Consider the following 57,671-nt stretch of genomic DNA (forward strand, 5'->3'; position numbering starts at 1 on the left):
CGATTCTGTATCCTCTCTGCACTGTTTGGAATTTGTATTTGGTATTTTGATCTTTGGATAGTTCTACCTCTGGAAACAGCTCTCTATACCAACTAGACTGCATTATACACCTTGTATCAAGCGAGTGCTTTTCGCTAAGCAGCCGAGAGTAGCTTGCAACTATTATTCTTGCAGTTGGCTGATTTCCCAGTATCCATGCGGGCCACGCAACACTAGCGCACAGGGACTTCATTGAACGCGGAGGCATATTGAATATTATTCGCCTCATTTTGCCAACATTTGCCGCTTCAAGTCTGTCTGCTATGACTTTTATATACTGATAATCATTATACTCACACCCCGGCACCACCGTTTGAAAGCACAGTTCAATGAATTTTAGAAAGTTCATGATATAATGTTGAAACCAACGCGTGACGCTGGGATGACAAAAAAAGGAGCACTGAAGGCTATAGGTGAGACGTCGCGGTATCTCTAGATCCCGCTAACAAGCAGCGGGATGATGAATTACTATGCCGCCGCGAACCGTCATACCGCCGCGGCGCTAACAAGAGATCCCGCTAACAAGCAGCGGGATGACGAATTACTATGCCGCCGCGAACCGTCATACTGCTGCGGTATCTCAGCCGCTAATAAGTAGCGGGATGACGGTTGTCGTTTAGCTATAAATATTAAGAAATTTACCAAATAAAAAAAAGGCAAAAGAAGCCCCGTGGTTGGCTAATTACTTACATTATACTTTCAAGTATGGCGTTTTTTTATTCTAAACGCTTAATAACCGCGATTTAGCTGCTTTTTAATGCAACTAACCTTTAGTCATAAATGTTTAAGAAATTTACTAAACAGAAAAAAAGGCAAAAGAAACCCTAGGGTAGCTAGTTATTCACTATCCATTTTTTAAGTTGGCGTTTTTTTATGTTTTAAATGCTTTATAAGCGCATTTTAGCTTATATTAGGTAAAAACCTAGAAATTTTATAAAGACATAAGGTGCACATAGTGCAAAAAATTAAACATGAGACGCCAGATACGTGAGTTTTTTTGTCATTTAATCTGTACAGAGAAGATAAATAAATAGCTTCAGTTTCATGATAAGGGGGCTGGCAAAGGGTGTCAAGTAAGTTTTTATAATATCAGAGGATAATTTCGACCATAAACCCCTATCAATAAATTTTAACAAAAATACTTCAGTGCATTTTCAAATATAAGCATTCCATCGCCATATTTTGGCACAGCAACACCTAAACGCTTGCTCTTTTCTTTTTCAAGGGGCCAATTATCTTGCTGGGTAAAAAATATTCCCCTTTCTGGATGGGGCATTAAAGCTAGCACTCTTCCACTTTTATCTGATAAAGCTGCTAGGTCGTATGTAGATCCATTCGGATTGTAAGGAAATTGTAGGTTAGCATAGTTGCCATTTTTATCAATGTAACGTAATGCGGTGGAATTGCTCTCAATCAATTGGTTCAAAATATCTTGATCCATAAAAAATTTGCCTTCCCCATGAGCAATAGGGAGATATAGTTCACTCAGACCTCGTAGCCAAACAGAATTACTCTGCGGATTAACTCTCACTCTAATCCAGCGGCATTGGTAATTGCCTATATCATTATGGATTAAAGCTAGATTAGAGAACTCTGGAATTAATTTTACTAATATCTGACAACCATTACATATTCCTATAATCAGCTTGTCCTGAGATAAAAACTCTTGAAACTCATCCAACAAGTTGTTTTTAATACGTAAAGCAAACGCATTACCAGCACCAGTGTCATCACCATAGGAAAAACCCCCTGGAATTGCAAGTATATTGCTTAATTTCAGTTCACCTGGATTATCTATGATATCGTTAATGTGAACGATTTTTACTTCAATATTACCAATACCAAGTTTTCTGCTGCATTCCATAAATGCAAATGCAGTTTCTTTTTCGCAATTTAAGCCATAACCAGATAGGACTGTGATTTTCATGAATTGCTAAAAATTAAAAAATTCGAATTTCCTTTTTACAAAATTTGCTACTAAATTTAACGCAAATAACACCAATAATAAAGCTATAATTGCGATAGCAGCAAGTTCAACAAATGCAATTTCAGGATTGCTTGACCATATGTATATTTGCACAGGTAGAACAGTCGCCGGATCGAAAAAGGACGTAGGTGTATCAGCAATAAATGCCACCATACCCATCATAAGTAAAGGAGAAGATTCACCTAAAATCCTTGCAATTGCAAGCACAGTACCATGTATTATTCTTGGTAACGCAATCGGTAAAGAGTGATCTAATATCACCTTGATGTGAGGTGCACCGAGCGCAAACGCTGCATCTTTTATCGTAATAGGAACATTCGCAAAGGCATTTTTTGTTGCAATTATAATATTAGGTAACATCATAAATGAAAGAGTCATTCCACCAACAAGTGGTGAAGAGCGTGGTAGCCCAAATATGCCAAGATAGAGAGTTAAGCCCACTACACCAAATATTATTGAAGGCACTGCAGCAAGATTATTCATGCTAATTTCTACAATATTAGTCATTAGCCTATTTTTAGGCATAAATTCGTAAAGACAGATGCCCGACATAATTCCTATTGGTAATGCTAATGCTAGGCACACTATAATTGTCATTAATGAACCGATAAATGCCCCTAAAATCCCTGCATTTTCAGGTTCACGAGAGTCAGATTTAAGGAATAAAGACTTATTAAAAAATTTTTTCACTCTCCTCTTTTCTTTTAGCCAATCAAGTAATTTAGCATAACGATCATTCAAATATTTATCTTTATTTATTGAATTAATTATACTTGACGCGGTAAACCAGATCTCATATTCACCACTATCTTTTACTTTCTTACGAAAAAATTTCTCTAGTTCTTTGTAAGAATTACGACTTAAAATTTCGTCACCGTCTTTAAAATCAGTTCCTCCAAACACCTTACGTAAAGAATCGTTGAGTAAGCCAATGGACTTATACCGCAAATCACTAGGATTACTCGCCAAAGCAAGATCAGCATTTATTTCAACTGGCAATAAAATTTTCGTTACTGTTAAGGCACTGTAAGAGTTAACTAATATACTCAACAATATACACACAGGACAGCCAAGTGAGATAACTAGTGCCGTGAAAGAACAAAAGCGTAGCGCTCTGTTCTTTTTATTTTTCCTTTTTATACGAGCATGTACACACCTTGACTGAAGTAATTTAAGGAATTTTTTCTTTATACTCATTTACTTTTCTTTACACGAGGATTTGAAAAAACTTTCCCCTTTTTTGTCATGCAAGTAGCTGACACTGGGATCCAGCAGGCTTTGCCTGCAAATAATTTTTACATTTTCCATGAAAGCACAAACCAAAAGGAGAATAATGAATGCTGGATCCCAGTGTCGGAGCACTGGGATGACACCACAGCGGGAGGCAAACACAATGTTCGTACAGTTGTGTGTCACGCACTGGGATGACAAGAGAGAGTTCTGAGATGACACAATTGACATCACTCCCTATTGTATCTACTTAGATTTCTTTTTAACATAAGTAGTACGCTCTTTGATCCTTGCAGCTTTTCCAAATAGTTTGCACAGATAATACAGTTTTGCTCTACGAACCTTTCCTTTTCTTGTCACTTGCACTGAAACCAGTGCAGGAGAATAAACAAAAAACTGAGACACTATACTTTCTCCATGGCTCACTTTTCTGACTGCAAAAGAAGAATGTAACCCGCGGTTCCTTTTTGATATACATACACCTTCAAATATCTGTATACGTTCACTTGTACCGTCAACTACTTTAAAAGTGACCTTCAAATCATCGCCAGGACGAAATTCTGGTATTTCTTTAGCTAACACTTGCATTTGCTGTTCGTTAAATTTTTTAAGTAAATTTGTCATTTATCTCTCCATTCAATAATTCAGGCCTACGCTTTTTTGTTATAACATGAGACTGCTTCTGCCTCCAATCACTTATTTTTTTGTGATTGCCAGATAACAAAACCTCAGGTACTTTATATCCCTTCCACTGCTCAGGTCTAGTATATTGAGGATATTCAAGTACACCACCACCATAATTAAAACTTTCTTCAGTAATACTATCGGTATTATTTACTACACCTGGAAGAAGTCTAATGCATGCATCAAGAACCACCATTGCAGCTGGCTCACCTCCTGAAAGTATATAATCTCCAATACTTAACTCATAAGGAGTATACGCATCAATTATCCTTTGGTCAATACCTTCAAATCGACCACACAATATTGTTATATGAGGAAACTCTAATAATTCTCTGGCAATATTCTGATTAAACTTAGTTCCAGATGGAGTCATGTAAATAAACTTAGTGTTTTTATGAACAGAGAGCATACTATCTACTGCATCACCAACTACATCAGAACGCATAACCATTCCTGCTCCACCTCCATATGGAACATCATCCATAGTTGAATGTTTATCTTTCGCAAAAGAACGAATATTTATTACTTCAAGGTTCCATATTTTTTTTTCTAACGCTTTTCCGGCAAGAGAATAGTTCAAAAACCCCGGGAACATTTCTGGGAATATGGTTAATATTGTAACATTGAATGCCATTAAGGTTTATTTTAAGTTATTTGGGGCTATACTCTAAGAATAGTAAATTGATATAATATATAGTTAAATTAAACATGTCACTGAATAAAACGATATACGAAGGTAAAGCGAAAGCCATTATTGAAACTGAAGACTTATCAATTGTCATACAGCACTTTAAAGATGATGTTACAGCATTCAATAAGGAAAAATATGAAATAATCGATGGTAAAGGAATAATTAATAATCATATTAGTGCTTTTATCATGGAAAAGCTTGAGAAAGCAGAAATTAGCACACACTTTATAAAAACTCTAAACGAAAGAGAACAGCTAGTCAAAAAACTCAAGATAATACCTCTTGAGGTAGTAGTTAGAAATGTCGCAGCTGGCAGCTTTTGCAAACGTTTTAATATCAAAGAAGGTGAGAGGCTTGCATCTCCTATAATCGATTTTTTTTACAAAAATGATGACCTAGCCGACCCAATGGTAAGTGAAAATCACATACTGTATTTTGATTGGCTATCTAGCAAAGAAATGGATGAAGTTAAAACTACAACTTTAAAAATCAACGAAATATTAGTTCACCTATTTTCAAATGCAAGTATATATTTAGTTGATCTCAAGTTAGAATTTGGCAGATTAATAAATGACAGTACTAAAATCGTTTTAGCTGATGAAATTAGCCCTGATAACTGCAGATTATGGGATAAAAATACTTATAAAAAGCTAGATAAAGATGTCTTTCGTTTGAATTTAGGAGATTTAAAGGAAGCATACCTAGAAGTTGCAAAAAGACTGTCAGTAAAGTTAGGTTAACTAAATACTACTCTATCAAGTGGAGGGTTACATGCCTCATCAAGTTTTCCAATAATTTCAATTTTTTCTCCACGTTTTTGGAAATGATTTTTCACGTTTTGCATATTCTCAGAACTTACGATCAATACCATACCAATACCACAATTAAATGTTTTTAGCATTTCTTTCTTCTCTATTTTACCCTCCTTTGTTAGCCATAAAAATATATCTGGCCATTTCCAGGAATTAATGTCTATGTTTGCAAATAAGTTTTTTGGAAGAATTCGCGGAATATTGTCTACCAAACCACCACCCGTGATGTGCGCAATACCTTTTACTTGTGACATGATAGGCAGCAAAGAATCAACATATATTTTTGTTGGTTCAAGTAGTATTTCACTCCAAGATTTATTATTCCATAGAGATGTATCGTTATAATTTATACCTAAGCTTTTGAAAACATGGCGCACTAAAGAAAACCCATTTGAGTGAATTCCACTTGACTCTAAGCCAACTATATAATCACCTGCTTTCATCATACTACAGTTTGGAAGAATTTGCTTTCGATCAACTACACCAACCACAAACCCTGCAAGGTCATAGTGATTATTACCATACATTCCAGGCATTTCTGCAGTTTCCCCACCAACCAATGCTATTTTAGCTTGCTTGCACCCCTCTGCAATGCCCTTAACCACAGATAATAAAACATCTTTGGTCAAAACGCCTGTTGCAAAGTAATCAAGGAAAAACAAAGGCGTTGCTCCTTGTGCAAGTAAGTCATTTACACACATTGCAACTAAATCTATACCTATAGTATCATGTTTATTCACTTCTTGAGCTATCAACAGTTTCGTACCTACTCCATCAGTTGAGGAAACGAGTACTGGATGGTCATACTTCTTACTTAGTGCAGCAAAATCAAATAACGCAGAAAATGAACCTATTTCGCTGATTACTTCTTCTCTAGTAGTTTCTTGAGCAATAGGCTTGACTTCTTTTATTAACTTATTATATAGTTCAATATCTATTCCTGATCTGGTATAAGTATTCATAATCCTTTTATAAATTTTAAAATTGTTAATACTATATTAATGCCTTGATATAAAAAGTGCAACGAAACTTTCTCTTAATTGACTATTATATACTTACCAATATAGGGTAACTTAAATCATTTATAATTATCCAATGAACGAAAATACCAAAAACATACTGTTAATAACGGAACTGCTATCAGGACGGCTGCTTCATGACTTTGCTAACTCTATGAATGGAATAACGTTTGGCGTAGAAGAGCTTGAAGTAATAGATAAGAATGATGCTGATGCGCAGAAGGAAGCGTTGTTGTTTCTTAAAGAAAGCTCCGATGATTTAATATATAAACATAAAGTTATGAAGCAGGCATATTCTTCTTCAATGGATAATTATAGCTTTGATAAGACCAAATCTAATATCGAAAATTATTTATTAAAAAAAAAGTAAAGCTTACGTGGAAAATAGACGCATACTCTGCAAAAAATAAGGAAGATTTAATTGAAAAGATAAATAAGATAATTTCTAATATGGTGCTAACTATAGCCAGTGCAGTGGCGGAAGTTGAACTAGTATCTGTTTTACTGAGTCAAACAGAAGATAAAATGCTATTAACTATAAAAATTATAAATGAACACAAACCAATAAGCAAATCATTAGTAGACAAATTAATCAAAAAAAATGACACTAATTTAAATACAAAAGATATTAATATCTATATGACCTCTTTATTATTAGAGTACTATAACACTGAAATGCATTATACTTGCAAAAATAATTTGCTGGAAATAGGTTTAACTATAACTTGAGTTGCATATTTGGTTATTACAACTTTTTCTTCGTGTCAAGGCATTCCCCGACAAGGGGTACCAAATCTAATTTTTGTAATCACTTAAGTCTAGTACTATTTTATTAATGTAGCGCTCATTTGCATCTTTGATGATAAACTTCATACCATTTTTATATTTAATGACTTCATCTACAGAAGGCACTTTACCAGCAATCGAAAGAATCAAACCACCAAGTGTAACATAGTCTTCTTCAGGGTCACGTAATTCTATTTTTAGATCCTCTTCTATATCTTTTATAAGAGCCCTTGCTGATACTTCAAACTTATTTTGAAACAATTCAGTAATGGTATATTCTGAATTTATTTCGTTTTCACTATCAATGTTTGGTATTAGTTCCTCTATAAGATCAGTCATTGAAATTAAACCATCAGTTCCACCATATTCATCCAATACGATAGCTAAGCATGATTTAGAAGAGTTCATCCTAACAAAAAGATTAGTTGTCTTCATCGAGGGTGGAACAAATATTACGCTTTGTATAATATGTTTCAGATTAAAATTTTTATCCCTATTAAAAATAACATCTTTTACATAAAAAAAGCCTATTACGTTATCAAAGTTATTTTTATAAATTGGTATTTTAGTGTGGCAAGTGTTTTTTATCTTCTTTATTATTTCACGCTCGCTTGACTCAATGTCTACTGCGCATATCTCTGTACGTGGAGTCATTATATCCATTATACCACAATCGCGGAATTTTAATAGACCATTAAATATATTAAGGTCTGGCAGATCTTTCATTAATGCCTCAGTCGCACACTTTTTCAACACAGAAGCTTTTTTGAAAAGGAAGAGAAAAATTCTATATGCTATTTTTTCTACTAAGGTTCTTTTTTTACTCAATTTATTCCCTGTAATGGCAAAAACGTTTTCAGATTAGATTTATCAAGAAAACTGTTATTAAATGTTTAATAAGCATGTGAATAATGTCAAATTAATTTGTGAATTATTTGTTGATATAAAATACCAACAATTGATCAACAACTTTTTCAACAACATATACATAGTTGTGTAACAATGCATGATGGTAAAGTATTTTCCATAAAAGAAAATTACTAACACTCTAAACACCTTACTTATACACATAAATCATAACAGAAAATCAATAATATACGAAAGTTACTCACATATTTATCCACAAGTTGAACAACGCCAATTTTTACTGAATTTTAAGTTAGTAACAAGTTATTGATAGAACTATTATTATTACTATACTTTAATATACAAAAGAATAAATAGAATAGATTGGAAAGCGGCAAAACAACAATAGCGAAAATTATTAAGAGAAATGAGCCGGGTGGAAGAGTGCCTATCTGGCTAATGCGTCAGGCTGGCAGGTCTCTTCCTGAGTACCGCAAAGCAGTAGAAAATATGAATAATTTTATGGAGATATGCTACAACACAGATTTAGTGACAGAATTGACGTTACAGCCGGTGACAAGATTTGACATGGATGCGGCGATAATTTTTTCAGACATTTTAATAATAGCTGATGTTTTGGGTTGTGACGTGAATTTCGTACGCGGTGTAGGTCCAATAATAAAACCCGTGGAAAGTCCTAAGGAATTGAAGGGTCCACAAGAAATTGAAACTAAAACCTTACCAATTCTAAACGCTATAAAAAAAGTCAGAAGCCAATTACCAAAAGAAAAATCTCTCATAGGATTTGCTGGTGGACCATGGACAGTAGCCTCATACATCATAGAAGGTGGGAGCAGCAAAACTTTTTCCAAAGTATTAAATTTTTATCCTTCGTGTTTGAAGGAAATAATTGAACGAATAACGGAAGTAACGATTATTTATCTAATTAAACAGATAGAATTTGGAGCAGATGTTATTCAGCTATTTGACAGTAATGCTGGTGCGTTATCGGAACCATTGTTTAAAGAATATGTTATCGAACCAACAAAGAGAATTATCTTGGCAATAAAGGATAGATTTTCTGATTTTCCAATAATAGGTTTTCCAAAGTCTGCTGGAAATCTTTATAAAGATTACTGCGAACAAACAGGTGTATCTGCAGTAAGTATAGATTATAATGTTCCAATAAAATGGGCGAAAGCGAATCTAAACATCCCTCTACAAGGAAACCTTGATCCTAATCTTTTAGCCTATAATAAAACGGAAGCAATCAAAGAAGCAAAACGTATAATAGATTGCTTTAGAGATTTACCCTTCATATTTAATCTCGGACATGGAGTACTCCCTGATACTCCAGTTGAAAATATTGCTGCATTGGTAAACCTGGTAAAAAGCTACTAATACAATACACAAAATTCTAGCTTTTTTGTTGTACGGGGTTTATCATTTGAATTTAGCTTCAGTAAGATATGTCAGACCTTGCAAAAAGAATGTCCCTAATAAAACCATCACCTACGATTGCTGTAACTGATAAGGCAAATAAGTTGAAAAATGAAGGAAAAAAGATCTGTGTTTTAGCTGCAGGAGAACCGGATTTTGATACTCCAGATCATATAAAAAAAGCAGCTATTCAAGCAATAAGTGAAGGTAAGACTAAATATACTGCTGTTGATGGAACGCGTGAGCTGAAAGAAGCAATAATTAATAAGTTAAGAAAGGATAATAACCTCGAGTACACGCTTAACCAAATCTGTGTTGGTACAGGTGCTAAGCAGGTGTTATTCAATTTGTTCATGGCAACAATTAACTCTGGAGATGAAGTTATTATTCCAGCTCCTTATTGGGTTTCATATGTTGATATGGTAAGTCTTTTTGGCGGCTTGCCAGTTGTAGTAGAATGCAAACAAAATTTTAAACTGACAGCGGAATTATTGAAAAGCAGGATAACTAAAAAAACTAAATGGTTAATTCTTAACTCACCGAACAACCCTGCAGGAGCTGTGTACACATGTGATGAATTGAAAGACATAGCACAAATATTGCTTGAATATCCACATATGAATGTCGTTACAGATGATATTTATGAGCATATAATATACGACGAAAAGTTTTTTACTATCGCTCAGGTTGAGCCGAAGCTTTATGATAGAGTTTTTGTAGTCAATGGAGTATCAAAAGCCTATGCAATGACAGGCTGGAGAATAGGGTATATTGCAGGTAGAAGTGATGTGGTAAAAGCTATCTCTACGCTGCAGTCTCAAAGCACTTCTAATCCAAATTCGATAGCACAAGCAGCAGCAGCAGCAGCATTAAACGGTGATCATAGTTTTTTGAAAGAAAGAACAAGGATTTTTAAAAGTCGTAGAGATTTTATGGTGAAAGAGCTAAATTCTGCCCCGGGATTATCAGCGTCTGTTCCACAAGGTGCGTTTTATTTATTTGTCTCATGTGAAGGATTGCTCAGTAAAAGCACAAAAAGTGGTAAGATAATAAATAATGATTTAGATTTTACTGAATACTTACTGGGGGATCATTTGGTTGCTGTGGTTCCAGGAATTGCATTTGGTCTAGAAAATTTTATCAGAATTTCTTATGCAACCTCTCAGGAACAATTAGAAATTGGATGTGATAGTATTACTAAAGCGTGCCAGGAGTTAAAATGAAATAGACTATCCATAAGTTGTATATTTTGCCATACTTCGCCAAGGTTATTTTGAATGTTCTAACTTGTGTTTTTCTATGGAAGGCATTTTTATTGATTGAGCAAGTGTCTTTCTAATATTGAATTCCTCATTTTTTTCATTTTGTTGCAGTAAGTTAATGTTATTTATTTTATTTACTAAATCTTTCCCCTTTTCCAGAGTCTTTAAATCACTTTCGTTAATGTGATGTTCATTGTAAAATTCTGCAACAATTTCTTTTCTTTTCGGATAAGTATTTAAAAATTCCGACACCTGATGTTTAGCAACAGCTTGAATAAATTTCTTATTAAATCTTGAATCGTTATATAGATCTTCTAAATTTTCATCGTAGTGTTTTGCTTCATTTACAGCAAGCTTTATTATCTCTTCTATACCACTTAGAAGTTTCCTATACAATTTGTCGTATCTATTGCCTAGCACGTGTGTAGCGAATGTTTGTTCAATGTATTTTGTTATGTAATTTTGCAGCGTATTATCTATCGTGCTTATATTCATCAGCCTGCTTTAATATTGAATTAATAGAATACTTCTGAAGTCAAATTTTACTGAAAATTATGGTATTTAAGATATAATTGTCAGCATGAAATAAAAACATAAATAAAATGGATCTTGTAACAAAAGTGAAGCTCAAGATAAAGATGAATAAGGGTAAAATCATAAATATACTTATCATTTGTGGTGTAATTTTTTTCATATACCTTATTCATGAGCCAGTTGTAGATATGGTAGAAAAAATTATAAGTAAAATAAAAGGTCTCTTTTAAAAATAGAAAAAGTGAACTTTTTCCATCATCCAAACTTGAACCTGGAAAATTTAGTTAATGCATAAACTACTTATGTTGGCTATGAGTTCAACTGTATAAAATTCCGGTAAATTAAAATAAGTATTCATAAAAATATTGTTTTCTATAAACAGAGTATCTATAATGCTAGCTTTGGGGTAAAGTATTGCAGAGGAATTTTTTAATCTGGTTGTTGGCGTCACTGTTTTATGCATACCAATATATATTACGCGTAATTCCAAATATTATAATTCCTGAATTGGTAGTAAGGTTTAATATAGGAACAACAGAAATAGGACAATTTTGTGGACTGTATTATGTAGGTTATGTGTTAGCACATATTCCTGTAGGTATTCTTTTAGATAGATTTGGTTCTAAAGTTGTTATACCGATTTGTATTGCATTAACATCTTTAGGTGCTTTACCTTTAGTCAGTTCTAATGATTGGAGTTATTCTATTATTGGAAGAATAATTACTGGTATTGGATCCTCTGCTTCAGTACTTGGACTCTTTAAAATAATAAGAATCTATTACCATAGAGAAAAATTTGCCATGATGTTCAGCATATCGGTTATTATTGGCATTTCAGGTGGTGTATTTGCCACCAAACCATTACATGTCTTACTTGATAAGTTTGGGTGGGATTATTTATTTACTGTGTGTATAATGCTTGGATTATTGCTTGCTTTAACTACCTTTATATCTATACCTAAAGTTGGCACCTCAGACGAAGAATTAAATATTAAAAATTTAAGCAAAGTTATATTTAATAAAGATATTTTATTGATAGGTTTGTTTGGCGGTTTTATGGTTGGACCATTAGAAGGCTTTGCAGATGCGTGGTCCGCAACATTCTTGCATGAGATGTACGCTATAGATAGACACATTGCATATAGCATTTCAAAATGGATACTAATAGGCTTTGGCTTTGGGCATTTATTACTTCCTTACATATTAGCAAAAAATCCAACCAAGCACTATGAAATAATAATTTCTTGTGCTATGGCCATGATAATTGTGTTCTTATTACTTTTTATATGCAATATTAGTGAACTCCTGGCATGTATATTACTATTCATTATTGGTCTTGCTTCTGCATACCAAATTGTTTTTACTGCTAAAGTTGTAAGTTGTGTAAAAAACGAAGCAGTAGCAAGTGCAGGATCTGTAGGTAATTCCATAGTTATGAGTTTTGGTTATTTTTTTCACGTCATTATTGCAAATATAATGAATTTTTATTGGAACGGTGAAATTATCGATGGAAAGCCATTTTATGGAACTGATGTAATGGTTAAGTCTATGTTAATAATACCTATATGCCTACTAATAGGAATGATAGGCTTTTGGTTACTTAAAGTTATAAGCTGTAAAAAGAGCTAAGCAGATTTAGATGATTAATATAGTATTGTTTTTTATAACTAAAGTATCTATAATCCTAAATTTTAGCTGAGATTCATGTTGCAGAGGAATTTTTTAATCTGGTTGTTGACGTCACTGTTTTATGCATACCAATATATATTACGCGTAATTCCAAACATAATTGCGCCTGAATTAATAACAAAATTTAACATAAGTATTGCAGATGTTGGCCAGTTTGGTGGGTTATACTATGTAGGCTATACGCTAGCTCATATACCTATTGGTCTTTTCCTTGATAGATTTGGACCAAAGTTTGTTTTACCTGCTTGTACCGTTTTGACATTTACCGGAACACTACCGCTTATATGCTTTGATGAGTGGAATTATTCAATAATTGGAAGAATAATTGTGGGAATTGGGTCATCCGCTTCGGCAATTGGAATCTTTAAAGTTGCAAGCATGTATTTTGCGCAAGAAAAATCAGCAAGAATGGCCAGCTTATCTATAATTATAGGAATTTTGGGAGGGATATGTGGCGGGTTACCTTTAGACTTCTTACTCGATAAATTTGGCTGGAATTATGTTATCTATACATTCTCAGCATTTGGGTGTTTACTTGCTCTGTTGCTGTTCTTAGTAACGCCTGAAAGCAATGCTCAACAGGAAAAAGTTAGCATTAGAGACTTAAAAAACATACTTTTCAACAAGCATATTATTCTAATTAGCTTTTTTGGTGGACTCATGGTCGGTCCAATGCAAGGTTTTGCCGATGGTTGGGTGAAAGCATTCTTTTTTGAAGTATATAAAATGAATGAAGACTTGGCATCTTCTCTCTCTTCCGTAATATTGATAGGAATGTTAACAGGATCATTCTCTTTGGCTTATTTATTGGAAAAATATAAAAATAAGCATTATGAAGTAATAATTGCATGCTCATTTGCAATGATCGCTAGTTTTCTTTTGCTTTTTACTCAGATTGGTGGCTTGTATGTTGTATTACCTACGCTTTTTATTATTGGCTTCACATCTGGATATCAGGTGGTTACCATTTACAAAGCGATAAGTTATGTAAATAATAACTTAGTAGGCCTGGCTACAGCTGTGTCAAACATGATAGTTATGGTTTTTGGCTATTTTTTTCACACTGGGATCGCAAAAATAGTAGATTTGTGTTGGGATAGAACAATAATACAAGGAAATCCTGTGTATGGTGCTGAATTGCTGATAAAAGCAACATCAGTTATTCCTGTATGTTTGCTGGTGGCTGTTTTTGGGCTCTTATGGTTAAAAAATAAAGATTTTAGAGAAGTTGATTGTAATAAGTAGATAATTTATCGAAGGCTCGTATGATAAAATCGTTAGATGTACTAATTTAAGGCTCTTGTTATTATGAAATATAATACTTTATTTTACTTTGATATTTTTGTTTTAATTGTAATTGGGTTTTATTAGGTGGTAGGTATGTCGAAAAGTAATTTTTTTGTATGGTTGATAGTATCTCTTTTCTATGCATACCAGTATGTGTTACGTGTCATGCCAAACATAATTGCGCCTGTATTAATAACAAAATTTAATATAAGCATTGCAGATTTAGGGCAATTTAATGGTCTCTACTATGTGGGATTTACACTAGTTCATATCCCTGTTGGTCTTTGTTTTGATAGATTCGGTCCAAAAATTGTTTTACCTATTTGTGCTGTCTTGGTATCTATTGGAACATTACCTCTTGTGTGCTTTGATGAGTGGTATTATTCAGTATTAGGTAGAATAATTGTTGGGATTGGCTCGTCTGCGTCAGCAATAGGAGTATTTAAAGTTGCCAGTATGTATTTTTCGCGAGAAAAATCAGCAAAAATGGCAAGCATATCTGTTATTATAGGGCTATTAGGGGCAATATATGGTGGTCTACCAATAGAACTTTTGCTTGATGAGTTTGGTTGGAATTACGTAATTTATATTCTTTCAGGGTTTGGTTTCTTACTCGCTTTATCTTTATTTTTAGTTATTCCTTACAATGCTTACGACTTTCGAAAAGAAAAAATTAGCATGAAGGATCTAAAAACTGTGCTTTTCAATAAATATATCATTCTAATTAGTTTTTTTGGTGGCTTAATGGTAGGTCCACTAGAAGGTTTTGCTGATGCTTGGACAAAAGCTTTTTTATGTGAGGTATATCAAATGGCCGGTGATCTAGCGTCTTCAATTTCTTCTGTTATATATGTAGGATTTGCAGCTGGATTGCTCTCTTTTGCTCACATATTAGAAAAATACCCAAATAGACATTATGAAGTTATTATTGTCTGTTCCTTTGCAATGATTGCTAGTTTCCTTTTACTTTTTACACGGGCTGGCGGATTGTATATTGTATTGCCTGCACTTCTTGTTATAGGTTTCGCTTCTGGATATCAAATAGTAACACTGTACAAAGCATTAAGTTATGTAAATAATAACTTAATAGGATTAACTACAGCTGTATCAAATATGATAGTTATGGTTTTTGGCTACCTCTTTCACACTGGAATTGCGAAGGTAATAGGTTCTTATTGGGATAAAGCGATTATACATGGAAGTCCTATTTATAGTGCTGAATTGCTGATAAAAGCAACATCTATTATTCCTGTATGTTTGCTAATAGCTGTTTTTGGGCTCTTATGGTTAAAAAAGCAGGACAAGCAGTCTTAAAATTGCTTGTGCATCTTAAAATTAAAGCGAGGTTTGATCTATGATGAGTGTTTTAAAGAAAATCTGTGGCTCTAAAAATAGTTTAAAGTCTTTTGATAACGAGGTTTATCAGTCTATAGAAAAAGAATTACAACGCCAAAAATCACAATTGCAATTAATTGCATCAGAAAATTTTGCAAGCAAAGCGGTAATGGAGGCACAAGGCTCTTTTCTGACTAATAAATACGCAGAAGGTTATCCAGGTAAAAGATATTACTGTGGTTGTGAGCATGTGGACAAAATTGAAAGTCTGGCTATAGAAAGACTTTGTAAGTTGTTTGGTGTTAAATTTGCAAACGTTCAACCTCATTCTGGTTCTCAGGCAAACCAGGCGGTATTTGCTTCACTGCTTACTCCAGGCGATACAATACTTGGATTATCACTGAGTTGCGGTGGGCATCTAACTCATGGTGCGGCACCAAGCCTTTCTGGTAAATGGTTTAAGTCAATTCAATATACAGTGAATAAAGACACTTACTTGCTGGATATGGATGAGATAGAAAAGCTGGCGCTGGAGCATAAACCGAAATTGATCATAGCTGGTGCTTCTGCTTATCCAAGAAAAATGGACTTCAAACGCTTTCGCGAGATTGCAGATAAAGTTGGTGCTTATTTGCTTGCAGACATTGCTCACTATGCAGGGCTTATTGCAGCGGGCGAATATCCATCCCCTGCTGAATATGCACATGTTATGACTTCCACGACTCACAAAACTTTGCGTGGTCCTCGTGGTGGAATAGTGATGACCAATGATGAAGCATTACACAAAAAAATTCAATCCGCAGTTTTTCCAGGATTGCAGGGCGGGCCACTTATGCATGTGATAGCTGCAAAAGCTGTTGCATTTAAAGAAGCATTAGCACCAGAGTTTAAGACTTATAGCAAGAAAGTCGTGGAAAATGCGAAAGTGCTGGCTCAAGAATTGCAAAAGCATGGACTCGACATTATAACCGGTGGCACTGACTCTCATATAGTGCTAGTTGACTTAAGATCACAGAAATTAACTGGAAAAGACGTTGTAGATAGCCTTGAGAGGGCTGGCATTACCTGCAATAAAAACTCTGTGCCATTTGACACAGAAAAGCCAACCATCACCTCAGGGCTCCGTTTTGGCACCGCTGCTGAGACAACACGCGGACTTGAGGCAGAAAATTTTAAAGAAATAGCTGGTCTAATGAATGAAGTAATTCAAGGATTAATCAGCGGAAATAGCCCTGATATTGAAAGAACGGTGAAAACTAAAGTTGAAAAGATTTGTAGTAATTTTCCTATTTATTAATTTATGTGGTGTCATCCAAGTAGCTGGTAGAAACGAAAAAACTTACTTGACACCCTTCGCCAGCCCTCTTATCATGAAACTGAAGGTATTCATTTATCTTCAATCTGTGCAGATTAAACGACAACAGTATTACGTAATTGGCGTCTTATTTTTAATTTTTTGCACTATGCGCACCCTACGTCTTCACAACATTTCTGGGTTTTTACCTATATAAGCTGAAACGCGCTTATAAAGCGTTTAAGACAGTATAGCACGCCAATTTGCAGGATTAGAGAGTGACAACTAGCTAATACGGGATTTCTTTTGCCTTTTTTTCTGCTTAGTAAATTTCTTAAACATTTAAACTAAGATGAGTTGCATTTAAAAGCAGCTAAATTGCAGTGTTTAAGACTTAAAAAACGCCAATACTGAAAATAGACAATGACTAGGGCTTCTTTTGCCTTTTTTTCGTTTGGTAAATTTCTTAATGTTTGTAGCTAACATGAACAAACATTTGAGAGTAACTTCTGCTAGTAGGGTGTCATCCCAGTGCCCAGACACTGGGATCCAGGAATTTTATTAAGTTGGTAAGCATAAAAGTAGCCGTTTTATGTTAAAATACAACATTTTAATGATTATGAAAAGGCTGGATTCCAGCGTCACGCGCTGGAATGACATTGTAGGGTGTTATCCGAGTCCTTTTTCCGTCATCAGAGGACCATATGACGTCATCCAAGTAGCGTGACTACTTGGATCTAAGCTGTATTACCAAGTCCAATTAAGTGCAGCATCATCACTTGTTGGAGGCTCAAAATACGGTTGTGACATTTCCTCTTGCACAGCTCTTTTAAATTCTGGACTTTGTATGCTTATCTTTGTTACATGCTCTTGTAAGGCTTTCTCAGCAGCTATTGGACTTTTACCATCTGCTCCTGTCTCCCCTGTCTCTCCTTGTGGGCCTTGAGCTCCATCTTTACCATCTGCTCCTTTAGGACCAGTGGCTCCTGTCTCCCCTTTTAGCCCTTTACCTCCTAAGAACACCTTTGCTGTTTGATCATTTTTGTCACCATACGCTGTGTCAGTAGCATCAAGAAATCCTCCTAATTTATCCACTAAAATTGATTTGTCGCCGTCTTTTGCATCAAATATAGCATTCACGACATCTTTCGCTGCAGCTTTTGTTTTAAGCTCTGTAGCTTTAACAAAAGCAGTCTCTGCAGCAGTTTTAGTGTAAACTTCATCGGCTGGAGCAGCTTTAATATATACCTTATTTGTAAAATCAGGAGAAGCAGTTATAGCATCCACAACAGGCTGTTTTACTACTTCTGTTTTTAGCGTATCTGTAAGTCCTAAAGTTTTAACAAATGCATCATCCACACCTTTTTTGGTATAGATACCTTTATCATCAGCACCTTTTGCTAATTGTGGTATTAAAGCATCCACAACAGCTTTTTCTGCAACTTTTGTTCCAAGATCTGCAGTTTTAAGAAACGTGTCATCAACACCTTTTTTAGTATAGATACCATTATCATCAGCACCTTTTGCTAATTGTGGTATTAAAGCATCCACAACAGCTTTTTCTGCAACTTTTGTTCCAAGATCTGCAGTTTTAAGAAACGTGTCATCAACACCTTTTTTAGTATAGATACCATTATCATCAGCACCTTTTGCTAATTGTGGTATTAAAGCATCCACAACAGCTTTTTTTGCAACTTTTGTTGCAAGATCTGCAGTTTTAACAAACGCAGTATCTGCATCATTTTTAGTGTATACTTTATCGGTAAAATCAGTAGAAGCAATTATAGCATCCACGACATCTTTCGCTGCAGCTTTTGTTTTAAGCTCTGTAGCTTTGACAAAAGCAGTGTCTGCATCAGTTTTAGTGTAAACATCTGCAGTATTAGCTTTCTTTCTCAACTCATCATCCACACCTTTTTTAGTATATATACCTTTATCATTAGCACCCTTATTGAGTTCCACTATCAATTTTCCTAAAAAATTTTTGTTAGTTGCAAGGTTTTCTATTGTATCTATTGTACTCAATTTTTCACTCAACGCCATATCACCCTCCATTAATTACAAAAACCATAGCATGCATGAAAATAGTATAATTTTTGTTAATGCTAGATTTTACATAAGATTTCCTTGAAACTTGTTGTTTCAGAATTCTTCTCTTGTCATTCAAGTGTGTAGCAGATGATGTCATTCCAGTCTGGAATCCAGCCTTTATTATGCAGCCACTTATTTAAAGTTAAGTTTTCTGGATCCCAGTGGGCTTTGTTGCATCGCTAGCTATGATGGATTAAAGATAAAAAAGATAGGGAATATCAGTAGCTTATTATTCTGGTATTTATAACAAGAACGGTCAATGAATACCTAAATTTGAGTAAAAGAAATTTCACTACCATTTACCAATCCGGCTAAAATTCAAGAATTTCAATGCTTTAGCTATTTTCAATAGAATTAAATTTATTAATATAAATAACAAATTACTATTCTTAAATTTGATCAGATTGATTGCAAAAAAACAAGATTTTCAATAGGTTGCTTATAATCCTAATTATAGTTAGCCTTTCATAAGTAGCGATGCAACAAAGCCATCCCAGTGTCTGGGCACTGGGATGACACCGAAGGGGCTACTCGGATGACAAACCCTGTCATTCCAGGGCGTGACGCTGGTTTCCATCCAAGACGGCAGTGCTTGACACTGGAATGACAAGAAGAGGGCACTGCCCTCCTTGTATGTATTAGATATAGGCCGAGTTGTGGTCGTGATAAATGTGATCGCTTGCGCAATCGAACATTTTCACAAAACCATTCTCTAGATAAAGATTATATTCGTGATGTTGATCTGATAATACAATATTATCTTGCTCCCCTGAATTGAAATGACTTGAATCTGACAGCAATTCGTAATTTGGATTATCTATTTTACTAATGCTGTTTATTACTTTGCCATTACCACTTGATATAGCTAAACTATAACTATCACCATCCTTCATTATCTTGATGGACACCTTATCTTCAGGTAACACTATAAGCTTCTTTGTGCCACTATCGTGGATTACGAATTTGCCTTTTTCAAAATAGTATTTGTCTTCCGGCAAAGCACCAACCTTATAATCTGATGTGTGCAGTTTGTTCCAAAAATCTAACACAGATTGCTTTTCTGCTCCTTCCGCTCTATCATACAAGGCTTTCACATCATTATAATTTATCGTTACATTTGCCTTATGCTTCCCTTCTGAGTCCTGCTCGTAGCTCTTTTCTATTTTGAGAATTGTGTCTTTTAATACTACCTGTTCTTGCTCTTTCTCCTCCACTGAAGCTGACCTTTTTGCCCTTGTTGGAATTTGTGGCTGATCAGACTGCATTTCACTATTGTCGTTTGATGCAGTTTTCTCTTCAGCAGCTTGTGCAACAACATTAGTAGTACTATGAACTTCTGTCTTAGTTTCACTTACTTGCCCTTTTGGACTTTCGGTTTTTGTATATATTCTCTGATAGTCCGTGTAGCCTCTATTAGTATCACCGATATCACCACTACCTTGATCGAAAGTTATTTTTTTACTTCCATTTCCCATATCCTCAATTTCAACTTGAGGAGAAACAGATGCTAGGAAATCGTTATAACTGTAGTTGTAGTCAGCAGAAAAGAATATTTTACCTTTGAAGTTATGGAAGTTATTAGATAACATTCCAATTTCTTCGTCGCCATCAAACAATTTTACTTTAGTGAAATATGTTTGATCTTTTATTCTAACTATTTCACCGCTAGAGTTTCTTTGTATGTGGTAATCATTTGGGTCGTACTTTATAGCAAAAAGTTTGCCAGAGCCATATTTCTCTAAGTTTATAAGGCCCACATTTACATGTTTATGGGAATAATCTCTCTTTTCATATTCATGTGCAAATATTGGATCTATATATCTATATTCGTCTGATATATTTGGCATACCTACTGGATGTTCATTCCCATCTTTCGTCACCGGAACAAGCTTATATGCTCCATCTTTTTCCACTAATTTTAGGTGAGTAATACTTTGTGGTAGTTGAAACCTTACGTTTGCTCCATGGTCATGAATAAATAGATCACCTTTCTCGGTAATATAAAAGCCCATATTTTTAAATTCATGTAAGCGCTCGTCTCCTTGCTTTACGACAGCTTCATATACATCATCGTCTGTCCTATCTGTTCCCTTATTATCCAGTAATTTTCCTTTTTCCACGATTACTCCATTTGCCTTTTGCTCATCAGAATATTGTGCATGTTCTGAATCCTGATGATTCAAAATTTTGGTACCTCTAAGAAGCAGAGAATCTAAATCTTTTTGGATGTGTCCAGTGCTAGGATGCAACAATTCATTTTCATGTAAATGCGCTTCATCAAAGTATTCATCGCGTTCAACTGTTCTGCCATCTATTAGGGAAGCTTTATAATGACCATTTTCTTTTGTAACTGCCATGTAAGCACCGCCTTCGTATGAAACATTTAAGTTGTGCAATATATCCTCAAAAACGAAAGTTTCTTTAGTTTGGCCTTCAACTTGCTTAAAAAATCCTGATTCGCTCAATAATTCTCCAAGCTTTGTATTTCCGTCATATATAGACAGTGCACCCATATCTCCTTGACCATGAGCTTGCATAGAAAAAATCTTACCTTCTTGTAGATCAATATGATTTGTACCTCTTATCAAGTTTGAATCGATGTTGATCATCTCTCCTAACATCTTTTCTACGTCGATGTTCTTAGTCGCTTTTACTTGTTCTAAGCCAGTGTTTATGGTTTTATCAAGTAAGGTACTTTTTAATTCCTCATATTTGGAGGGAATTGAATAATATTTGTCTGAATACTCTTCGTAAGAAATCTTCCCTTCGCTATATTCTTTATTTATCTTGGGATATTCCATTTGCCTCTGCTCATCCAGATTTTTTAATGCATCATCATAAGCTTTCTTTAAATTTTCATCATACTTTGATAGCATTCTAAAAGCCTGATTTTTATACTCTAGACTGTTTCGGTACTCATTACCTTGTTGGTCAGAGTAAGTTAGTTTATCCTGTCCATCGGAAGTTTTTACTACCTTGAGGAAATGATATTCCTTTGATATATCAAATGTATCATTTGTTGCCCTATTTATAGCACGAGCAACATCATAAAATGCAACGTGTTCTACAGGAGAAAAACTTCCAACGTTTTCTCCATCCATTTTTTCTATATTTGCTTTATAGTAGGATACGTTTTTAATTTCTCCACCCACTATTTCTTGACCAATTGCTATGAAATCTCCTTTTGTAACTTGCAAAGCGTTGAGATGTTCCATTGCAGTTTCTGTATCATTCTCAGCAAGCCAACTTTTGAAGTCAGTATCGTGTCCTTTTATGTCTTTCAAGAAACTTTTTGACTCATCTGAGTTACCTTGACGTAAAGCATCTAGGTAGTCTCTTAATAAACTAGGATCTTTTTCCTGTAAGTACATTATCAACGCATGACCTGTTTTATAAACCAAGCTATTTGCTTCGCTGTCCTTTGAGTATTCTAAACTTAAAATTTTATCTAAATCCAAATTTGCAGCTTCAGTTTTGTCGATACTTGATCCTTGAGAATTGAATTTATGATCTGAATGATGCTCAAAGTAGTCTGCAATTCCTTCCATTAATACTGTAGGTAAAGATTTGTCTCCTGTAGCCAAGTAAGTTAAACCATGTGCAAATTCATGCTGAAGGTTATGAATGCCACCTTGCTGGTAGACGTACATTTCAGCAAAAACGTCAGCTTTCCCTTTGTAGTAACATTTACCACCTTCGTCTCCAAGGTAAGAACCGAAACGCTCGCTTCCGCCAAGGTGAGTGTAATCATCCTTGTCATCAAACATGTAAATTTTAAATGTTTGTTCTGAACTGCCGCGTTCTAACTCGAATGCGTTTTCAAAATTAGTAGCTGTTTCTCTTATCTCACTTTCAATGTTAGCAACTTTACTTGCTCTTAAATTGTGAGAATAAACCTCTACTTTAATATTTAAATCTTCAACTTCTATAACATGTGGCGAATTAAACCCTTTGCCGTTATTGTTGAAATATTCTGCTTTAATTATATTTTTATTTACTTGTTAACTAATTGTCATAATTTTAACCTCTAATTTGCTGATCTTTCAATATCAAGCATAAAGTAATTTCCCTAAAAAAAACGTAAATCCCTGTATTAATATAATTTATATCTTAATAAATAAAGTATAGATAGTTAACTTAATATGTAAAATTTAGAATATGGCTGAAATTCTATACAGCTATATTCCGGAATCACATTGGACAAGGACAAAAGCAAAGTGGTTTATTGACTTTCATTCCACCAAAGCACTATACTAAAACCACGATGGGTAATTAGCTCAGTTGGTAGAGCACTTGCTTGACGTGCAAGCGGTCGCTGGTTCGAACCCAGTGTTACCCACGTTTTTGTTTATGAAAAGATTTTATATGACAGCAGTGCATAACGGTAAACACTCAGCAGCGGAGTCCAAGCGCTTAATCTATTCCATAATAATAGTTGCGATAACAATGTTTATGGAAATAGTAGGTGGAATAATTTCACATTCGCTTGCTCTATTATCAGATGCAGGGCATATGCTCACTGACCTCTTTGCCTTGGTTTTAAGCTGGTTAGCACATAGGTTTTCAGCTAAGAAATCCGATTTGCAGAGATCATACGGATATCATCGGTTGCAGATAATTGCAGCATTTGTTAATGGTTTAACTCTATTCCTCATTGCAGTAATCATTATAATTGAGTCAATAAAGAGGTTTATTTTTCCAGTCAATGTTGAGTGGAAAGTAATGTTAATAATTGCTACACTCGGTCTTGTCTCTAACATAATAGTCTTTTTTATATTACATAGTAAATGCGAGAGCAATATAAACATAAAAAGTGCTGTACTACACGTTATAGGAGATATTTTAGGTTCTGTAGCTGCTATACTTGCATCTATAATTATCATGCTTACTGGATGGCAAATAGTAGATCCAATCTTATCAGTATTTGTTAGTGTGATAATTCTAAATAGCGGCTATAAAATTCTCAAAAATTCTTGCCATATACTCCTTGAAGGTACGCCTGAGGGTATATCTGCTGAAGAGATAAAAAGTAAGATCACATCAGAATTACCTGAAGTGATAGATGTGCACCACATACATACATGGTCGCTGTCTGATAATTATTTTATAATTACCATGCATGCTAAAATAAAGCAAAATGTGCAGCACACCAATGTTTTATATGAAATAAAAAAAATATTGCTAGATAAGTTCGAGATAGCACACTCTACAGTCGAGATCGAATACGATGAGTGTGCGGATAATAAGATACTTAAACATTGACGTTTTAAATTATTATGCTATTACTAGAGTGTAATGATGTTGAAGGTAAGCTATGATAGGTATTTCTCAAATACAATTTCCTTCAAAGGATTCTAGTAAGCTAAAATTTGTTAGCTACTTTGGAGCTTTTGTCTCGTTAAGCATTATCACTAATCCTGTTAATGTTCTTTTTTCTCTTGGTACTATGTTCTTCAGGTCTGAAATTAAAACTCTTTATATCTACAAAGAAATAAAAACGGCAAAACAGCAAAAAATGAGCAAAAGGGAATATTGGGAAATATTTTTTAAAAACAATACAATCAAGGTAGCAGCCTTCCTCTTGTTTTCTGCTTTCATAACATATCTAACTTTCACTACCACTTTCTTGCTTATTTCGTTACTGGGAACTATACCACTTACAATGCTATTAATTTTATTGCAGAGTGAACTAAGGCCAAAAGATTTTAACCCATTTACGCTGCTTAAAGCTTCTATAAATTTCTTTTTGGAAGGTATAAAAGAGAATTTACGTGGTATGGTTAATAGTTTTGATGTTAAGCTTGAACATTTACTGCCCCATCAATTAAATGATGATATCATTAAAAATATTGATAAATTAAAAGGTAAGTATAGTGAACAAGTACCTGAAGACGTAATCAAAAATGATGAATATATTCAATTCATTGGATATATAAACAATTCATATGAGTTTAGTGATGAGGATAAAGGAAGAGTAATTGCATTTTTAGATGACTTTTGCAAAGATGATCAAAAGCATAGCTCCGGCTTTACAGGTGGGCAGGTTCTGCTTTTAGTTTTAAGGGCTTGCAATGATGGAGACGGAGAAGCCGTTAAGAGTAAAAAGGATGCATTGATTTCTAATTTAATTGATAGCCAAACTTTCTCTAGAAAAGAGCGAATTCCTAACACTTGCTTCACCGGTATTATCTATAGAATGTTAAGCACGCTAGAGGGTATTCATCCTGATCCAGAAATTAGATTTACTCCCCCAAGGGAAATGTTGCTCTCAGAAGCACAAAATAAAGCACGTGAGTTTATGTTAGACAGGTTAAAAAACAAGAAAAACAATAAAGAAATTCTTAAGGCTTGGTATGACGTTCAAAATGGTTATGAAGACGATGAAAGTCAAAAAATAGTTGATGATTTTATTTCAGAAGTAAGTATTCCTTTAATGAGAAAATTATTGAGTATTACTTCTCAATATAGTGAACAAATTGTGCTGACGTTAATGAAAAATATTAGCTCTATAAAGTTAAATAAATTACAATGTTGTGAGCTGGTTCAGCACATGAGAAATAAACTGCAGGAGCATGATTTAGATGACCAAGAAAGTTTACTCGAAAACATCGGAAAAAAAGTATTCTTAGAGCTATTAAATCGAGATCTACTCGAGACAGATTTTTCTCTCAAGGATTCATCTTTGGATGGAGCTAAGAGAATAGCTAATAAGATAATAGAAGAAGAAGTAGCAGAATTTAAATTAAAGGCTGAGAAGACTATTGAAGGTCAGATAATTAGCATGTTAGATGGGTTAAGAATGCTCCCAAGAGAAAAAAGATGTTATAGGGTATATGTAGAACTCAGTAAAAATAACGAAAATTTTGCAAGAAAGGTTAAAAGTAACAAAAGCAGCAATGGATGAAATGTTAAAAAAAGGAGCTTCACATAAGCTAGAGTTAGAAATTGAAAGTGTATATGAAGGAAATAAAGATCACGTTACTCAACTTTATGAAAAAATAAGAGAAACAAAAAAGGAATTCATTGAAGATGGTCTTTTAACACCTCAAGAAGTAGAGAATATAACAAAAGCAAAAATCATAGACTTAAACAAAGAGGACAAAATCATACCGTCAAGCAATTTGTCTCGTAGTTTAAGTGTCAATAATTTGGCAGTACATTATCTATAAAATTTATACTCTTTACCTTGCAGAAGATTCACAATATTTCTGTGGTGTTTTAGGAAGACCAGTGCTCCTATAATTAGTAATGTTAAGAACAAATTCCTCTGAAAAAAAAAGGACCATGCTACAGCCGTTGAAGTAGCACTGAGTGAAGCAAGGGAAGAGTATCTAAAGGCAAGAAAGACTATTATCCAAATTATTACGAATACTAAAGTAATATCGATGTTAAATGCTATCAGTATCCCTAGAGTGGTTGCAACGCCCTTTCCTCCACTGAATTTTAGCCAAATAGGAAACATGTGTCCTAAAACTGCTAAAATTGCAGATACATATATATAAAAATCGTTATTATCACAAAATTGTTGTGCTATATAAACGGCAATAAATCCCTTAAAGGAATCCAGAAATAATGCCAAAGCAGCAAGAAATTTATTTCCCGTCCTTGCAACGTTTGTAGCACCAATGTTTCCTGAACCTACTTCTCTTAAGTTTATCCCTTTTATTCTTGTAATGATTAAGCTAAACGGTATTGAACCGAGTATGTAGGACAGTATAAGGACTACATACTTTTCCATTATACCAAGAACCTAATTAATTTTATTATTCCTCAGCCTTTTTAGGTAGCACTGAACTTCATCGTTAATCTGATTACTAAACAGTATAAGCGCTGTCATGTTGATGAGAGCTAAACAAGAGAATAAAGTTCCACCGATATTGGCAATAGCCATTATATCTTTAGAAAGACCAGAGAAAAACGCCACAATTATTACCGCTATGCGGTATATCACTATACTTTTTGCACCGAATAAATATAGCCACCCCATTTCACAACAATATACAAACGAAATTACTGAAGAAAATGCAAACAAAGGAGCAGCTACTGTTAGAAGGATAGGAAACCATGGAGAAACTGTCTCAAATGCTTTGTGAGTAATTAATATTCCCTCACCAACACCTGTTTGGTATGCACCTGTTATTACTATTGTTATTCCTGTTAAACAGCAAATTAACATTGTGTCAAAGCATGGTTCTATCATAGCGACTAGTCCAGTTCTTACTGGTTCTTCATCTTTAGTTGTTGCATGAGTAATTGAAGCAGAACCAACACCTGCTTCGCTGGCAAAGATTGCCCTTTGAATTCCAGCAACAAATGCTCCTACCATCCCTCCGCCAACAGCATTGAAATCTATCATAGTGGAAAATAATATTTTCAACGTATAACCAAGGTTATGAATATTAAATGCAATAATAATAATACAACTAAAGATATATATAAGTGACATAATAGGCACTAGTGCAGAAGATACTCTAGCTATCCTTTTAATTCCGCCAATAATCACTAGAGCAAGCAGCGCAGAAATTATGGAAGAAAGAAACCAAGAGTGACCATCTACCCAACTTGAATAGCCAGATAATATTGAAACCATTTGGTTGGTTTGAAACGCTACACTTCCACCAAGACCTGATAATACAAAGAATACTGCATACATGGCAGCCAGCACAATACCAAGTTTTTTAAATCCAAATTCCTCCAGACCATTCCTTATATACTGAAAGGGACCACTAAACAATTGGTCCTGATCTTCTGTTCTATGTCTAAACGCCAACGTTACCTCAGCAAATTTTGCTGACATACCAAAAAAACCTGTAATCATCATCCAAGGCACCGCTCCTGGTCCACCCATTGAAACTGCAATTGCGACTCCAGCAACAGTTCCAAGGCCTACTGTGCTTGAAAGTGCAGTCATAAATGCCTGAAAATGCGTAATATGACCATCATGGTGATTCGTGTCATATTTTCCACATAAAATAGCAAACGCATGCTTAAACATTCTTATGTTGAGAAATCCAAAACGTAATGTTAGAAACACATAACCAAAAACTAGTAGAAGGATTATAAATGGCACGTAAAGGATCTTGAAAAACAGTACTTCATTCATGAAGTTATTTATTCCATTCAACACAGCGTCATAACTTTCGTAAAAACCTGAAGCAGCGTACACATCATTAAACAATAGGCAAAATAACACCATACAAAGCAATCTATAAATCATGTTAATACCCTTTAGAATTGTAATAAGAATCTATTGTATTCAAAACTTCCCTTCTTAGTAGATATATTGCAACAGCATTTGGAATCATAAGGCACATAAACAAACTGTCACCTAAATAAGATATAAATTCTATACTCTTTGACATACAGCTGATATACACTGAAACCACTATAAGAATTTGGAACGGTATCAGTATTTTTTTACTACCAAATAAATACAGCAAAGCAACTTCACAGTAGTAACAATAAGCTATTATTGTGGAAAATGCAAAGGAAAACATCATTAGCGGAAAAACTAACTTGCTGAACAAGGGCAAAGCTGTTGAAAATATCGAACTAATTAGTGTAATATCACCCACGTTATCAGTGCTATGCATACCAGTGATAATTATCACAATACCAGTCAAAAATGAGATTAATATTGTGTCTATAAGTGGTGCAATCATTGCAACGCACCCAACTTTAATTGGATCTTCTTCTTTTACAGCTGAATGTGCTATAGCTGCTGTTCCGGTACCTGCTTCGTTAGCAAACACTGATCTTCTCACTCCGGCTATTAATCCGCTCAATACTCCGCTTCCTATAGCTGATTTATTGAAGATATCTTGGAATATTATGGATAGAGCATTCAGCAAATTACTTCCGTTTACATAAATTAAATATATACACATACCCACATATAGCACTATCATAATTGGTGCTAAGCTCGTTGAAACGAAAGCAATGCGCTTTATTCCTCCCAATATTACAATAAAGACAAGCAGGGATATAATAATGGATGCGTTGTATTCTAGGAGGTTATTTGATAGTGCTGCTATTTGATTTGCTTGAAATGGTATACCGCCCAAAATCATTGCAATAAGTAGCATAATCGCATAAGTGAAGGCAAGAAATCTACCAGTTTTTGCAAATCCAATTTTTGCAAGCCCGTACTTCATGTAATAAAAAGCCCCGCCAGTTGTATTTTCAGAGCGATAAGTAAATGCAAGCACCACCTCGGCAAACTTTATCGACATACCAAGTATTCCGGTAATTACCATCCAAAAAACTGCACTTGGGCCCCCTATTGTGATAGCTATTGCAACTCCTGATATTGTTCCAAGACCAACTGTTCCTGAAATTACTGTTGCAAACGCTTGAATATGAGTGATTATGCCATTGTTGCTGTTATTACACTTTAGATTGAATAGCGTCTGTATTCCATATTTAAGTAACCTAAAGTTAATGAATTTGAACTGGGCAGTACAAAAGATTCCAGTTGCAATTACCCAAATAATTATAAATGGAATGTTGAATATCTTTATATACAGAAATGAATTTAATAGTTCACTTATCTTCAAAATCATGCAGTTTTCTATTTTTTGTTAGCTAACGAGTTTTATATGTAAAATATATGTAAAACCCGATGCTTATTGGAATAGTAAGTGTATACACTATACCTAAAATTGGTAGAGTCATCCAGGGCTTACTGATGAAAAATACAATAAGTACTCCAAAAAATGACACAAATATATAGGATAGGCTTTTGGGAATATAAATATATTTTGCAGAGAAAGTTGGAATGTGACTTATCGAAAAAAATGAAATGGCCAGAAAGTAACAAGCTACGTTTCTTGTGTTAAAAAATCGCTCTATGAGAAGTAAGTATTCACTCTCATGAGATTGAAAGGTAATAATTATTGGTAACAAAGAAAGTAAAGCACACACTGGAGCTGGAACACCAGAAAAGAAAAATTTTTCCCAGTATGGTTGTTCTGAGTGTAGCGAAACATTAAATCTTGCAAGTCTTATTGATATGCAGATTACGTATATCATTACTAAAATCCAACCTATGACTTTGATTTCGTTTAGCTTCCAAAAATACAAAAGAAATGCAGGCGCTGCACCAAAATTTAGAAAATCTGCAAAAGAATCAAGCTGGGCTCCAAAATCGCTAGTTGATTTTAGAATTCTAGCTATTCTGCCATCCATTCCATCTATTATTGCTGCAATGATGATAAAAATTACTGAGAATTCCCATTGTTCATTAAATGTAAATTTAAGTGAAGTGAGACCAGAACATAAACCCAATAAAGTTATAAAGTTTGGGAATAATTTAGTAATAGGTAAGAATCTACTGTTACTTCCATCGTTATTCATATAACGTCAAAAGTAAGCTTCTCTTGAACGTTTTCCTTATTTAAGTTTGCTATAATTGTTTCACCACCAATAACAGTTTGCCCTTCTGAAACTCTGACTTCTGTATCAGCAGGAACATAGATATTCACTCTACTGCCAAACCTTATAATTCCAAACCTTTCACCTGCTTTTACGTTCTGGGATATTCCTAAATTACAAACGATACGACGTGCAATTAATCCAGCTATTTGCTCCACAATAATTTCTTTCCCCTTTTCGTATTCAATTACAATAACCTGCTTTTCATTTTCATTACTAGACCTATTGCTCATTGCGGATACAAACTTGCCTTTTTTATAACTCATTTCCTTTATCGTACCAGATATTGGTATACGGTTCACATGGACGTTCAAAACACTTAAAAATATGCTAACAAGCGTAAACTTCTTCTCCTCTCCGTTTTCTGCTGATAAAGGATAATTAACTTCTTCAATTTTTGAAATCACACCATCAGCAGGACTTAATATAAGATTCTTATTGTTTGGCACAGCTCTTGCTGGATCACGAAAGAAATAAGTACACAATAATGTCGGAAACAAGCACGTAACGCCAAACCCCCAAGATATAGAGAATGCTATACACGTTACTATAAAGGAAACTACTATAAATGAATAACCTTCCCTGTTTATATTAGGTAAACCAAAACACATAATCTTATTAACAATAACCTATTGTTAACAATTTATCATTTATAATTTCTCATGAAAAGCTTTTTTTAACTGCTTCAGCAAAGTCTTTTTGATACAAGGTAACATTACAGATTGTTATATTAGCACATAGAATTACCGTCATACTGTAACAACCCGTCCAACACAAAATCTAATGCCTAAGTTTAGATCAGAAAACTGATTCTTCTAAAAGTTGCTCACTATCCTCGTCTATTATGATAGAATTATCATGATTTCTGAGTAAATCTCTGATTTTCGTTTCTATTTCATTTGCGACTTCTTTGTTTGTTTTTAGGTAAGTTTTTACATTCTCTCTTCCTTGCCCAAGACGTGTGTTGTTATATGAATAGTAAGCGCCTGCTTTTTCAAGCACACCAAGCTTTGCTCCCATATCTATTATTTCTCCGAGTTTTGATATACCTTCATTGTACATTATATCAAATTTCGCTTCTCTAAATGGAGGAGCAACTTTATTTTTTACAACTTTAACTCTTGTTTCATTACCTGTAATATTTTCTTTGTCTTTTATTACACCAACTTTTCTTATATCAAGCCTTACAGAAGTATAGAATTTTAATGCATTTCCACCCGTGGTAGTTTCAGGATTTCCATACACTACTCCTATTTTCATACGAATTTGATTAATAAATATCAATATACAGTTCGCTTTTGAAACGGCAGAGGTTAGTTTCCGTAGCCCATGACTTAGAAGCCTTGCTTGCAGCCCCATATGTTGATCACCCATATCACCTTCAATTTCAGCTCTTGGAGTTAATGCTGCGACAGAGTCAATAACTATCACATCAACCGCACCAGAACACACTAAATACTCAACAATATGCAACGCCTGCTCTCCAGTGTCTGGTTGTGAAATCACTAAATCATCAGTGCTTACCCCAAGTTTACGAGCATATAAGACATCCAATGCATGTTCTGCATCGATAAATGCGCATGATCCTCCTTTTTTTTGTGCTTCAGCAATCACGTGCAAGGCAAGAGTGGTTTTACCAGAACTCTCGGGGCCAAATATTTCAATTATACGCCCTTTTGGCAGACCTCCAACACCTAGAGCCGAATCAAGCGCAATTGATCCTGTGGATATTGTGTCTATTTTTTCTACAGGGTTTTGCTTCAACTTCATTATTGCACCTTTACCGAATGCTTTTTCAATCTGGCTTATTGCGTTATCTAGCGCTTTTTGTTTATCACTATTTCTTTCTTCTGGGTTACTTGCCATAGATCATTTATTAATTTATATAATTCTCTATGATAATCAAACGCGAATAACCTGCCAAGGTTTTTCTAGTATTTATGTATTATTTCAATGAAAAATATTAACGTTTTCATAAAGCAGATATTTGTTTGCCTTCGTTAGTAACACACTATACTTTAGTGTACGAACGTTGCAATTTGCAGCATAGCAGGTGGTGTCATCCAAGTAGCCAACACTGAAATGACTAAATTCGAAATGGCTACATGAATTTATTGTAAATTACTACCGTATAAGGTGCGATGCAACAAAGCCATTCCAGTGTCAGCTACTTGAATGACACCTCTTAGATGGGTCAGCTACTCAGATCTGCCATGAAAACTGCAACCCTAAATGTTGGAGCACTGTCGTACACTAAGCGCTGTAATGACAATTTTAGTCGCTTCATACACTTATCATGCTAGTCATAACAGAAATAATTTTTACCAAAGATATTTATGAAATAATTGACATAGTTTGGAAATATGTATATTATAGAACATTAATAGTTAGTTAATTTGTAGGTGTAATGTGGCTAGAAATGTTTTGAATGAAAATGAGTACCACGCTTTAAAGCAGTTGTTTTTAACATTTAATATTCAAAAGGAGGATGTGGTAAATTCTGACATTAAGAATATTAAGAAAAAGCTTAGTCAACAATACCGTAAATTATCGTTAAAATATCACTCAGATAAAAACCCAAACAATAAAGAAGCGGAGGAGAAATTTAAGGTTATTGCATTAAATAAGCCATTTTTTGAAGAATTTATAATAGAGCCATTGGAGAAAGGTCTCAATAAAAGAAATAATTTAATAAAAGAATTACGCGGTAAGTTGTGGAGTCGCAGTTATGAAGAATTGCAAAAATACTTAGATGATAAGTGCAGAAATAAACTCTATAATAAGCAGCAGTCAATTAACAATAATGTAACTGCTTATGTAAAATATTCTTCTTATTCAAATCTCTTAGGAGTTCTTTTAGTATCCTTCACATCAATTGCATTTTTAATAATTAATGGTATTTCTTCTAATGTACCAATAGCAGTAGGTTTTCTTGCTCCCTTGTTAGCAGGATCTATTTTAAATCTAGCTGTTAAGAGCATTTATACTAGAAATGGGAAAGAGTTTAATCATCAGACTAATATTTTATTATTGTTTAACTTTGACCAAGAATGCGAAAATTTTTCAAAGAGTGATAGGACTAAATTAAAGTGGCTAAAAAATTCAGTTATTTTGAGCAACACAATCTGTACATCTTTAATGTTTTTCGGTATGGGATTAGATTTAGTTGCCAACGGCTTTGGTATAACTAACTCTATGATGTTATCCGGCTTATTACTTTCATTACCATTCACGCTTTTAATTGTTACTTCACCTATTTTAAATGCTGCAAGTAATTATATTCTCAAAAAGACAGCTATAAATTCAATTGAGGAGCAATTTAAAGGTGATGATCAGTTTATAGAAGTCGATAACGAAAAGCCAAGCAGTACTATGAGCAATCAAAGTTATTTCCCCATCGGTCAGTTAATATCATCAAAGTTAGCTATTCTCCATAGCGAAGTCTCTAGCTAGGAACAATGAGCCACAGATTAGTATGGTTTTGACGTTTTGGGTAGAGGCTTTTAATATGTGATTTGATATTGCATCGCCAATTGATTCACATTCAACTGCTTTTATTCCTATGTTATTGGCTTTTTCCCTAATCAAATTTGTATTTGTTGCTTTAGGTTCAGACTTAACACAAACCGCACATAGTAGCTTGATATATGGCTTTAAGTGCTCTAAGAACTCTTCCACATTTCTGTTACTAGTAACACCAAAAACCATATAAATACCTTCAGCAAAATTATCTTTTACCCACTGAGATAGTACTCTAGCACCATCATTATTGTGTGCACCATCTAAAAATAATTGCCAATCTTTCGGTAGTAGGAAAATTAAATTACCTTCTTTTATAGACTCTAGCCGTGCAGGCCAATAAGTGCACTGTAAACCTGAAGTGATATCCTCTTCTCCAATATCAAATTCATACTTTCCACTTAAAATACTACATGCTGCAATAGCATTGCCTGCATTAATCACCTGATGATCACCCTTTAAAGATGGCAAAGGAAATTCTATTGATTGAATAGCTGATTGAAAAACCATTTTGTTGTTCTTTTTTTTGCAATTCCATTCAAGACCTCCTCTATACAAGGGAGATTTCTTATTTATTGCGTGGTGTTCTAGCGTGTTCACTATAGATTTTTCTTGCGGTGCTATTACGCAAGGAACATTAGGTTTCATTATTCCAGCCTTTTCACCTGCTATAATTTCTACAGTAGGGCCAAGATATTCCGTATGATCAAGTGCAATGGAAGTAATTATTGTTAAAATCGGATTATCTATAACATTTGTTGCATCAAGCCTTCCACCCATACCCACTTCAACTAAAGTTATATCGGCTTTATGACGAGAAAAAGCTAAAAAAGCTGCAATAGTTGCAGCTTCAAACAGAGTGATAGGTTGTTCTGCAATTACTGCACGACATTCTTCTAATAAGCTATATAATTCATTATCGTCGATATAGCTGCCGGCTATCACTATCCTCTCATTAAAACTCACTAAATGTGGAGAAGTGTATGCGTGTACCTTATACCCTGCTGCTTGCATTATATATCTTATAAATGCTAGTGTTGAGCCTTTCCCATTAGTTCCAGCTATATGAATTACGGGAGGCACTTTTTTCTCGGGGTTATCTAGTTTGCTAAGAAAGCCTTTTATGCGATCAAGAGAAAAATCATTCGGCCTGCTACCAAGTGGCTTAGGCCAATGAGGCATATATATCATGGATTGTTATTGCATTTTAATTCAGCTATAACGCTTGCTATGCCATGCGTGTCGATTTTTTCACTAAATTGATAACGTTGATTAATAGCAATACTTATTCCACTCATTACAACATCACTTATCAAGAAAGAACTGTTATTTTTAGTAACTTTAAAATCAATATTTGTAAATTCTTCATCACCGTAAGAAAATCTTGTACCAATTAAGCAAGTTTCATCGTCAACTGCTTTTGTACTCATTATGATCATTTCACTATCATGCATGTATTTATATAAAATTTTAACGCACAAACGCGTAAGATACACTTCATACTCTCTTAAAAAATCTTCTTTTTCTTTTTGTTTAACTAAAGCCCAATGTTTTCCTATGACGAATTGCGATATTCCTTTGAGGTTAACATTGTTTTGAATGACCTCCTGAAGCTTTTTTTGCACACATTCCCGGTTTTTTTTATTCTCCTTTGTAGATATACCATCCACTTGTTGCTTCATAGTATGCACAAAAATTTTGTGATCTGTACAATTAGTGTAAGCACTTGAAGAAATTACAATAAAAACAATGATAGTTAAAACTTTAGTAATGTTCATAAGATATATTTATTAGCTATGATACTTAGAATGCAAAGTTTAATAAAGATTAAATAATAATCGCTAGCTTTAATATATCTATAGACACACCTTGTATAAATCATCTACAATTAATTAAGGGTCTGTTCTATGCGTTATGAGTTAAGTTAAATTTCCCGAGCGATAATTTCTAGTCAAGGGAATTGCCTCTGTTAATTTCGTTGAAATTGATACGCGATGCCCACCTTAACTTTAGTCTCAGGAATCTACTAAGGCTGACGGTAGATACGGATCCTATTTTGATTGGTTTAACATTTATGCTTCATCAATACAAAGAACAGGGTGTTTTCCTATGTTTGCCTAATGAAGTATTCCAAATTGTAATTGATGTTGAAAGGTATCCTGATTTTGTTCCTTGGTGCAAAGCCGTTTATATAAAAGAAAAAATTAACAACCAAATGGTTGTGGATCTCCTCGCAGCTTTTCATGGAATTAAAGGTAGATATACATCAGAAGTTACTTCTCTTTCTCCAAGTGGAACAAATGAAGGTTGGATAAAAGCTGTATCATCAAATGGAATATTTAAACATCTATACAATGAATGGCAATTCATTCCCATAGATGAAAATAAAACTATGGTAAAGTTTTATATAGAGTTTAAGTTTAAGTCCAACTCATTTTCCACTTTATTAAACTCAGTATATAAGTATACACAAAGTAAAATAATTGCTGCATTTAAAGATAGGGCTGAAAGCCTTGCTAAACAAAAGTTATCTTGACATTATTAATATAAATGTATAATTTTTTTTAGTAAGTTAAGTGTTTATATTGTAATGATTTTTAGACTATTGTTTTTATTAATTTTCATAAGTGTTAATTCTTATGCAGTTGTTAAGCAAGATTTATCCGATAACCAATACATTCAAAAAAAACCCAATGAAATAACATCAAATGAGCTATTATCACCATTACCTAATGATAAATTATTAGGAGATCCAAAAGCACCAATTCTAATGATAGAATATGCTTCATTAACTTGTTATCACTGCTCTCTTTTTCATAGGAATGTTTTTCCTAAAATTAAAGAGAAATATATAGACACAGGTAAGATGTTATATATATTTCGTCATTTTCCTTTGGATTACAGAGGGCTAAAGGCTGCAATGCTAAGTCATTGCTACGAAAAACAAGAAGACTACTTTAATTTTAACAAAGCTGTTTTTAACTCAATAGATTCGTGGAATTACTACAATTTAAGTGATTTGACTTTACTACAAAGAATTGCTGCACTAAGCAACTTAAAGCAAGATGCATTTAACCAATGCATTAATGATAAGAAAATAATGGATAAAATCGTAAATGATAAATCACTGGCAATTAATAAACTTGGTATCACAGCCACTCCAATATTTTTCATCAAGCTTAACGATGATAAATCATATATAGAGCATAATAAAGTTAAACATGGAGGGTATAAAGAGCTGAAATATTTCACTAATGTGATAGATAAATTATATGGAAAAGCTATAGTGAAGTAATACCACTGTAGCTTACCATATAAAAGACTCTATGCTGAGCCATTGTTTTTCACTACTGTTTGTTGTTTTTTACGCTCAAACTCTCTTTTTTTACTGTGCCAAGTGTAGTAATACATAGCGATTTTATTCTCTATTAATACTATTGTCCCATCATAAAACTGAACCATATCCATAACTTTTCTCTGAGCTTCATCAAAACGTTCTTTATACTTTTCACGATAAGCTGGATTATGTAGTAACATAACCCCTTCATTCTTGTTAGATTTTTTGTTTAACGTTTCAACTTCACCAGCAATAGTATAAGACATATAACCCCCTCTAATTGATTATAAAAATTATATTTTAAAAAGAGAAATGCGCATAAACAATCCCTTTAATTCTAGCATAATAATCGACTGTTTATTATACTAGTTAACTATAGTACGATATATAATAATTTTTGTCACTTAAAATTTTATACTATGAAATAATAACTTAAAATAAATGTTTTTATTATTTTAAACTATATTATTATATTTATAAATTGTGTATGAATTAAGTCTCCCTAATTTATAATATATGCGTAATAATTTTAGTATAAAATTGTCATACATAAGAAATCTATTTGCAAAAGAATATAAAAAAATAGAAGAATATTGTATTCTTGAAAAAAAGCAACATATTCAAATTGGCCCTGAAGAAGGAAAGCTATTAAGTTTATTTATAAAAATCCAAAAAATCAAAAGTATTGTTGAGATTGGCACGTTATACGGTTACTCGTCGATTTGCATGGCAAAAGCTCTACTAAAAGACGGTCATATATATACAATAGAAAATAATCCTCAACACTCAAGAATAGCAAAAAAAAATTTTAGTGCTTTTAATCTAAGTGATAAAATTACTCTAATAGAAGGCGATGCACTGGAAAAAATTAATGAATTATCAGCAAAAGCACCATTTGACATGATATTTATTGATGCTGACAAAAGTAGTTATCCTAAGTATTTAGATTGGGCAGAGTCATACATTAAACAAGATGGGCTAATCGTTGCAGATAACACTCTACTGTTTAACACAGTATTTTTAGAATCGCCTCCAAAAGAAGTATCAGAAAAATCATGGCATGCCATGAGGGAGTTTAATAATAGATTATCAGATGAAAAAAAATATTTCTCTATATTGATTCCAACTGATGAAGGAATGACTGTAGCTTTAAAGCTAACATAAGTTAAAAATCAAGGTCAGCATAATGTTTAGGAGGGATTAAACCAGAAATCCTCTCTAATAATATCTCACGAAAACAAGGCTTTGATTTAACAATGGAGTACCATTCTTTTAAAATTTTACTTTTTTCCCATGGAAAACTACTTACATAATCCATTACGGAAATATGCGATGCTAAAGTAATATCAGCTAAAGTGAACTTATCAGTTGCAAGCCAAACGTTCTTGTTAATTAAGTGTTCGGTGTATTCCATATGGCAAGGCAGGTTATGCTGAGCTGCATGAAGAAATCTAGAGTCAGGGCTGCGGTTAGTAATTACTTTTTCATTCATAATATACTTAGTAACTTCATTGTAAAATTTGTTATCGAACCAATTGATTAGAGCGCGTATTTTAGACTTAATAATAGTGGATGAACCAAGTAATTTGACGTCGCTATTGTAAGTCTCTTCTATATATTCACAAATGGCATTACTATCCGCTATTACAAAGTTATTATCTATTAACACTGGTACTTGCCCGGTTGGATTGATCTCCATAAATTCATTCCGCTTTTCCCACGGATTTTCATACACTAGATCACAGCCTAATTTTTTTTCTTTTAGAAAAGCTCTAACTTTTCGTGAAAATGGACAAAGAGGAAAATGATATAAAATCATAATGTTCCTCTTTTGTTATACCAATATCCTTTTTTTGTTACTCTATGGCTTGACCTACAACTGTACGAACTTTCTTTGTAGTCCACAGAAGTTTGCGTAGCAGGTAGTGTCATGCAAGTAGCTGACACTGGAATCCAGTTCTTGTTATACAATTGCCTAGTGCGCTCATTTACAGTTAAGTTTTCTGGATCCAAGTAGTCAAGCACTGGGATGACATCCTTTTCGGTAAAAATTGCTCTTATATCACAACATTCATACAGCTGTATGCCTAGGCACTGGGATGACATAAATAAGCGCTGAAATGACATAAATAAACATTGGAGTGACAATCTTGTAGTGACTTGCATGACAACTAACTTTTTGTTTACTTCAAAATAGCACTGTAAAAAATTTAACATATCAAATTATAGAGCTAATATAGGATATACCTTGCTAAATAAAAAAAAAAGTATAATATTTTATAAGGTATGCAGGCAAAAACTCTGTAATTTGGTCAGATCAGAAATGAAGCAGCCATATCAGAACCTTTTTGGGTTGCATACCTATTTCATTATTTGTTTTATCCGAGGCTATGAATATAGCATTAAAACATCGTCCTAGTAGCTTCAAAGATCTAGTAGGTCAAGATATATTAGTGCGTGTATTAGAAAATGCTTTTATTTTAAACAAAATCCCACAATCTATACTGCTCTCTGGTAGTAGTGGAGTTGGTAAAACCACCACTGCAAGGATAATAGCTTTATGTTTGAATTGTTCCCTGGGGCCAATTTTTGAACCTTGCGGATCATGTGAAAATTGTCTAGCAATAAAAAATTCAAGCCATCCAGATGTAATTGAAATCGATGCAGCAAGTCACACTAGCATTGACGATATTAAAGTAATCCTGGGAGATATTTGCTATTCACCTATAAGCTCTAAATTCAAAGTCTACATTATAGATGAAGTACACATGCTATCTAGCAGTGCATTTAACGCATTACTTAAAACCCTAGAAGAGCCACCATCTAGTGTAAAGTTCATTTTAGCAACTACGGAAATAAAAAAGATACCAATAACTATTATTGCACGTTGTCAAAGATTTGATTTACACAACATTCCTGTAGCTAAAATAGTGGAACGTTTAAATGATGTTGCACAAAAAGAGAGTTATTCCATTGAAAAGGGAGCATTAGAATTAATTGCACGACACTCTGGAAATTCAATGCGTAACGCCTTGTTTTTGATGAATCAAGCAGTGCTATATAGCAAAGATGGTGCAATATCCACTAAAAATGTGACAGACATACTTGGCCTAGTGGATAAAGATATTATATTCGATCTATTAGGGGCAATATTAGAAGGTGATTTACAGAAAGCTCTATCAGTGTTTGACAAGGCGATAAAAACAGCAAACCCACTTAGTATTTTTGAAGGTCTATTGCAAACAATTCAGTTAATATGCCGTTTTTTAATTACGAAAGAGATTGATAGTGCAGTTACAGAGCATGAAAAGAATAGGATAAAAGATTTAAGTATAAAGAGATCTTTAATATTTTTTTCGAGATTGTGGAAGGTGTTGCTTAAAGGTATTCAAGATATAAAAACTTCAACATGCAACGATGTTGCTGCTGAAATGATGCTAATTAGTCTTTGCTATCTCTCTGATCTACCTTCTCCAGAACAGGTGATCAAAAAAATTCTTTCACAGAATGTAGAGCAAGGAAATAGACAGGGCAGACCTGTTGCACCTTCCCCCTCTGTCATCCAAGTAGCTGACTACTCGGATCCAAAAAAATATGTGGAAAGTAAACAACAACCCCACTCTGTCATCCCAGTGCGTGACACTGGGATCCATGTGGAAAATAAACAACAAAATTACGATTTTGATAAGATTTTGCAACTATTAAGGCGGAGTAACCAAATTTATCTTTACAAACAACAGTGTAATAATCTACAATTAATAGATTGTAAACCTGGATATTTAAAATTAAAAGCTGTATCTAAGTTGGATAGTAATTTTTGCAATGATTTAAAAAATTACTTAAGCCAGGTGACTCAGCAAGAGTGGGTTATTGCAGTTGATACAGGTTATATAAACAGGGAAGTGAGTAATTTAAATTATGCACCTGCAGTTAAGGATATCCTTGACACGTTTAAAGGTGCAAAAGTAGTTAATATAGAAAATAAGGAGTAAGTTGTGGATTTTAGTCAAATAATGAAACAAGCGCAAGAGATGCAAGAAAAGCTTGCAGAAGCTCAAGAAAAATATGTTGGAAAAGAGTTTCAAGGTATTTCTGGTGGTGGCAAAGTTTCTGTATTAGTGGAAGTCATAAAAATAGGTAGCTATAAAGCTAAAAAGGTGAACATAGACTTAGAACTTATGAGAAATGAGGAAAAAGATATAGTAGAGGATTTAGTAACAGCAGCGTTTAATGATGCCGTTAAAAAAGCAGAAGAAGATATGGCGAATGCAACTTCTGATCTTGCAGGTATGATGGGTTTATCATCTGGGTTTAAACTTCCTTTTTGAATTTACTACTGAAGTTTCTTTTAGTGTAAGTATTTTTTTTCTAATATTCCCAACGCTAGTACTTCTTCATATAATGTACCTATACTAGCATAGCCCTACGTCATACCGTGATTCATTCCACAACTGTACAAACATTGCAATATGGCACATAGTAAACGATGTCATTCCAGTCTGGAATCCAGCCTTGCCGTAATCTCATCAAGAACATTGTGTTTTAACATAAAACGGCTACTTTTATGCTTACCAACTTAATAAAATTCCTGGATCCCAGACTGGGATGACAAGAAGATGGTACTTGGATAAGAGGCATTGCCCTCCTGGTAGGCCCAAATTGCAATGTTCGTGTAGTTATGGATTCATTCGCGGTATCTCATCCGCTAACAAGCAGCGGAATGACGAGGTCTTTCGATAGTAAATCTTACCTATGTTAGCTATACCAAAAAATCAAGAGTAAAAAAGTCGTATTTATTCATTAATAAAATCTTTGTCTTCTCCTAAAAATTAGTTAAAATGTAAGATATTTTGTGTTATTAAGTTAGCACTTGACTTAACTTTAGTTGTTACTTAGACTGCTAAAGTGGAATTTTAATTTTTTTACGAGGACAATTATGCATTATAAAAAGTTTTTTTCAGCAGCCGCTTTAGCAACGTTGCTAAGTTTATCAAACTCTGCTTTTTCAGATCCTGTTGGTCCAATAAGTGATGAAGAAACTAGCTACTACGTTCGTTTGCAATACAATGGTGAATTTTTACCTCTTTTCACAAAAGTTGATGGTATTACAAATGCAACAGGCAAAGAAAAGGATAGTCCCTTAAAAGCATCTTTTATAGCTGGTGGTGGTGCGTTTGGCTATAAAATGGACGACATTAGAGTTGATGTTGAAGGGCTTTACTCATGGTTGAATAAAGATGCAGATGTAGTAGGTGATACAGTTGCAGATAATTTAACAGCAATTTCAGGACTAGTTAACGTTTATTACGATGTAGCAATTGAAGATATGCCTATCACTCCATACATTGGTGTTGGCGTTGGTGCAGCGTATATTAGCACTCCTTTGAAAACCCCTATAAATGATCAAAAAAGTAAATTTGGTTTTGCTGGTCAAGTAAAAGCTGGTGTTAGCTATGATGTAACTCCAGAAATCAAGCTTTATGCTGGAGCTCGTTATTTCGGTTCTTATGGTGCTAATTTTGATGGAAAAAAAACAGATCCTAGAGATTCAACCAAACAGGTTACTGATGCAGGCGCATACAAAGTTCTTTACAGCACTGTTGGTGCAGAAGCTGGAGTAGCGTTTAATTTCTAGTCTATCTCAGTCTTGTTATCCCAGTGGGTTTTTTCTTGTCATCCAAGTAGCATGACACTGGGATCTAGAAAAAGAAATGTGGATTCCAGTGTCAAGGCACTGGAATAACACTATTTGCTATGTGTTTAAGCTATAACGTTCACCATTGTATTGATAGAATATCATCTAAAGTTACATAATGTTATCCAATTAGCTAACACTGCGGCCTACTGTCTCCAAGAAATTAGATGGAAAATTTGTACTTTTTTCAAATCAAAGCTTGAATTTTTGCTGGAAAATCAATATATTATATGCATGAAGTTTTAATTTAAGTTGTTATGTTGACCTCAATGGCAAACTTATGTGTCGATAGCAGAACCAATCTCATGCAATATATTGCTAGGGTGCAAAAATTTCCTATGCTGTCTCAAGAGGAAGAGGTACGATTAGCAAAAAATTGGAACCAATATAAGGATGTTTCTTCTGCTCATAAATTGATTACCAGCCATTTGAATTTGGTAGTGAAAATTGCAATGAAATTCAAAAATTATGGGCTATTGTTGATGGACCTGGTTATGGAAGGAAATATGGGTTTAATGCACGCAGTGAAAAAGTTTAATCCTGATTTAGGGTTTCGTTTTTCAACTTATGCAGTGTGGTGGATTGAAGCTTCAATAAAAGACTTTATATTGAAATCTTGGTCGTTTGTGAAAATAGCCACAACGCAAGCACAAAGAAGATTGTTTTTTAGTTTACGTAAAATAAAAAAAAGAATTTTACAGTATACAAACAGGGAAACTTTAAATAATGAAGAAATAAAAGCAATATCTAATGAGCTTTCTGTATCCGAAGGAGACGTTCTGCAGATGAATTACCGTATGGCTTGTAAGGATCAGTCGCTAAACGATTGCATAAAAATAGGTGATGACTCTAAAAGGGAGTTGCAAGATATGATCCCATGTAACTTGGTCAGTCAAGAAGTAACCTATCAGAATCATGAAGAAAAAGAATTAAAAGAAACAATTTTAAACAATGCACTAGCGAGTCTCAACGAAAGGGCAAGAGACATTTTTATCAGTAGATATTTGTCTGAAAACATTCAAACTCTGGATGAACTTAGTAAAAAATATTGTGTTTCAAGAGAAAGAATAAGGCAGTTGGCTGAGCAGGCGATGGCTAAGGTAAAACAATATATACAATCTGAAAGTTTGAAATTTGGTTTGCATGCGTAGTTTTTTTATATTTCTAATATTTTTTTCGATAGGCGCTTTTGCATCGGTTAGTGATGTACAATTGAAGGAAAAATATAAAGATTGGCTCGTGTATACTGCATTGGAAGATGGAGAGAAAGTATGTTATATTGTATCCTATCCTAAAAAAAAAAGCGAATATTATACAACCAATCGCAAGCCGTATGTAATGGTTAGTTATGTTGATAAAAAAGCAGATGAGGTAAGCGTTACCTCTGGTTTTCAGTATGATAAGGAGCCTGTAGCTCTCAATATCGACAAAAAAATTAAATATACATTGCCTATAATACAGGGAAGTCTTGCGTGGGCCGAGCATACAAAAATAGATCAAGATCTCATTCTAAAAATGAAGCAGGGATTATCAATGGTAGTGAATGGGAAAACAAAAACAGTGACCATTGATGATACTTATTCCCTACTTGGTTTTCAAAAAGCGTATCAAAAAATGCATGATTTATGCCATACAAAGTAAACTTATTGTAACAGAATACCCAGCTATAGTATAAACTAGACTACTCTTTCAATAGAAATATAAATAGCACTTTACTTTATATGGGATGTGGATATCATTTAAAATATATTTTTGAGAGTTAGCAATGTCAGAGGTTGCGGGTGTAGATACAGAAATCAAAAAGCAAAATTCTGTGTGCGAGCAGATGCGTTTTAGCGTGAGCCGCACAAGTCTTTTAAATACATTATCCAGAGTAAGTGGAGTGGTTGAAAGGCGTAATGCAATAGATGTTTTGGCGTGTATAAATATCAAAGCACAACACGGCAGTATAAAATTAATGGCAACTGATCTTGACATTTCAATGTTTGCCTCACTTGCTGCAACCGTATTAACAGAAGGAGAAGTAAAAATTTCAGCGCATACTTTACATGACATAGTGAAGAAGTTACCCGCTGATTTGGATGTCAATTTTGAAGTAAACAACCAAGGAAAATTATTGATGTCTTGCGGAAATGCAAACTTTTCTTTACCGAATGTAGTTTCAAGCAGCTTTCCTGCTCTTGAAGAAGACAATTATAAACATGATTTTACTCTACTAAATACAGACCTGATAGACTTATTAACTAAAACAAAATTTGCTGTATCACTAGATGATACAAGGTATAATTTAAATGGAATATATCTACATACAGATGAGCAATTTCTGTACTGCGTTGCAACTGATGGCCATCGTTTATCATGTATAAAGAGGCCAAAGCCTGGGAACATCAATGGCGAATTTGGTGTGATCATTCCACGTAAAACTGTTATGGAGCTGTTAAAAATATTGGACGATTGTAATGAAATTAAAGTAAAACTCTCAGACAGAAAAATCAAGTTTACATGCGGTGAATATATTCTAATATCAAAATTAATAGATGGAACTTTTCCAAATTATAAAGCAGTTATTCCAGCATCTCAAGATAAGCATATGATTATTGAAAGTAAAAAACTTTCAGACGTTATAGATCGAGTTTCCGTTGTTGTATCTGATAAAGTAAAATCTATTAAATTCTCACTACAAGAAAAGCTGCTAACTCTGCATTCAAACTCCCAAGAGTGCAGTGATGCAACTGAATCCATAGAAGTGGACTACAATGAAGCCCCTATAGAAATAGGGTTCAACTCGCGTTATTTACTTGATGTTCTATCCTGCATAAAAAATAAATGTAAGTTTAGCTTAGCCGATGGTAATAGTGCTACAATTATCACTGATGAAGACGATTCAAGTGCATTATATGTAGTAATGCCAATGAGAACTTAAACTCGTCATCTCGCTGCTTGTTAGCGGAATCTGGAGATACCGTGGCGGTATGGCACTTATTTCACTAGCTTTTATTAAATTAGTAATCTATCTTTACCAAATATAAGCCAAAAGGTGGTGCAGTAACTCCAGCGGCACTTCTTTTGCATTGGTTTAATATATTTAGCATTTCTTGCGGATTGGTTCTATTTTTTCCAAATTCAACTAAAGTACCCACAATAATCCTCACTTGGTTATGTAAAAAGGAAATAGCAGATATTTTGATGTGTATATGATTCCCATTTTGTATTATATCGATATCATCAATTGTTCTTATCGGATTTGCGGCTTGACAATCTTTTGAACGGAAACTTGAAAGGTCATGTTTTCCAAGTAGATGTTTAGCAGCTTCACGCATAATATTTACATCAAGTGGGCTAAACACTTGCCATACATAACCCGTCTCCAGAGCGGCAGGAGCATAGCGATTAACTATTCTATATTCGTAATATTTTTTTTTTGCTGAAAACCGTGCGTGAAACGCATCATCTACAACTTCTGCATTAAGCACGACTATAGGAATTGATTTTAAATGATAGTTTATTGCATTCCTTATTCTATAAAGCTCAAATTCCTTTTCCATATCAAAATGAGCAACTTGTCCTAAAGCATGAACTCCTGCATCAGTCCTGCCACCACAGTACAAAGTAACTTTCTCACCACTAAAATTAAATATAGCATTTTCTATCTTCTCCTGGATTGAGTTAGCAGAGTGTTGCTGTTTTTGCCAACCAGAGAAATTACTACCATTATATTCTACCGTTATTTTGTATCGCACTGCATTACATCAAGCTCTATCTAAAATAGTCATTTTCTATCTTAACATAATTTATGGTCAAGCCTACAGTGCTGCCACTCCCATAAAGTAGTTCGTCCAATCTTAAATCTTGCTGCCACTGCTTCTCTGCTTTCTCCTTCGTCTAGCGCCTCCATTGCTTTTTTTCTTAAATCATAACTATATGCTGCTGGCATTCAACCTCCTTATCATTATCTATCCTTATCACATCCGGACTTCTATGAAAAGAGCTATAAATCGTGAAAAAGAACTGCTCATTAAGTGCTGTTTGCTTAATAAATTTACTGACATTGGTATGGCTAAATTCGAAATGGCTACATGAATTTATCGTAAATTATTACCGTATAAGGTACGATGCGACAAAGCCATCCCAGTGTCAGCTACTCGGATGACACCGTCATAAAGGAACCAGTGTTAGCTACTTGGATGACAACCATTGTGCTTGAGGCAAAATTGACTATCACTTCTTTTTATAGAGCTTGCTCCAAACTTTGTTGTTAGTTAATACAAAAAACACTGTTAAAATTATAAAATACGCCACTACTTTTAATCCAAGTTTATGCCGGCGCTCTAATTCTGGCTCTGCTGCCCATTGTAAAAAATTTATCACATCATACGCCATATTTTCAACTGTGGCTTGCCTTGCACCATCATATTCCACCATTCCTTCAGAAAGTGGTGGCGCCATAGCTAATCTGCCTGTTGGAAAATACGAATTAAAATATAAATCATTTTCATCGTGTTCGCCGTTTTGATAGCCTGTTAACAATGAATAGACATAATTTGCACCATCATGCCTTGCTTTAATAATTAATGATAAGTCTGGTGGGACTGCACCATTGTTGCTTGCTGCAGCTGCTTCTTTTGTATCAAAAGGCGCAATAAAATAATCCGAAGGTACTCCAGGTCTGTCAAACATTTCACCCAAATCATTCGGACCATCTTTAACTTGATAAGAAGCTGCTATTTGTTTTACATCTTCTTCAGAAAAACCGACATCTTGCAAATTACGAAATGCTACCCTATTCATTGAATGACAAGCAGCACAGACTTCTTTATACACTTTATAGCCACGCTGAATTGACTCTCTATCGAAAGATCCGACAATTCCATCAAATTTCCAGTCTATTTTCTTATTTGGTGATGATTTAAATTCTTCTGCAGATATAAGACTAGATAGAAATAACATGCAGAAGATTGCAAATACATTAGATCCCATGCATAACCACTGTTTTAGTAAATTTCGAATTGATGTCATGCAAGTAGCTGACACTGGAATCCAGCTTATTTCATCACTGACATTATGGTTATCATGCACTCCTAGAATCTGTTGTCCATTGCATGATTTGTAAGTATTTTTATACCTGGATCCCAGTGTCAAGCACTGGGATGACAACGGAAGATAGTGGAATGACACTGTGTGTTGTATACAACGTTCATACAATTGTGTACATGATGCTGGAATCCATTTATTTTTTTTCTGGATCCCAGTGTCAAGCACTGGGATGACAAAAGAGGGCTCTGGGATGACAGAAGAGAGCTCTGGGATGACAGAGAATTTTGTAAGAGATCTGCTTTGAATTGACATCACCTCATCTCCGGCACAGAATCACTTAAGGTTTTTGGTGGTTCTTTTGGCTTTTCATACTTACTAAGCAGTGGTAAAACTATCACAAAGTATGCAAAGTAATAAAGAGTAGATAGCCTACTCATAGTGATGTAAGGCTCTTTTACCTCTTGTCCTCCAAGCCAGGCAAGAAGTACAAAATTTATTGCAAAAACCCAAAAAAATTTCTTAAACACCGGGCGATAAGCACCACTTTTAACTTTTGATTTATCAAGCCAAGGTAACAAAAACCACACTAAAATAGACGCAAACATGGTAAGCACACCAGTAAGTTTATCTGGAATTGAACGTAGCATTGCATAAAAAGGTAAAAAATACCACTCTGGCACTATATGTACCGGAGTGACCATAGAATCAGCTTCTATATAATTGTCTGGATGCCCAAGATAATTGGGAGCATAGAAAACAAATGCGAACAAAACTACAAAAAACAGACCAAAAGTTATGCAATCCTTGACTATATAATAAGGATAGAGAGGGATGGTATCCTTATCTGATTTTACCTCCACTCCACTTGGGTTACCAGAGCCAAACCTATGCAGAGCTATCACATGAAGCATAGCTAAAGCAATAATAACAAAAGGCAGAAGATAATGCAGAGCGAAAAAACGGTTAAGTGTTGGGTTATCCACTGAAAAACCACCCCATAACCATATAACTATTTTATTGCCAATTAAAGGTATAGCAGAAAATAAGTTGGTTATAACTGTTGCACCCCAGAAACTCATTTGTCCCCAAGGCAATACATATCCCATAAAGGCAGTTGCCATCATTGCAAAAAATATAAATATTCCAATAAACCACACCATCTCTCTCGGTCTTTTATAAGATCCGTAATATAATCCACGCATTATATGAACATAGACTACCATAAAGAAGAGCGATGCTCCAACAGCGTGAGTGTAGCGTATTAACCACCCGTAATTCACATCTCGCATTATGCGCTCTACACTATTAAACGCATAATCAACATGCGGAGTGTAGTGCATAGCAAGAAATATACCTGTTATTATTTGTAAAATCAGCGCTATACCAGCCAAAGAGCCAAAGTTCCAAGCATAATTTAAGTTTTTTGGCACTTGGTAAGAAGCAGTGTGTCTTAGAAAAGAAAATATAGGCAATCTATATTCTATCCATCCTAATATGCCTTTTTCTTCTTTTATTGTTTCTTTTTTGTTATCTTCCTGCATAACTTAAACCTTTCTGAACACATGTCCATTGCTACTTTTATCTTATTTTTTTATTGTAGCAACTTATCCTTTACGCACAAATAAAAACTTTAAAGCAATATTAATTACCTCTTCAGCAACCTGTCACGTGCTGCGTTTAATTTTTGTGCAAAATATTCCGAGCCTCCTTTATCTGGGTGAACTAATTTCATTAAATTTTGATATGCTTTATTGATTTCATTTTGGTTCGCTCCAGAATCTATTCCTAGCACTTTAAATGCTCCATCTCTGAACATGTTACTACTACCAGACTAGTATGATTTTGTCTTGTAAATTTATTCAACAACCCTATTCTAACTATATAATGAAAAATTATCTACAAAGTGTTTATGAAGATGGTATGAAAATCCAACTATCTAAAGTCAACAAATATTTATTAGTTTTACTGATTACTGTCTCAGCATTTCTCATATCTGGGCAAGTATCCAGTTCAAGCAATATCGAGAATGATTTTCAAGATTTACAAGAAAAATTACCATTATTGAAAGATCAGGATTTGTTATTTTTAGATCCAGCTTCAGCTTTAAATTATGGTGATAGGGCAGGTAAAAAAGTGTTAATGGTTATAGTTCACCATACTGAAACATCAACACTAAAAGGTACAAAAGATACGCTGAATGCTAGAGGATTGTCAGTTCATTTTATTGTCGATAGGGATGGCAGCATCACCTTAATGGTTCCATTAGAGAAAGAAGCATGGCATGCTGGTATTAGTTATGCAAGAGTTAAGGTAGATAGTAAGCTTGAAGAGTTACGGAAGCTTAACAACTATTCTGTAGGTATTGAAATTGTAAACACAGGACTTGAGCCTTTTCCGGAAGAGCAAATGAGATCTGTTAAAGAGCTGATTTTATACCTTATGGAGCGTTTTAAAATTAAAAGGGATATGATATTTAGTCATTCTGAAATAGGAACTATAGTGTATGATCCAGAGCTTGGCTATACAATGCGTAAACCAGATCCACACAAATTGTTTGATTGGGAGTTATTAGAGAAAAATGAAATTGGATTGCACATAAGTGACAGAATAAACCCTAAAGATGCTAAACACAAAATGGGCAGAACATTGTATAAAGCAGGTGATAGAAATGAAGGTATTTTGAAATTAAAACAAAGGCTGAACAGATTTTTCTATAAGATAGAACCTTGGAATGATAAGAAAGGTAATGTAATTTTTCCTGATAATAATGCTGATTACTCAGATGAGTTTGATGAGAATTTTGTATGGGTTATTTATCAGTTTTCAATACATAATTTACCAAGAGAAATTAGAAAAGATCTACCTCTTAAACTAGAACAAGCAGATATATTTCCTGAATTCTTTAGTGAATATAGTCATGGCATTTCTTCTAGTTATCTAACCTTTAGTGAAAAAATTAAATCGACTCTACAACCATGTTTAAGCAAAGTAGATTATGAGAATTTATTATCTTCTCTTGCACAATATGAGAATAACATTTCTCCTGATGCATCTACCACTTTAATGTACAAAATTAAGTTATACTATGATTCTTATTTAAGATATCGCATATGGTCTTCACTCTATAAACCATTTAAGCTTAATGTATTGGAAGAGTTAGAGATTTTAAAGAGTGGAGTGTTATCTTTAAAATCACTAGATAGCTCTAAAGCTGCAGAAGTTTCCAGTTTAATTGATAGCTTTAAAGTAGATATTTCTTTAGAATTTCAGGGTTTTGAAAAACAGTGGTTTCAGGAGTTTAAGAATGCTTGGAGACAAGAATTTATACCTTCCCTGGAAGAACAGATAACATGGACTGCACTACATGAAGCAATATTGGAGTATTTAGAAAAAGCAAAGGAAGAAATTCGTTAAACGAAAACTTTTTTTAAGATCACTTTTTTAACAATTTATCACGTGCCGCATTTAGCTTTTGCGCAAAATATTCCGAGCCTCCCTTATCTGGGTGAACTAATTTCATTAAATTTTGATATGCTTTATTGATTTCATTTTGACTTGCCTCAGGATTCAGCCCCAGTATCTTTAATGCTTCATCCTTGGACATGTTATCACCAGTGTAATTTTCAGTATAACTTCTACTGCTACTAAATTCGTTCAAAAACTTACTCAATATAGAGTTCATCATGAAACTCATATTATTTTTTTTTGTCAGGAAAAGAAAAAATATAACAACGCTAGGCAAGACAAATGTAATTACTATGAATACTAAAAAAAGAAAAAAGATGAATGACATGTATATTTTTTTATCATTTTATGATTAAATAGTAACAATTATAATTGTCATGGTAAATAACATGTTCATCCAGATTGAAGAAACACCAAACCCAAATACGCTAAAATTCCTTCCTGGATTTGAAATTTTAAACGAAGGAGAAACTGCTGATTTTTCAAATGCGAATGAGATAAAAAATTCTAAACTAGCAGCAAATCTTTTTCAAATAGAGCATGTGGTAAGAGTATTTTTCGGTCATGATTTTATTTCAGTAACAAAATTGGATGGAATTAATTGGGATATATTAAAAGTAGAAGTTTTAACTACAATCATGAATCACTTTACTTCTGGTGGAAAAGCACTAGATAAAGAAGAAGTGAATGATCCAGGTGAAGAATTTTTTGATAAAAATGATATAGAAATTGTAAATAGAATAAAAGAATTGATGGAAAGTCATATCAAACCTGCAGTTGCTCAAGATGGTGGCGATATCAAATTTCGTGGCTATAAAGATGGAATAGTTTATGTTGAGTTGCAAGGAGCTTGCTCTGGATGCCCAAGTGCTGCAATTACTTTAAAGCAAGGAGTGCAAAATATGCTGAGCTACCACATACCAGAGATTGCAGGTATAGAGACCACACTATGACTAATCAAACGGTTAGAGGAACAAAAGATCTCCTGTTTGATGAATGGTACAAGTTTAAATACATAGAGCAAACAGCAAACAGAATCTCAAGTTTATACGGCTTTTTGCCCGCCCAAACTCCAATATTTGAGTGCACGGAGGTTTTTACAAAAACCTTAGGTGATAGCTCAGACATCATCACTAAAGAGATGTATAGCTTCAATGATAAAGGGGGAAAGAGCATAACTTTACGTCCTGAGTTCACTGCAGCGATTGTCAGGCTACTCATTGAAAAAAAACTGCAAACACCGATAAAATTATTCTCAACAGGACCTGCATTTCGCTATGAAAGACCGCAAAAGGGAAGACAAAGGCAATTTCATCAGATAAATTTTGAGGTTTTTGGCATAGAAGATCCAAAAGCTGATATTGAATTGATATCACTCGCTCAGCACTTACTAACTGAATTTGGCATCAATAAAAATGTAAAGCTGGAAATCAACTCTTTAGGTGATGGTGAAACAATAACTAAATATAGAGAAGCTTTGATCTTATACTTTACAAAGTATCAAAATGATCTATCAGAAGATAGCAAAAATAGGTTGATCAAAAATCCACTCAGAATACTGGATTCCAAGGATGAGAAAGATAAATCAATAATTTCTGATGCGCCTAAAATCAGCAATTATTATACGAAAGAGTCCTCAGATTTCTTTGAACAAATACTAAATGGATTAACAATTCTTGATATACCTTATACCGTAAACAATAAACTAGTTCGAGGTTTGGATTATTATTGCCACACAGTGTTTGAGTTTGTTACAGAGGATTTAGGTGCACAAGGGGCAGTTTTTGCCGGTGGAAGATACGATAATTTAGTATCTTCAGTAGGTGGAAAACACACTCCAGCAATAGGATTTGCAGGGGGTATTGAGCGCATAATGGAGTTAATCAATTATTCTCCGAAAGAAGAGCGACCTATTTACCTAATTCCAATCGGTAGAGAGGCTGAAAAACATGCTTTAACACTTGCAAATGAATTGCGCAGAAATGGTTTATATGTAATCTATGAATATAGCGGAACGCTCAGAACCCGAATGAAAAAAGCAAATCAAGCAAATGCTAAAGCTGCTTTAATCTTTGGCGATGAAGAATTGAGTAGTAAAACTTTAAAGATTAAAAACATGGATACAGGTGAAGAAAAAATAATTGCTCGCGATAACACAATAGAAAATATCTATTAGGAGCAATGCAAATGTTTTTCTCAGTCAGCTATAGAAGAAAATTCGTCTGCACAAGAATTTTTCATAGTATTCAAAGTATCATAATCTGTAAAATCTAATTTTACCGGTGTAATAGTAATAAATCCTTCTTTTATTTTATTTATACTACCACTGCCTGAGTGCTCTCGAGACCAATTTAAGCTAAAAGAGCCATTCGAATTTTCAGTAAAAGTTAAATCCCCATCAATGTTATATTCACCTTGTTCAGCAAATTCTACTCCTTTTACTTTTTCCGTAGCAGGAAAATTTACACTCATCACTATGTTTTTAGGCCAACCAACCTTAACTAGCTTGGCAATAACCTTTGGTGCAAAAACCTTTGTATTGTGCCAGTCTATTTTATCATGATAAACTTGGCTCAGCGCAATAGAAGGTATAGATCTTGCAGCACCTTCCATTACAGCACCAATTGTTCCTGAATAACAAATATCGTCCCCGACATTTGATCCAATATTTACTCCGGACAATATTAAGTCTGGTTTTTTATTCATAACTTTATTTAGCGCAATAATGACACAATCTGCAGGAGTACCAGACACACTAAATTCCCTTTCACTATGTTGTTTTATTCCAATAGATTGTTTCACTGGATAATCAAGAGATCTTGCAGCTCCGCTTCTATCAGTATCTGGTGCCACTATCCATATTTCTGACGCAAAATTCCGTGCAACCTCTTTGAGTAATTTTATTCCTTCACTTCCAAAGCCATCATCGTTTGTTATCAATATTATCACTTTAAGTTTCTTTGCATAACTGTGGACTGTAACAAAGAACCTGCTGTAAATCAATAGATTTCTTGCACAGGCCATAACTGTCATTACAATAGAAACGAAAAAACTTACTTGACAAACTCCGCCAGCCCCCTTATCATGAAACTGAAGCTATTTATTTATCTTCTCTGTACAGATTAAATGACAAAAAAACTCACGTATCTGGCGTCTCATGTTTAATTTTTTGCACTATGTGCACCTTATGTCTTTATCAAACTTCTACCTACATAAGCTGAAACGCGCTTATAAAGCGTTTAAAACATAAAAAAACGCCAACTTAAAAAATGGATAGTGAATAACTAGCTACCCTAGGGTTTCTTTTGCCTTTTTTTCTGTTTAGTAAATTTCTTAAATATTTATAGCTAAACGACAACCGTCATACCGCTGCTTGTTAGCGGGATCTAGAGATACCGCGAATGAATCGCGGTATGACGTAGGACTGCTGTCATTCCAGTCTGGAATCCAAAAAAAAGGATGATGTCATCCCAGTGCCCTGACTACTTGGATCCAGTTTTCTTTACAAATTCACAAAAAGTGCTTCATTATATAACGCAAAACCCATACTCACCAAACCCAATGCATTACTTGCAATTAAGTTTCCTGGATCCAAGTAGTCAGGGCACTAGGATGACAAGAGAAAGAGGCTACTGGGATGACAGCTACCCTGACAATCGTCATCCCACTACGTGTTAGCGGGATCTAGAGATACCACGGCGGTATGACGGTTCGCAGCGGTATAGTAACTCGTCATCCCGCTGCTTGTTAGCGGGATCTCTTGTTAGCGGATGAGATACCGCGAATGAATCGCGGTATGACGTGTTGAAACAATCCGATAAGGTAAGCCTCGTCATCCCGCTACGTGTTAGCGGGATCTAGAGATACCGCGGCGGTATGACGTGTTGCTTGGGTCAGCTATAGTATTTCTTAAAATTAATAATAAATTTCTTGGCTAGCAAGAAGCTGTAAATTTTTTTGCGAGACCTAAGCCGCTTTTGATATAGCTAAAGGTTTACTGATGATTTGTCTCATTCCACTACCTGCTGACTTACTTTCTGCTTAGCATATCCATCAAATCAGATTCTTTGAGTTTACTATGGTCAACTTTACTGAACTTATTTACCATAGAGCTCATTTGATTATACTGCTTAATTAGAAGATTAATGTCAGTTACAGTTGTTCCGGACCCCTTAGAAATTCTAAGTCTTCTTTTGCCATTTAAAATATCTGGATTTTGCCTTTCTTTTTCAGTCATTGAGTTTATGATGGCTATATATTTTTTCACTTTATTGTTATCTGGCACACTGCTACTTAGCTTTTTTGTAAATGAACTAGGAATGAATTTCATTATGTTGCTAATGCCATCCATTTTACTCAGAGTTTTTAACATTCCCACTAGGTCGTTTAGGTCGAATTTACCTTTTTTCACTTTCTTTTGTAACTTATCAATTTCTTCCTGACCAACAATCTCAGCAGCTTTTTCAACCAATGATACAACATCACCCATGCTAAGTATCCTTTTTGCAATTCTATCGGGATAAAAATCATCGAGGTCACTTAATTTTTCACCACAAGCAATAAATTTAATTGGACAATCGGCGATCATTTTCATAGAAAGAGCAGCACCACCACGTGCATCACCATCAACACGGGTGAGAATAATGCCGGTTACACCTATTACCTCATTGAATGATTTGGCAATGTTGACCGCATCCTGGCCTATCATTGCGTCGGCTACTAAAATAACTTCTGCAGGTGAAGCTATTTCCTTTACGGCTTTCAACTCATTCATCATATTATTGTCAATATGAAGCCTGCCTGCAGTGTCTAGTATTAATACATCATAATTATCGTTCTTTGCTATTGCTATTGCCCTTTTTGTAATTGTAATGGGCTTCTCATCTATTACTACAGGTAAAGTTTGCACATCTATTTGTTTACCTAGCACTTCAAGTTGTTTCTGGGCAGCAGGCCTATAAATGTCTAAAGAGGCAAGCATCACTTTTTTCTTTTGCTTTTTTAGTTTTAAAGCAAGCTTTCCTGAGGTAGTTGTTTTACCTGCACCTTGTAAGCCCACCATCATAATCACAGCAGGGGGTTTAACTGCTAGATTTAAGTCACTTTTCTCTGATCCGAGAACTGCAACTAAATTATCCTGTACAATTTTAATTATCATTTGTGCTGGAGAAACACTTTTTATGACTTTTTCCCCAATCACTTTATCTTTAATGTCGTTGATGAATTTTTTTGCAACTTCAAGTGAAACGTCAGCTTCAATTAAGGCTATGCGTATTTCACGCATGGCAAGATTAAAATCATCTTCAGAAATGATTGACTTTCCTCTCAGTTTACTAAATACAGAATTTAAACTTTCAGTTAACGATTTAAACATAATAGCATTAGTAGAATACTCATTAAAAAGAGAGAAGAAGCTGAAACAAAACTCACTGAGTTATAACCCAGCACTTCTTTAAGTTTAGTAATATTATTAAAGTATAAACCAGTAAGTGGATTAGTCAAGTTTTGCACTACGCTGGCAAACATTTCTCTAGTTTTAGAGACTAACTGATTGAACAACAAGACAATATAGGATATGAAAGTTCTAAAAATCCAATCAACATCCATTTTAAAATTTACTCTCGGGTAAAATAACTTGCGTAAAGGAATAAACAATAAAGTGGTACATAGTAACAAATTAAATTGCGACAAAATATTTTTTGTGTTGTACACAAAATCGAAAATCGAAGGTTTATTGTAAATAGGTAAGTAAGGATTGCCAGCGATTACGCATATAAATGCTAAAATAATCATAGTCATTTTGCCTCCTCTCTCTGCTAAAGGTTTTGACTTACTTTTTGCAATAAATAAGTAATAAAGAAACTTTAGCCCCACGCTTAAATGAAGCAGCAAATTTAGAAGCTTATATAAATTTTTATACCCTTTTAAGGCAACAGTGTTCATTTCAATTTCAGCTGTGATATATGATTTACTGATAAATCCAACGGTTCCAGGAAATGCAGCCATTGTAAGTATTGCGATTATAGCACACATGCCTTCCACTGACATCAGTTTACCCACTCCATTAAAACTAATTGTTTTTGTTTGTGAAATAATCGAATTACTGACCACAAACAATAATGATTGATAAACAAGAGAGAAGATTATATGCAGTATCAAAAT

At 34.3% G+C, this 57,671-nt stretch carries 57 protein-coding genes, 1 tRNA gene, 2 other RNA genes and 2 pseudogenes (2 of these 62 only partly in view); 31 read left to right on the forward strand and 31 right to left on the reverse strand.

Going from position 1 to position 57,671, the window contains the following annotated elements; genetic code table 11:
* The 3 genes from terL to pstA all read right to left on the reverse strand — a co-directional run.
* Positions 1–388 carry the beginning of a phage terminase large subunit gene (terL, locus tag AAGD76_RS04580; protein WP_341820446.1) on the reverse strand. It extends 1,076 nt beyond the left edge of the window, so 388 of the gene's 1,464 nt are visible here — the first part of the coding sequence; the start codon lies at positions 386–388; its stop codon lies off the left edge, out of view.
* Positions 389–1,168: 780 nt separating this feature from the next.
* Positions 1,169–1,966 (reverse strand): phosphoribosylformylglycinamidine synthase subunit PurQ, encoded by a 798-nt coding sequence (locus AAGD76_RS04585; RefSeq protein ID WP_044471287.1) that lies wholly within the window; start codon positions 1,964–1,966, stop codon positions 1,169–1,171.
* A 6-nt stretch (positions 1,967–1,972) separates the two neighbouring features.
* The gene (gene pstA / locus AAGD76_RS04590) at positions 1,973–3,223 is read right to left on the reverse strand and encodes a phosphate ABC transporter permease PstA (RefSeq protein WP_341820447.1); all 1,251 of its coding nucleotides are present in this window, start codon (positions 3,221–3,223) and stop codon (positions 1,973–1,975) included.
* Positions 3,224–3,271: 48 nt separating this feature from the next.
* Here pstA and AAGD76_RS04595 point away from each other — a divergent pair, with 48 nt between their 5' ends.
* Entirely contained in the window at positions 3,272–3,454 is a 183-nt protein-coding gene (locus AAGD76_RS04595; protein WP_010962989.1) for a hypothetical protein, read from the forward strand.
* Between the two features lie 48 nt (positions 3,455–3,502).
* Here AAGD76_RS04595 and rplS read toward each other — a convergent pair whose 3' ends face one another.
* Both rplS and trmD read right to left on the reverse strand, forming a co-directional pair.
* Entirely contained in the window at positions 3,503–3,880 is a 378-nt protein-coding gene (gene rplS / locus AAGD76_RS04600) for a 50S ribosomal protein L19 (RefSeq protein ID WP_006279489.1), read from the reverse strand.
* Positions 3,864–4,574, reverse strand: a complete 711-nt coding sequence (gene trmD / locus AAGD76_RS04605; RefSeq protein ID WP_341820448.1) for a tRNA (guanosine(37)-N1)-methyltransferase TrmD — start codon at positions 4,572–4,574, stop codon at positions 3,864–3,866. Before trmD ends, rplS begins: the two co-directional genes overlap by 17 nt.
* A gap of 74 nt (positions 4,575–4,648) precedes the next feature.
* Between trmD and purC the strand changes: the two genes are divergently transcribed.
* A complete protein-coding gene (purC, locus tag AAGD76_RS04610; protein WP_010081959.1) occupies positions 4,649–5,371 on the forward strand; it encodes a phosphoribosylaminoimidazolesuccinocarboxamide synthase in 723 nt (240 codons plus the stop codon).
* On the opposite strand, the gene purM is transcribed toward purC, so the two are convergent.
* Positions 5,368–6,405, reverse strand: coding sequence for a phosphoribosylformylglycinamidine cyclo-ligase (gene purM, locus AAGD76_RS04615; RefSeq protein ID WP_007549277.1), 1,038 nt, complete (start codon positions 6,403–6,405; stop codon positions 5,368–5,370). The two genes, purC and purM, sit on opposite strands and share 4 nt — an antisense overlap.
* A 133-nt stretch (positions 6,406–6,538) precedes the next feature.
* Between purM and AAGD76_RS04620 the strand changes: the two genes are divergently transcribed.
* Both AAGD76_RS04620 and AAGD76_RS04625 read left to right on the forward strand, forming a co-directional pair.
* On the forward strand, positions 6,539–6,832 hold the full coding sequence (locus AAGD76_RS04620) for a hypothetical protein (RefSeq protein ID WP_006280049.1): 294 nt from the start codon (positions 6,539–6,541) through the stop codon (positions 6,830–6,832).
* A gap of 80 nt (positions 6,833–6,912) precedes the next feature.
* Positions 6,913–7,191 carry a hypothetical protein gene (locus AAGD76_RS04625; RefSeq protein ID WP_410529802.1) on the forward strand — a complete coding sequence of 93 codons (279 nt, stop codon included), beginning with the start codon at positions 6,913–6,915 and terminating at the stop codon, positions 7,189–7,191.
* 66 nt (positions 7,192–7,257) lie between these two features.
* Here the strand turns inward: AAGD76_RS04625 and AAGD76_RS04630 are convergent, their stop codons facing one another.
* Positions 7,258–8,076, reverse strand: a complete 819-nt coding sequence (locus tag AAGD76_RS04630; RefSeq protein WP_341820449.1) for a transporter associated domain-containing protein — start codon at positions 8,074–8,076, stop codon at positions 7,258–7,260.
* A 402-nt stretch (positions 8,077–8,478) separates the two neighbouring features.
* Between AAGD76_RS04630 and hemE the strand changes: the two genes are divergently transcribed.
* Both hemE and AAGD76_RS04640 read left to right on the forward strand, forming a co-directional pair.
* Positions 8,479–9,495 carry a uroporphyrinogen decarboxylase gene (gene hemE, locus AAGD76_RS04635; RefSeq protein WP_341820450.1) on the forward strand — a complete coding sequence of 339 codons (1,017 nt, stop codon included), beginning with the start codon at positions 8,479–8,481 and terminating at the stop codon, positions 9,493–9,495.
* A 68-nt stretch (positions 9,496–9,563) separates the two neighbouring features.
* Positions 9,564–10,757, forward strand: a complete 1,194-nt coding sequence (locus AAGD76_RS04640) for a pyridoxal phosphate-dependent aminotransferase (RefSeq protein WP_010082012.1) — start codon at positions 9,564–9,566, stop codon at positions 10,755–10,757.
* Between the two features lie 45 nt (positions 10,758–10,802).
* On the opposite strand, the gene AAGD76_RS04645 is transcribed toward AAGD76_RS04640, so the two are convergent.
* Positions 10,803–11,291 (reverse strand): hypothetical protein, encoded by a 489-nt coding sequence (locus tag AAGD76_RS04645; RefSeq protein WP_006280043.1) that lies wholly within the window; start codon positions 11,289–11,291, stop codon positions 10,803–10,805.
* Positions 11,292–11,398: 107 nt separating this feature from the next.
* Here AAGD76_RS04645 and AAGD76_RS04650 point away from each other — a divergent pair, with 107 nt between their 5' ends.
* The 5 genes from AAGD76_RS04650 (at position 11,399) to glyA (ending at position 16,938) form a co-directional block, all read left to right on the forward strand.
* Positions 11,399–11,560, forward strand: coding sequence for a hypothetical protein (locus tag AAGD76_RS04650; protein ID WP_006280042.1), 162 nt, complete (start codon positions 11,399–11,401; stop codon positions 11,558–11,560).
* Positions 11,561–11,744: 184 nt separating this feature from the next.
* Complete coding sequence (locus tag AAGD76_RS04655) at positions 11,745–12,959, forward strand: MFS transporter (protein WP_174515889.1); 1,215 nt, start codon at positions 11,745–11,747, stop codon at positions 12,957–12,959.
* Positions 12,960–13,034: 75 nt separating this feature from the next.
* Positions 13,035–14,264 (forward strand): MFS transporter, encoded by a 1,230-nt coding sequence (locus AAGD76_RS04660; RefSeq protein ID WP_341820451.1) that lies wholly within the window; start codon positions 13,035–13,037, stop codon positions 14,262–14,264.
* Positions 14,265–14,399: 135 nt separating this feature from the next.
* The gene (locus tag AAGD76_RS04665) at positions 14,400–15,620 is read left to right on the forward strand and encodes an MFS transporter (protein WP_253303566.1); all 1,221 of its coding nucleotides are present in this window, start codon (positions 14,400–14,402) and stop codon (positions 15,618–15,620) included.
* A gap of 40 nt (positions 15,621–15,660) precedes the next feature.
* Positions 15,661–16,938, forward strand: coding sequence for a serine hydroxymethyltransferase (gene glyA, locus AAGD76_RS04670; protein ID WP_341820452.1), 1,278 nt, complete (start codon positions 15,661–15,663; stop codon positions 16,936–16,938).
* Positions 16,939–17,682: 744 nt separating this feature from the next.
* Here the strand turns inward: glyA and AAGD76_RS04675 are convergent.
* The 3 genes from AAGD76_RS04675 to AAGD76_RS04685 form a co-directional block, all read right to left on the reverse strand.
* Positions 17,683–18,990: a collagen-like protein gene (locus tag AAGD76_RS04675; RefSeq protein ID WP_341820453.1), complete on the reverse strand. Its 1,308-nt coding sequence runs from the start codon at positions 18,988–18,990 to the stop codon at positions 17,683–17,685.
* A 501-nt stretch (positions 18,991–19,491) separates the two neighbouring features.
* On the reverse strand, positions 19,492–19,647 hold the full coding sequence (locus AAGD76_RS04680; protein ID WP_153296799.1) for a hypothetical protein: 156 nt from the start codon (positions 19,645–19,647) through the stop codon (positions 19,492–19,494).
* Between the two features lie 17 nt (positions 19,648–19,664).
* Positions 19,665–22,793 (reverse strand): peptidase M2, encoded by a 3,129-nt coding sequence (locus AAGD76_RS04685; RefSeq protein ID WP_341820454.1) that lies wholly within the window; start codon positions 22,791–22,793, stop codon positions 19,665–19,667.
* Positions 22,794–23,292: 499 nt separating this feature from the next.
* Between AAGD76_RS04685 and AAGD76_RS04690 the strand changes: the two genes are divergently transcribed.
* The 4 genes from AAGD76_RS04690 to AAGD76_RS04705 all read left to right on the forward strand — a co-directional run bounded on the left by AAGD76_RS04690 (position 23,293) and on the right by AAGD76_RS04705 (position 26,195).
* A tRNA-Val gene (locus AAGD76_RS04690) sits at positions 23,293–23,365 on the forward strand.
* Positions 23,366–23,376: 11 nt separating this feature from the next.
* Positions 23,377–24,288, forward strand: coding sequence for a cation diffusion facilitator family transporter (locus AAGD76_RS04695; RefSeq protein ID WP_341820455.1), 912 nt, complete (start codon positions 23,377–23,379; stop codon positions 24,286–24,288).
* Positions 24,289–24,340: 52 nt separating this feature from the next.
* Positions 24,341–25,930, forward strand: a complete 1,590-nt coding sequence (locus AAGD76_RS04700) for a hypothetical protein (RefSeq protein WP_264374273.1) — start codon at positions 24,341–24,343, stop codon at positions 25,928–25,930.
* Complete coding sequence (locus AAGD76_RS04705) at positions 25,923–26,195, forward strand: hypothetical protein (RefSeq protein ID WP_274999465.1); 273 nt, start codon at positions 25,923–25,925, stop codon at positions 26,193–26,195. The genes AAGD76_RS04700 and AAGD76_RS04705 overlap by 8 nt, the downstream gene beginning before the upstream one ends.
* Here the strand turns inward: AAGD76_RS04705 and plsY are convergent.
* From plsY to recA, 6 genes are all read right to left on the reverse strand, one after another.
* Entirely contained in the window at positions 26,186–26,764 is a 579-nt protein-coding gene (plsY, locus tag AAGD76_RS04710; protein WP_010963004.1) for a glycerol-3-phosphate 1-O-acyltransferase PlsY, read from the reverse strand. The genes AAGD76_RS04705 and plsY overlap by 10 nt on opposite strands.
* 12 nt (positions 26,765–26,776) lie before the next feature.
* Entirely contained in the window at positions 26,777–28,243 is a 1,467-nt protein-coding gene (locus AAGD76_RS04715; RefSeq protein ID WP_155969383.1) for an alanine/glycine:cation symporter family protein, read from the reverse strand.
* 1 nt (position 28,244) lies between these two features.
* Positions 28,245–29,588 carry an amino acid carrier protein gene (locus AAGD76_RS04720; RefSeq protein WP_341820456.1) on the reverse strand — a complete coding sequence of 448 codons (1,344 nt, stop codon included), beginning with the start codon at positions 29,586–29,588 and terminating at the stop codon, positions 28,245–28,247.
* Between the two features lie 22 nt (positions 29,589–29,610).
* Positions 29,611–30,381 carry a CDP-alcohol phosphatidyltransferase family protein gene (locus AAGD76_RS04725; RefSeq protein WP_015589351.1) on the reverse strand — a complete coding sequence of 257 codons (771 nt, stop codon included), beginning with the start codon at positions 30,379–30,381 and terminating at the stop codon, positions 29,611–29,613.
* Positions 30,378–31,070, reverse strand: coding sequence for a phosphatidylserine decarboxylase (locus AAGD76_RS04730; protein WP_007548750.1), 693 nt, complete (start codon positions 31,068–31,070; stop codon positions 30,378–30,380). The genes AAGD76_RS04725 and AAGD76_RS04730 overlap by 4 nt, the downstream gene beginning before the upstream one ends.
* Before the next feature lie 187 nt (positions 31,071–31,257).
* Positions 31,258–32,325, reverse strand: a complete 1,068-nt coding sequence (gene recA, locus AAGD76_RS04735) for a recombinase RecA (protein ID WP_010963008.1) — start codon at positions 32,323–32,325, stop codon at positions 31,258–31,260.
* Between the two features lie 624 nt (positions 32,326–32,949).
* Between recA and AAGD76_RS04740 the strand changes: the two genes are divergently transcribed.
* On the forward strand, positions 32,950–33,912 hold the full coding sequence (locus tag AAGD76_RS04740) for a J domain-containing protein (RefSeq protein WP_410529804.1): 963 nt from the start codon (positions 32,950–32,952) through the stop codon (positions 33,910–33,912).
* On the opposite strand, the gene AAGD76_RS04745 is transcribed toward AAGD76_RS04740, so the two are convergent.
* Together AAGD76_RS04745 and AAGD76_RS04750 are read right to left on the reverse strand one after the other, a co-directional pair.
* A complete protein-coding gene (locus AAGD76_RS04745) occupies positions 33,880–35,169 on the reverse strand; it encodes a bifunctional folylpolyglutamate synthase/dihydrofolate synthase (protein WP_022626401.1) in 1,290 nt (429 codons plus the stop codon). The two genes, AAGD76_RS04740 and AAGD76_RS04745, sit on opposite strands and share 33 nt — an antisense overlap.
* Positions 35,166–35,756, reverse strand: a complete 591-nt coding sequence (locus AAGD76_RS04750; RefSeq protein WP_010963011.1) for a phospholipid-binding protein MlaC — start codon at positions 35,754–35,756, stop codon at positions 35,166–35,168. The genes AAGD76_RS04745 and AAGD76_RS04750 overlap by 4 nt, the downstream gene beginning before the upstream one ends.
* Positions 35,757–35,872: 116 nt before the next feature.
* On the opposite strand from AAGD76_RS04750, the gene ssrS reads away from it, so the two are divergent.
* The 3 genes from ssrS (at position 35,873) to AAGD76_RS04765 (ending at position 37,273) form a co-directional block, all read left to right on the forward strand.
* Positions 35,873–36,033: non-coding RNA, 6S RNA (gene ssrS / locus AAGD76_RS04755), on the forward strand.
* A gap of 19 nt (positions 36,034–36,052) precedes the next feature.
* Complete coding sequence (locus AAGD76_RS04760; RefSeq protein ID WP_010963012.1) at positions 36,053–36,514, forward strand: type II toxin-antitoxin system RatA family toxin; 462 nt, start codon at positions 36,053–36,055, stop codon at positions 36,512–36,514.
* A 54-nt stretch (positions 36,515–36,568) separates the two neighbouring features.
* Positions 36,569–37,273, forward strand: a complete 705-nt coding sequence (locus AAGD76_RS04765) for a DsbA family protein (RefSeq protein WP_038199341.1) — start codon at positions 36,569–36,571, stop codon at positions 37,271–37,273.
* Positions 37,274–37,302: 29 nt separating this feature from the next.
* On the opposite strand, the gene AAGD76_RS04770 is transcribed toward AAGD76_RS04765, so the two are convergent.
* Positions 37,303–37,581, reverse strand: a complete 279-nt coding sequence (locus AAGD76_RS04770) for a DUF2671 domain-containing protein (protein WP_341820458.1) — start codon at positions 37,579–37,581, stop codon at positions 37,303–37,305.
* A 250-nt stretch (positions 37,582–37,831) separates the two neighbouring features.
* Between AAGD76_RS04770 and AAGD76_RS04775 the strand changes: the two genes are divergently transcribed.
* Entirely contained in the window at positions 37,832–38,479 is a 648-nt protein-coding gene (locus AAGD76_RS04775; RefSeq protein ID WP_010081993.1) for an O-methyltransferase, read from the forward strand.
* 1 nt (position 38,480) lies between these two features.
* Here AAGD76_RS04775 and AAGD76_RS04780 read toward each other — a convergent pair whose 3' ends face one another.
* Together AAGD76_RS04780 and AAGD76_RS06430 are read right to left on the reverse strand one after the other, a co-directional pair.
* Positions 38,481–39,134 (reverse strand): glutathione S-transferase family protein, encoded by a 654-nt coding sequence (locus tag AAGD76_RS04780; protein ID WP_010081992.1) that lies wholly within the window; start codon positions 39,132–39,134, stop codon positions 38,481–38,483.
* Positions 39,135–39,241: 107 nt separating this feature from the next.
* Positions 39,242–39,358 (reverse strand): annotated as a pseudogene (locus tag AAGD76_RS06430) (WPE palindromic element domain-containing protein); the annotation flags it as partial.
* A gap of 236 nt (positions 39,359–39,594) precedes the next feature.
* Between AAGD76_RS06430 and ffs the strand changes: the two are divergent.
* The 7 genes from ffs to dnaN all read left to right on the forward strand — a co-directional run bounded on the left by ffs (position 39,595) and on the right by dnaN (position 45,933).
* Positions 39,595–39,684, forward strand: an RNA gene (ffs, locus tag AAGD76_RS04790) — signal recognition particle sRNA small type.
* Positions 39,685–39,705: 21 nt separating this feature from the next.
* Positions 39,706–41,307, forward strand: a complete 1,602-nt coding sequence (gene dnaX, locus AAGD76_RS04795) for a DNA polymerase III subunit gamma/tau (protein ID WP_341820459.1) — start codon at positions 39,706–39,708, stop codon at positions 41,305–41,307.
* A 21-nt stretch (positions 41,308–41,328) separates the two neighbouring features.
* Positions 41,329–41,643: a YbaB/EbfC family nucleoid-associated protein gene (locus AAGD76_RS04800; protein WP_341820567.1), complete on the forward strand. Its 315-nt coding sequence runs from the start codon at positions 41,329–41,331 to the stop codon at positions 41,641–41,643.
* 608 nt (positions 41,644–42,251) lie between these two features.
* Positions 42,252–42,950 carry an acyloxyacyl hydrolase gene (locus AAGD76_RS04805; protein ID WP_341820460.1) on the forward strand — a complete coding sequence of 233 codons (699 nt, stop codon included), beginning with the start codon at positions 42,252–42,254 and terminating at the stop codon, positions 42,948–42,950.
* A gap of 317 nt (positions 42,951–43,267) precedes the next feature.
* On the forward strand, positions 43,268–44,161 hold the full coding sequence (locus AAGD76_RS04810; RefSeq protein WP_341820461.1) for an RNA polymerase factor sigma-32: 894 nt from the start codon (positions 43,268–43,270) through the stop codon (positions 44,159–44,161).
* Complete coding sequence (locus AAGD76_RS04815; RefSeq protein ID WP_341820462.1) at positions 44,154–44,651, forward strand: invasion associated locus B family protein; 498 nt, start codon at positions 44,154–44,156, stop codon at positions 44,649–44,651. The genes AAGD76_RS04810 and AAGD76_RS04815 overlap by 8 nt, the downstream gene beginning before the upstream one ends.
* Before the next feature lie 124 nt (positions 44,652–44,775).
* Positions 44,776–45,933, forward strand: coding sequence for a DNA polymerase III subunit beta (gene dnaN / locus AAGD76_RS04820; protein WP_038199350.1), 1,158 nt, complete (start codon positions 44,776–44,778; stop codon positions 45,931–45,933).
* 79 nt (positions 45,934–46,012) lie between these two features.
* On the opposite strand, the gene truA is transcribed toward dnaN, so the two are convergent.
* The 5 genes and pseudogenes from truA to AAGD76_RS04845 form a co-directional block, all read right to left on the reverse strand.
* The gene (gene truA / locus AAGD76_RS04825; RefSeq protein ID WP_341820463.1) at positions 46,013–46,750 is read right to left on the reverse strand and encodes a tRNA pseudouridine(38-40) synthase TruA; all 738 of its coding nucleotides are present in this window, start codon (positions 46,748–46,750) and stop codon (positions 46,013–46,015) included.
* Positions 46,751–46,821: 71 nt separating this feature from the next.
* A pseudogene (locus AAGD76_RS04830) lies at positions 46,822–46,944 on the reverse strand (IS630 transposase-related protein); the annotation flags it as partial.
* A 284-nt stretch (positions 46,945–47,228) separates the two neighbouring features.
* On the reverse strand, positions 47,229–47,987 hold the full coding sequence (locus AAGD76_RS04835; protein ID WP_010963022.1) for a cytochrome c1: 759 nt from the start codon (positions 47,985–47,987) through the stop codon (positions 47,229–47,231).
* 368 nt (positions 47,988–48,355) lie between these two features.
* Entirely contained in the window at positions 48,356–49,585 is a 1,230-nt protein-coding gene (locus tag AAGD76_RS04840; protein ID WP_006280242.1) for a cytochrome b, read from the reverse strand.
* A 104-nt stretch (positions 49,586–49,689) separates the two neighbouring features.
* The gene (locus tag AAGD76_RS04845) at positions 49,690–49,860 is read right to left on the reverse strand and encodes a J domain-containing protein (RefSeq protein ID WP_010082675.1); all 171 of its coding nucleotides are present in this window, start codon (positions 49,858–49,860) and stop codon (positions 49,690–49,692) included.
* 68 nt (positions 49,861–49,928) lie between these two features.
* On the opposite strand from AAGD76_RS04845, the gene AAGD76_RS04850 reads away from it, so the two are divergent.
* Complete coding sequence (locus AAGD76_RS04850) at positions 49,929–51,458, forward strand: N-acetylmuramoyl-L-alanine amidase (protein WP_341820464.1); 1,530 nt, start codon at positions 49,929–49,931, stop codon at positions 51,456–51,458.
* A 19-nt stretch (positions 51,459–51,477) separates the two neighbouring features.
* Here AAGD76_RS04850 and AAGD76_RS04855 read toward each other — a convergent pair whose 3' ends face one another.
* The gene (locus AAGD76_RS04855; RefSeq protein WP_227738613.1) at positions 51,478–51,738 is read right to left on the reverse strand and encodes a J domain-containing protein; all 261 of its coding nucleotides are present in this window, start codon (positions 51,736–51,738) and stop codon (positions 51,478–51,480) included.
* A gap of 148 nt (positions 51,739–51,886) precedes the next feature.
* On the opposite strand from AAGD76_RS04855, the gene AAGD76_RS04860 reads away from it, so the two are divergent.
* Positions 51,887–52,462: a NifU family protein gene (locus tag AAGD76_RS04860; protein ID WP_341820465.1), complete on the forward strand. Its 576-nt coding sequence runs from the start codon at positions 51,887–51,889 to the stop codon at positions 52,460–52,462.
* Positions 52,459–53,685 (forward strand): histidine--tRNA ligase, encoded by a 1,227-nt coding sequence (gene hisS / locus AAGD76_RS04865; RefSeq protein WP_010963026.1) that lies wholly within the window; start codon positions 52,459–52,461, stop codon positions 53,683–53,685. The genes AAGD76_RS04860 and hisS overlap by 4 nt, the downstream gene beginning before the upstream one ends.
* Before the next feature lie 20 nt (positions 53,686–53,705).
* Here the strand turns inward: hisS and surE are convergent, their stop codons facing one another.
* Positions 53,706–54,458 (reverse strand): 5'/3'-nucleotidase SurE, encoded by a 753-nt coding sequence (surE, locus tag AAGD76_RS04870; RefSeq protein ID WP_010081939.1) that lies wholly within the window; start codon positions 54,456–54,458, stop codon positions 53,706–53,708.
* Between the two features lie 513 nt (positions 54,459–54,971).
* Here surE and AAGD76_RS04875 point away from each other — a divergent pair.
* Positions 54,972–55,187, forward strand: coding sequence for a hypothetical protein (locus AAGD76_RS04875; RefSeq protein ID WP_341820466.1), 216 nt, complete (start codon positions 54,972–54,974; stop codon positions 55,185–55,187).
* Positions 55,188–55,539: 352 nt separating this feature from the next.
* On the opposite strand, the gene ffh is transcribed toward AAGD76_RS04875, so the two are convergent.
* A complete protein-coding gene (gene ffh / locus AAGD76_RS04880; RefSeq protein ID WP_341820467.1) occupies positions 55,540–56,883 on the reverse strand; it encodes a signal recognition particle protein in 1,344 nt (447 codons plus the stop codon).
* A protein-coding gene (locus AAGD76_RS04885) for a proton-conducting transporter membrane subunit (RefSeq protein ID WP_155969468.1) crosses the window boundary here: on the reverse strand, positions 56,868–57,671 show its 3' portion. It continues 756 nt past the right edge of the window; the window shows 804 of its 1,560 coding nt (coding positions 757–1,560); its start codon lies beyond the right edge, outside the window — the gene reads right to left on this strand; its stop codon occupies positions 56,868–56,870. Before AAGD76_RS04885 ends, ffh begins: the two co-directional genes overlap by 16 nt.

The organism is Wolbachia endosymbiont (group A) of Cydia strobilella (assembly GCF_964026745.1).
Classification (GTDB): domain Bacteria; phylum Pseudomonadota; class Alphaproteobacteria; order Rickettsiales; family Anaplasmataceae; genus Wolbachia; species Wolbachia pipientis.

Excerpts from the sequence above, each read along its gene's own strand:
- AAGD76_RS04585 (WP_044471287.1), bottom strand. The coding sequence starts at position 1,966 with ATGAAAATCACAGTCCTATCTGGTTATGGCTTAAATTGCGAAAAAGAA.
- pstA (WP_341820447.1), bottom strand. The coding sequence starts at position 3,223 with ATGAGTATAAAGAAAAAATTCCTTAAATTACTTCAGTCAAGGTGTGTA.
- AAGD76_RS04595 (WP_010962989.1), top strand. The coding sequence starts at position 3,272 with ATGCAAGTAGCTGACACTGGGATCCAGCAGGCTTTGCCTGCAAATAAT.
- rplS (WP_006279489.1), bottom strand. The coding sequence starts at position 3,880 with ATGACAAATTTACTTAAAAAATTTAACGAACAGCAAATGCAAGTGTTA.
- trmD (WP_341820448.1), bottom strand. The coding sequence starts at position 4,574 with ATGGCATTCAATGTTACAATATTAACCATATTCCCAGAAATGTTCCCG.
- purC (WP_010081959.1), top strand. The coding sequence starts at position 4,649 with ATGTCACTGAATAAAACGATATACGAAGGTAAAGCGAAAGCCATTATT.
- purM (WP_007549277.1), bottom strand. The coding sequence starts at position 6,405 with ATGAATACTTATACCAGATCAGGAATAGATATTGAACTATATAATAAG.
- AAGD76_RS04620 (WP_006280049.1), top strand. The coding sequence starts at position 6,539 with ATGAACGAAAATACCAAAAACATACTGTTAATAACGGAACTGCTATCA.
- AAGD76_RS04625 (WP_410529802.1), top strand. The coding sequence starts at position 6,913 with ATGGTGCTAACTATAGCCAGTGCAGTGGCGGAAGTTGAACTAGTATCT.
- AAGD76_RS04640 (WP_010082012.1), top strand. The coding sequence starts at position 9,564 with ATGTCAGACCTTGCAAAAAGAATGTCCCTAATAAAACCATCACCTACG.
- AAGD76_RS04645 (WP_006280043.1), bottom strand. The coding sequence starts at position 11,291 with ATGAATATAAGCACGATAGATAATACGCTGCAAAATTACATAACAAAA.
- AAGD76_RS04650 (WP_006280042.1), top strand. The coding sequence starts at position 11,399 with ATGGATCTTGTAACAAAAGTGAAGCTCAAGATAAAGATGAATAAGGGT.
- AAGD76_RS04660 (WP_341820451.1), top strand. The coding sequence starts at position 13,035 with ATGTTGCAGAGGAATTTTTTAATCTGGTTGTTGACGTCACTGTTTTAT.
- AAGD76_RS04665 (WP_253303566.1), top strand. The coding sequence starts at position 14,400 with ATGTCGAAAAGTAATTTTTTTGTATGGTTGATAGTATCTCTTTTCTAT.
- glyA (WP_341820452.1), top strand. The coding sequence starts at position 15,661 with ATGATGAGTGTTTTAAAGAAAATCTGTGGCTCTAAAAATAGTTTAAAG.
- AAGD76_RS04675 (WP_341820453.1), bottom strand. The coding sequence starts at position 18,990 with ATGGAGGGTGATATGGCGTTGAGTGAAAAATTGAGTACAATAGATACA.
- AAGD76_RS04685 (WP_341820454.1), bottom strand. The coding sequence starts at position 22,793 with ATGTTTGATGACAAGGATGATTACACTCACCTTGGCGGAAGCGAGCGT.
- AAGD76_RS04695 (WP_341820455.1), top strand. The coding sequence starts at position 23,377 with ATGAAAAGATTTTATATGACAGCAGTGCATAACGGTAAACACTCAGCA.
- AAGD76_RS04700 (WP_264374273.1), top strand. The coding sequence starts at position 24,341 with ATGATAGGTATTTCTCAAATACAATTTCCTTCAAAGGATTCTAGTAAG.
- AAGD76_RS04705 (WP_274999465.1), top strand. The coding sequence starts at position 25,923 with ATGGATGAAATGTTAAAAAAAGGAGCTTCACATAAGCTAGAGTTAGAA.
- plsY (WP_010963004.1), bottom strand. The coding sequence starts at position 26,764 with ATGGAAAAGTATGTAGTCCTTATACTGTCCTACATACTCGGTTCAATA.
- AAGD76_RS04715 (WP_155969383.1), bottom strand. The coding sequence starts at position 28,243 with ATGATTTATAGATTGCTTTGTATGGTGTTATTTTGCCTATTGTTTAAT.
- AAGD76_RS04720 (WP_341820456.1), bottom strand. The coding sequence starts at position 29,588 with ATGATTTTGAAGATAAGTGAACTATTAAATTCATTTCTGTATATAAAG.
- AAGD76_RS04725 (WP_015589351.1), bottom strand. The coding sequence starts at position 30,381 with ATGAATAACGATGGAAGTAACAGTAGATTCTTACCTATTACTAAATTA.
- AAGD76_RS04730 (WP_007548750.1), bottom strand. The coding sequence starts at position 31,070 with ATGTGTTTTGGTTTACCTAATATAAACAGGGAAGGTTATTCATTTATA.
- recA (WP_010963008.1), bottom strand. The coding sequence starts at position 32,325 with ATGGCAAGTAACCCAGAAGAAAGAAATAGTGATAAACAAAAAGCGCTA.
- AAGD76_RS04745 (WP_022626401.1), bottom strand. The coding sequence starts at position 35,169 with ATGATATATATGCCTCATTGGCCTAAGCCACTTGGTAGCAGGCCGAAT.
- AAGD76_RS04750 (WP_010963011.1), bottom strand. The coding sequence starts at position 35,756 with ATGAACATTACTAAAGTTTTAACTATCATTGTTTTTATTGTAATTTCT.
- AAGD76_RS04760 (WP_010963012.1), top strand. The coding sequence starts at position 36,053 with ATGCTTCATCAATACAAAGAACAGGGTGTTTTCCTATGTTTGCCTAAT.
- AAGD76_RS04765 (WP_038199341.1), top strand. The coding sequence starts at position 36,569 with ATGATTTTTAGACTATTGTTTTTATTAATTTTCATAAGTGTTAATTCT.
- AAGD76_RS04770 (WP_341820458.1), bottom strand. The coding sequence starts at position 37,581 with ATGTCTTATACTATTGCTGGTGAAGTTGAAACGTTAAACAAAAAATCT.
- AAGD76_RS04775 (WP_010081993.1), top strand. The coding sequence starts at position 37,832 with ATGCGTAATAATTTTAGTATAAAATTGTCATACATAAGAAATCTATTT.
- AAGD76_RS04780 (WP_010081992.1), bottom strand. The coding sequence starts at position 39,134 with ATGATTTTATATCATTTTCCTCTTTGTCCATTTTCACGAAAAGTTAGA.
- dnaX (WP_341820459.1), top strand. The coding sequence starts at position 39,706 with ATGAATATAGCATTAAAACATCGTCCTAGTAGCTTCAAAGATCTAGTA.
- AAGD76_RS04800 (WP_341820567.1), top strand. The coding sequence starts at position 41,329 with ATGAAACAAGCGCAAGAGATGCAAGAAAAGCTTGCAGAAGCTCAAGAA.
- AAGD76_RS04805 (WP_341820460.1), top strand. The coding sequence starts at position 42,252 with ATGCATTATAAAAAGTTTTTTTCAGCAGCCGCTTTAGCAACGTTGCTA.
- AAGD76_RS04810 (WP_341820461.1), top strand. The coding sequence starts at position 43,268 with ATGTTGACCTCAATGGCAAACTTATGTGTCGATAGCAGAACCAATCTC.
- AAGD76_RS04815 (WP_341820462.1), top strand. The coding sequence starts at position 44,154 with ATGCGTAGTTTTTTTATATTTCTAATATTTTTTTCGATAGGCGCTTTT.
- dnaN (WP_038199350.1), top strand. The coding sequence starts at position 44,776 with ATGTCAGAGGTTGCGGGTGTAGATACAGAAATCAAAAAGCAAAATTCT.
- AAGD76_RS04835 (WP_010963022.1), bottom strand. The coding sequence starts at position 47,987 with ATGGGATCTAATGTATTTGCAATCTTCTGCATGTTATTTCTATCTAGT.
- AAGD76_RS04840 (WP_006280242.1), bottom strand. The coding sequence starts at position 49,585 with ATGCAGGAAGATAACAAAAAAGAAACAATAAAAGAAGAAAAAGGCATA.
- AAGD76_RS04845 (WP_010082675.1), bottom strand. The coding sequence starts at position 49,860 with ATGTTCAGAGATGGAGCATTTAAAGTGCTAGGAATAGATTCTGGAGCG.
- AAGD76_RS04850 (WP_341820464.1), top strand. The coding sequence starts at position 49,929 with ATGAAAAATTATCTACAAAGTGTTTATGAAGATGGTATGAAAATCCAA.
- AAGD76_RS04855 (WP_227738613.1), bottom strand. The coding sequence starts at position 51,738 with ATGAGTTTCATGATGAACTCTATATTGAGTAAGTTTTTGAACGAATTT.
- AAGD76_RS04860 (WP_341820465.1), top strand. The coding sequence starts at position 51,887 with ATGGTAAATAACATGTTCATCCAGATTGAAGAAACACCAAACCCAAAT.
- hisS (WP_010963026.1), top strand. The coding sequence starts at position 52,459 with ATGACTAATCAAACGGTTAGAGGAACAAAAGATCTCCTGTTTGATGAA.
- AAGD76_RS04875 (WP_341820466.1), top strand. The coding sequence starts at position 54,972 with ATGTCATCCCAGTGCCCTGACTACTTGGATCCAGTTTTCTTTACAAAT.
- ffh (WP_341820467.1), bottom strand. The coding sequence starts at position 56,883 with ATGTTTAAATCGTTAACTGAAAGTTTAAATTCTGTATTTAGTAAACTG.